The 56647-nt window shown below is 69.7% G+C and carries 49 protein-coding genes and 2 pseudogenes (2 of these 51 only partly in view); 26 read left to right on the top strand and 25 right to left on the bottom strand.

Annotation, left to right across the window (positions count from 1 at the left end; translation table 11 throughout):
- The 5 genes from ACGFX9_RS28440 to ACGFX9_RS28460 all read left to right on the top strand — a co-directional run.
- Positions 1 to 380, top strand: the 3' portion of a protein-coding gene (locus tag ACGFX9_RS28440) for a hypothetical protein (RefSeq protein ID WP_393478145.1). It extends 262 nt beyond the left edge of the window; the window shows 380 of its 642 coding nt (coding positions 263-642); its start codon lies off the left edge, out of view; its stop codon occupies positions 378 to 380.
- 2 nt (positions 381 to 382) lie between these two features.
- Positions 383 to 1474 carry a hypothetical protein gene (locus ACGFX9_RS28445; RefSeq protein WP_393478148.1) on the top strand — a complete coding sequence of 364 codons (1092 nt, stop codon included), beginning with the start codon at positions 383 to 385 and terminating at the stop codon, positions 1472 to 1474.
- A gap of 159 nt (positions 1475 to 1633) precedes the next feature.
- Entirely contained in the window at positions 1634 to 1945 is a 312-nt protein-coding gene (locus ACGFX9_RS28450; RefSeq protein ID WP_393478150.1) for a hypothetical protein, read from the top strand.
- A 7-nt stretch (positions 1946 to 1952) separates the two neighbouring features.
- Positions 1953 to 6374, top strand: coding sequence for a DUF6531 domain-containing protein (locus tag ACGFX9_RS28455; protein ID WP_393478153.1), 4422 nt, complete (start codon positions 1953 to 1955; stop codon positions 6372 to 6374).
- Entirely contained in the window at positions 6371 to 6847 is a 477-nt protein-coding gene (locus ACGFX9_RS28460) for a barstar family protein (protein WP_393478156.1), read from the top strand. The genes ACGFX9_RS28455 and ACGFX9_RS28460 overlap by 4 nt, the downstream gene beginning before the upstream one ends.
- A 466-nt stretch (positions 6848 to 7313) precedes the next feature.
- Here the strand turns inward: ACGFX9_RS28460 and ACGFX9_RS28465 are convergent.
- Positions 7314 to 8093: pseudogene (locus tag ACGFX9_RS28465) on the bottom strand (LacI family DNA-binding transcriptional regulator); the annotation flags it as partial.
- Here ACGFX9_RS28465 and ACGFX9_RS28470 point away from each other — a divergent pair.
- The 3 genes and pseudogenes from ACGFX9_RS28470 to ACGFX9_RS28480 all read left to right on the top strand — a co-directional run.
- Positions 8072 to 8311 (top strand): annotated as a pseudogene (locus ACGFX9_RS28470) (deoxycytidine triphosphate deaminase); the annotation flags it as partial. The pseudogenes ACGFX9_RS28465 and ACGFX9_RS28470 overlap by 22 nt on opposite strands.
- A complete protein-coding gene (locus ACGFX9_RS28475; RefSeq protein ID WP_393478159.1) occupies positions 8308 to 9429 on the top strand; it encodes a glycosyltransferase family 4 protein in 1122 nt (373 codons plus the stop codon). The pseudogene ACGFX9_RS28470 and the gene ACGFX9_RS28475, both read left to right, overlap by 4 nt.
- A 98-nt stretch (positions 9430 to 9527) precedes the next feature.
- Positions 9528 to 10514, top strand: a complete 987-nt coding sequence (locus ACGFX9_RS28480) for a serine hydrolase domain-containing protein (protein ID WP_393478163.1) — start codon at positions 9528 to 9530, stop codon at positions 10512 to 10514.
- Positions 10515 to 10781: 267 nt separating this feature from the next.
- Here the strand turns inward: ACGFX9_RS28480 and crcB are convergent, their stop codons facing one another.
- The 5 genes from crcB to ACGFX9_RS28505 form a co-directional block, all read right to left on the bottom strand.
- Complete coding sequence (crcB, locus tag ACGFX9_RS28485; RefSeq protein WP_393478167.1) at positions 10782 to 11156, bottom strand: fluoride efflux transporter CrcB; 375 nt, start codon at positions 11154 to 11156, stop codon at positions 10782 to 10784.
- Positions 11153 to 11509 (bottom strand): DUF190 domain-containing protein, encoded by a 357-nt coding sequence (locus tag ACGFX9_RS28490; RefSeq protein WP_393478171.1) that lies wholly within the window; start codon positions 11507 to 11509, stop codon positions 11153 to 11155. The genes crcB and ACGFX9_RS28490 overlap by 4 nt, the downstream gene beginning before the upstream one ends.
- Before the next feature lie 38 nt (positions 11510 to 11547).
- Positions 11548 to 12807 carry an NAD(P)/FAD-dependent oxidoreductase gene (locus ACGFX9_RS28495; protein WP_393478175.1) on the bottom strand — a complete coding sequence of 420 codons (1260 nt, stop codon included), beginning with the start codon at positions 12805 to 12807 and terminating at the stop codon, positions 11548 to 11550.
- Positions 12808 to 12916: 109 nt separating this feature from the next.
- Positions 12917 to 13861 carry an RNA polymerase sigma-70 factor gene (locus ACGFX9_RS28500; protein WP_393478614.1) on the bottom strand — a complete coding sequence of 315 codons (945 nt, stop codon included), beginning with the start codon at positions 13859 to 13861 and terminating at the stop codon, positions 12917 to 12919.
- 58 nt (positions 13862 to 13919) lie between these two features.
- A complete protein-coding gene (locus tag ACGFX9_RS28505; protein WP_393478180.1) occupies positions 13920 to 14579 on the bottom strand; it encodes an SRPBCC family protein in 660 nt (219 codons plus the stop codon).
- Between the two features lie 240 nt (positions 14580 to 14819).
- On the opposite strand from ACGFX9_RS28505, the gene ACGFX9_RS28510 reads away from it, so the two are divergent.
- Positions 14820 to 15575, top strand: coding sequence for a TetR/AcrR family transcriptional regulator (locus ACGFX9_RS28510; RefSeq protein WP_393478184.1), 756 nt, complete (start codon positions 14820 to 14822; stop codon positions 15573 to 15575).
- A 75-nt stretch (positions 15576 to 15650) separates the two neighbouring features.
- Here ACGFX9_RS28510 and ACGFX9_RS28515 read toward each other — a convergent pair whose 3' ends face one another.
- The gene (locus ACGFX9_RS28515) at positions 15651 to 17054 is read right to left on the bottom strand and encodes a serine hydrolase domain-containing protein (protein WP_393478189.1); all 1404 of its coding nucleotides are present in this window, start codon (positions 17052 to 17054) and stop codon (positions 15651 to 15653) included.
- 289 nt (positions 17055 to 17343) lie between these two features.
- Between ACGFX9_RS28515 and ACGFX9_RS28520 the strand changes: the two genes are divergently transcribed.
- Together ACGFX9_RS28520 and ACGFX9_RS28525 are read left to right on the top strand one after the other, a co-directional pair.
- Entirely contained in the window at positions 17344 to 19545 is a 2202-nt protein-coding gene (locus ACGFX9_RS28520; RefSeq protein WP_393478191.1) for a hypothetical protein, read from the top strand.
- A gap of 182 nt (positions 19546 to 19727) precedes the next feature.
- Complete coding sequence (locus ACGFX9_RS28525) at positions 19728 to 20324, top strand: hypothetical protein (protein WP_393478195.1); 597 nt, start codon at positions 19728 to 19730, stop codon at positions 20322 to 20324.
- A 16-nt stretch (positions 20325 to 20340) separates the two neighbouring features.
- Here the strand turns inward: ACGFX9_RS28525 and ACGFX9_RS28530 are convergent, their stop codons facing one another.
- Positions 20341 to 21189, bottom strand: a complete 849-nt coding sequence (locus ACGFX9_RS28530; protein WP_393478200.1) for a class I SAM-dependent methyltransferase — start codon at positions 21187 to 21189, stop codon at positions 20341 to 20343.
- Between the two features lie 71 nt (positions 21190 to 21260).
- On the opposite strand from ACGFX9_RS28530, the gene ACGFX9_RS28535 reads away from it, so the two are divergent.
- Together ACGFX9_RS28535 and ACGFX9_RS28540 are read left to right on the top strand one after the other, a co-directional pair.
- Positions 21261 to 23099 carry a prolyl oligopeptidase family serine peptidase gene (locus ACGFX9_RS28535; RefSeq protein ID WP_393478205.1) on the top strand — a complete coding sequence of 613 codons (1839 nt, stop codon included), beginning with the start codon at positions 21261 to 21263 and terminating at the stop codon, positions 23097 to 23099.
- A gap of 81 nt (positions 23100 to 23180) precedes the next feature.
- Positions 23181 to 24011 carry an SURF1 family protein gene (locus tag ACGFX9_RS28540; RefSeq protein WP_393478209.1) on the top strand — a complete coding sequence of 277 codons (831 nt, stop codon included), beginning with the start codon at positions 23181 to 23183 and terminating at the stop codon, positions 24009 to 24011.
- A 96-nt stretch (positions 24012 to 24107) separates the two neighbouring features.
- Here the strand turns inward: ACGFX9_RS28540 and ACGFX9_RS28545 are convergent, their stop codons facing one another.
- From ACGFX9_RS28545 to ACGFX9_RS28580, 8 genes are all read right to left on the bottom strand, one after another.
- A complete protein-coding gene (locus ACGFX9_RS28545; RefSeq protein WP_393478214.1) occupies positions 24108 to 25328 on the bottom strand; it encodes a hypothetical protein in 1221 nt (406 codons plus the stop codon).
- Positions 25325 to 25984, bottom strand: coding sequence for a SigE family RNA polymerase sigma factor (locus ACGFX9_RS28550; protein WP_393478216.1), 660 nt, complete (start codon positions 25982 to 25984; stop codon positions 25325 to 25327). The genes ACGFX9_RS28545 and ACGFX9_RS28550 overlap by 4 nt, the downstream gene beginning before the upstream one ends.
- Positions 25985 to 26320: 336 nt before the next feature.
- Positions 26321 to 27385, bottom strand: a complete 1065-nt coding sequence (locus tag ACGFX9_RS28555) for an aspartate-semialdehyde dehydrogenase (RefSeq protein WP_393478221.1) — start codon at positions 27383 to 27385, stop codon at positions 26321 to 26323.
- Positions 27382 to 28653: an aspartate kinase gene (locus ACGFX9_RS28560; protein ID WP_393478225.1), complete on the bottom strand. Its 1272-nt coding sequence runs from the start codon at positions 28651 to 28653 to the stop codon at positions 27382 to 27384. The genes ACGFX9_RS28555 and ACGFX9_RS28560 overlap by 4 nt, the downstream gene beginning before the upstream one ends.
- Positions 28654 to 28917: 264 nt before the next feature.
- Complete coding sequence (locus tag ACGFX9_RS28565) at positions 28918 to 29313, bottom strand: hypothetical protein (protein ID WP_393478230.1); 396 nt, start codon at positions 29311 to 29313, stop codon at positions 28918 to 28920.
- A 523-nt stretch (positions 29314 to 29836) separates the two neighbouring features.
- Positions 29837 to 30565: a DUF5063 domain-containing protein gene (locus tag ACGFX9_RS28570; RefSeq protein WP_393478232.1), complete on the bottom strand. Its 729-nt coding sequence runs from the start codon at positions 30563 to 30565 to the stop codon at positions 29837 to 29839.
- Positions 30558 to 31157, bottom strand: a complete 600-nt coding sequence (recR, locus tag ACGFX9_RS28575; protein WP_125514107.1) for a recombination mediator RecR — start codon at positions 31155 to 31157, stop codon at positions 30558 to 30560. The genes ACGFX9_RS28570 and recR overlap by 8 nt, the downstream gene beginning before the upstream one ends.
- A 58-nt stretch (positions 31158 to 31215) precedes the next feature.
- A complete protein-coding gene (locus tag ACGFX9_RS28580) occupies positions 31216 to 31557 on the bottom strand; it encodes a YbaB/EbfC family nucleoid-associated protein (protein WP_393478237.1) in 342 nt (113 codons plus the stop codon).
- A gap of 346 nt (positions 31558 to 31903) precedes the next feature.
- Between ACGFX9_RS28580 and ACGFX9_RS28585 the strand changes: the two genes are divergently transcribed.
- Positions 31904 to 32692 carry an SLATT domain-containing protein gene (locus ACGFX9_RS28585; protein ID WP_393478246.1) on the top strand — a complete coding sequence of 263 codons (789 nt, stop codon included), beginning with the start codon at positions 31904 to 31906 and terminating at the stop codon, positions 32690 to 32692.
- Between the two features lie 53 nt (positions 32693 to 32745).
- Here the strand turns inward: ACGFX9_RS28585 and ACGFX9_RS28590 are convergent, their stop codons facing one another.
- From ACGFX9_RS28590 to ACGFX9_RS28610, 5 genes are all read right to left on the bottom strand, one after another.
- Positions 32746 to 33396, bottom strand: a complete 651-nt coding sequence (locus tag ACGFX9_RS28590) for a hypothetical protein (RefSeq protein ID WP_393478250.1) — start codon at positions 33394 to 33396, stop codon at positions 32746 to 32748.
- Positions 33397 to 33486: 90 nt separating this feature from the next.
- Positions 33487 to 35943 (bottom strand): glycosyltransferase, encoded by a 2457-nt coding sequence (locus ACGFX9_RS28595; protein WP_393478253.1) that lies wholly within the window; start codon positions 35941 to 35943, stop codon positions 33487 to 33489.
- Positions 35940 to 36638, bottom strand: a complete 699-nt coding sequence (locus ACGFX9_RS28600) for a GntR family transcriptional regulator (protein ID WP_393478257.1) — start codon at positions 36636 to 36638, stop codon at positions 35940 to 35942. Before ACGFX9_RS28600 ends, ACGFX9_RS28595 begins: the two co-directional genes overlap by 4 nt.
- 545 nt (positions 36639 to 37183) lie before the next feature.
- Positions 37184 to 38545: an aspartate aminotransferase family protein gene (locus ACGFX9_RS28605; RefSeq protein ID WP_393478261.1), complete on the bottom strand. Its 1362-nt coding sequence runs from the start codon at positions 38543 to 38545 to the stop codon at positions 37184 to 37186.
- Between the two features lie 108 nt (positions 38546 to 38653).
- Positions 38654 to 39163 carry a hypothetical protein gene (locus ACGFX9_RS28610; protein WP_393478266.1) on the bottom strand — a complete coding sequence of 170 codons (510 nt, stop codon included), beginning with the start codon at positions 39161 to 39163 and terminating at the stop codon, positions 38654 to 38656.
- Between the two features lie 72 nt (positions 39164 to 39235).
- Between ACGFX9_RS28610 and ACGFX9_RS28615 the strand changes: the two genes are divergently transcribed.
- Both ACGFX9_RS28615 and ACGFX9_RS28620 read left to right on the top strand, forming a co-directional pair.
- Positions 39236 to 39949: a response regulator transcription factor gene (locus ACGFX9_RS28615; RefSeq protein WP_393478269.1), complete on the top strand. Its 714-nt coding sequence runs from the start codon at positions 39236 to 39238 to the stop codon at positions 39947 to 39949.
- Positions 39949 to 41340 carry a sensor histidine kinase gene (locus tag ACGFX9_RS28620; RefSeq protein WP_393478274.1) on the top strand — a complete coding sequence of 464 codons (1392 nt, stop codon included), beginning with the start codon at positions 39949 to 39951 and terminating at the stop codon, positions 41338 to 41340. Before ACGFX9_RS28615 ends, ACGFX9_RS28620 begins: the two co-directional genes overlap by 1 nt.
- On the opposite strand, the gene ACGFX9_RS28625 is transcribed toward ACGFX9_RS28620, so the two are convergent.
- Complete coding sequence (locus ACGFX9_RS28625; protein ID WP_393478278.1) at positions 41273 to 42085, bottom strand: VTC domain-containing protein; 813 nt, start codon at positions 42083 to 42085, stop codon at positions 41273 to 41275. The genes ACGFX9_RS28620 and ACGFX9_RS28625 overlap by 68 nt on opposite strands.
- Positions 42082 to 42747 carry a DUF4956 domain-containing protein gene (locus ACGFX9_RS28630; protein WP_393478282.1) on the bottom strand — a complete coding sequence of 222 codons (666 nt, stop codon included), beginning with the start codon at positions 42745 to 42747 and terminating at the stop codon, positions 42082 to 42084. Before ACGFX9_RS28630 ends, ACGFX9_RS28625 begins: the two co-directional genes overlap by 4 nt.
- Positions 42748 to 42906: 159 nt before the next feature.
- Between ACGFX9_RS28630 and ACGFX9_RS28635 the strand changes: the two genes are divergently transcribed.
- From ACGFX9_RS28635 to ACGFX9_RS28650, 4 genes are all read left to right on the top strand, one after another.
- A complete protein-coding gene (locus tag ACGFX9_RS28635) occupies positions 42907 to 43503 on the top strand; it encodes a DJ-1/PfpI family protein (RefSeq protein ID WP_393478286.1) in 597 nt (198 codons plus the stop codon).
- A gap of 17 nt (positions 43504 to 43520) precedes the next feature.
- Entirely contained in the window at positions 43521 to 44006 is a 486-nt protein-coding gene (locus ACGFX9_RS28640) for a MarR family winged helix-turn-helix transcriptional regulator (protein ID WP_393478618.1), read from the top strand.
- 79 nt (positions 44007 to 44085) lie between these two features.
- Complete coding sequence (locus tag ACGFX9_RS28645) at positions 44086 to 45990, top strand: serine/threonine-protein kinase (protein ID WP_393478290.1); 1905 nt, start codon at positions 44086 to 44088, stop codon at positions 45988 to 45990.
- Between the two features lie 115 nt (positions 45991 to 46105).
- The gene (locus ACGFX9_RS28650; RefSeq protein ID WP_393478294.1) at positions 46106 to 47668 is read left to right on the top strand and encodes a substrate-binding domain-containing protein; all 1563 of its coding nucleotides are present in this window, start codon (positions 46106 to 46108) and stop codon (positions 47666 to 47668) included.
- Positions 47669 to 47705: 37 nt separating this feature from the next.
- Here the strand turns inward: ACGFX9_RS28650 and ACGFX9_RS28655 are convergent, their stop codons facing one another.
- Positions 47706 to 48989, bottom strand: a complete 1284-nt coding sequence (locus ACGFX9_RS28655) for an adenylosuccinate synthase (RefSeq protein WP_393478298.1) — start codon at positions 48987 to 48989, stop codon at positions 47706 to 47708.
- Positions 48990 to 49151: 162 nt separating this feature from the next.
- Here ACGFX9_RS28655 and ACGFX9_RS28660 point away from each other — a divergent pair, with 162 nt between their 5' ends.
- Positions 49152 to 49979, top strand: coding sequence for a diacylglycerol kinase family protein (locus ACGFX9_RS28660; RefSeq protein ID WP_393478302.1), 828 nt, complete (start codon positions 49152 to 49154; stop codon positions 49977 to 49979).
- 28 nt (positions 49980 to 50007) lie between these two features.
- Here the strand turns inward: ACGFX9_RS28660 and ACGFX9_RS28665 are convergent, their stop codons facing one another.
- Positions 50008 to 50508, bottom strand: coding sequence for a GbsR/MarR family transcriptional regulator (locus ACGFX9_RS28665; protein WP_393478305.1), 501 nt, complete (start codon positions 50506 to 50508; stop codon positions 50008 to 50010).
- Between the two features lie 92 nt (positions 50509 to 50600).
- Between ACGFX9_RS28665 and ACGFX9_RS28670 the strand changes: the two genes are divergently transcribed.
- The 5 genes from ACGFX9_RS28670 to ACGFX9_RS28690 all read left to right on the top strand — a co-directional run.
- Positions 50601 to 51575, top strand: coding sequence for an ATP-binding cassette domain-containing protein (locus ACGFX9_RS28670; protein WP_393478308.1), 975 nt, complete (start codon positions 50601 to 50603; stop codon positions 51573 to 51575).
- Positions 51572 to 53185, top strand: coding sequence for an ABC transporter permease (locus ACGFX9_RS28675; RefSeq protein ID WP_393478313.1), 1614 nt, complete (start codon positions 51572 to 51574; stop codon positions 53183 to 53185). The genes ACGFX9_RS28670 and ACGFX9_RS28675 overlap by 4 nt, the downstream gene beginning before the upstream one ends.
- A gap of 277 nt (positions 53186 to 53462) precedes the next feature.
- Positions 53463 to 54770, top strand: a complete 1308-nt coding sequence (locus ACGFX9_RS28680; protein WP_393478623.1) for a sensor histidine kinase — start codon at positions 53463 to 53465, stop codon at positions 54768 to 54770.
- A complete protein-coding gene (locus ACGFX9_RS28685) occupies positions 54767 to 55435 on the top strand; it encodes a response regulator (protein WP_393478317.1) in 669 nt (222 codons plus the stop codon). The genes ACGFX9_RS28680 and ACGFX9_RS28685 overlap by 4 nt, the downstream gene beginning before the upstream one ends.
- Before the next feature lie 19 nt (positions 55436 to 55454).
- Positions 55455 to 56647: the 5' portion of a cytochrome P450 gene (locus ACGFX9_RS28690; protein ID WP_393478322.1), read on the top strand. The gene runs 25 nt beyond the window's last position; 1193 of the gene's 1218 nt are visible here — the first part of the coding sequence; its start codon is at positions 55455 to 55457; its stop codon lies beyond the right edge, outside the window.

A 56647-nucleotide genomic window follows, 5' to 3' on the forward strand; every position in this document is an offset into this window, starting at 1 on the left:
ACGGCAGGCAGGAACTGCTGGCCGAGTACGCCGCGATCATCGAGGGAAACCCGGACTCCAAGGCGGTGGCCTTCTACACCGACGATGCCGCCGACCAGTCGGCCCGCAAATGGATCAAGGGCTTCGTCGACGACGACCTGGTCCTGACCGGCCGCGCCACAGTGTCGAAACCTCAGGTGAGCATCGCCGATGACGGCAGCGGCGTGTTGTTCTACTGCGTCGACGAGAGCAAGGGCTCCACCAAGAACACCAAGACCGGCGAGGTCGAGCGGACGCCCCAGAATTCCAAGGCGCGCGTCCAGTACCGCAACCGGCTCGACAAGACGTCACAGGGTGTGTGGAAGACGCGTTACTCGGAAACCGAGCGGGGAGGCTGCTGAGCATGTCGCACCCCTACAGGGCGACAAGCTTGCTGATCGCCTCTGCGCTCATCGTCGTCGCCGTGCCCGGTATGGCCCACGCGTTCGGCGAGGACGATGAGTCCAAGCAGCCGAGCAAGCCCTCGGGCCCCAGTGGCGACGCCTCCGGCAAGTCACTCATGGCATCGGTGTCCAACTCGAAGATCAAGCTCACGTACCCCGGCGGCCAGACGGCGAAGGCTTCTGTGGGTGAGCTTGCTTCGGTGGACCCGAATTGGGAGCCGCCGGCATGCTGGTACGAGCCTGCCTTCTCACCGAAGGAGCTCAAGGACGCGGTTGCCACGGGTGAGGGTGGGCTGGTCAACGCGCACGTCTGGTGGAGCAACGGCCTTTGGGTGGACCACTATGAGAAGGGGAAGCCAGACAGCAACTTCGACCTGGCCTCGCCTGAGGACAGCAGTGCCGACGGTTACAAGGACTACAACCTCGACAAGAAGGGCATGTTCTGGCGCAGCGTGGTCCGAGAAGGGCGCTACCAGGACTCCGAGGCGTGGGAATGCGGTCGCATCATGTTCTGGCAGGACGCCGGCACCATCCCCAAGGACAAGCACGCCCCCACCCCGGAGACACTCGCCGCGTTCGCCTACGACAAGATCAAGGTCCCGGACACCGAGATCGAGTTGAAGCCGCAGGCCAAGTCGACGGTGAATCTGCCCACTTGGGTGTGGCTGGACAAGGGCACCTTCAAGGACGTCACAGTCCGCGCCGACCTGCCGGGCACCGGCTTGTGGGCACAGACCACCGCGAGGCCGGTCGCCCTGCATCTGGAGCCCGGCACCGACGACGCGGAAGCCTACCCCGCCTCCGGTGACTGCGAGATCAACGACAACGGCTCCATCGGCGCCCCGTACACCAAGGGCGCCTCCGGTGAAGCCCCGCCGTGCGGTATCACGTATCTGCGGGCCACCGACGGAAAGCCGTATCAACTCAAGGCGTCGATCACCTGGGAAATCTCCTGGGAGGGCACCGGGGGCGCGAAGGGTGACCTGCCCAACGGCACCTTCGAGACCACCCAGGACATGAACGTCCAGGAGATTCAATCGATCAACCGCTGAACGGACACGCTGTGTTATTTCACGGCGACCGCGAGAGCGATTGCACACGACGACGACCTTTGCCAGCCCGTGGCATGCCACTTGCATGCCACAGAACCGACTCGCCTAGGGTCATGCAGCTGGCATGTACACAGAAGCAACGGGCGGGGGCAGGGCAGCATGTCGGACCTGAAGAAGGACGCGGAGTCGCTGCACAAGGCGGCCTCCGCGCTGGGCAAAGTGGATCACCACACCCGAAAGCCTCTGCACGACTTCAAGGCGGCCTCGCACGATCTGTCCGCCTTCGGCGTGCTGGGCTCACTGATGAGCGCGAAGGACGACATCCAGGACGGCATGGACACCGTCACCAGGGTCACCAAGAACCTGCACAAGGAGTGGGAGACCGAGGCGAAGTTCATGGGCGACGTCTCCGACGCCTTCGACCTGCTGGATGTCCTGCTGTCCGCTGCGGCGCGCGCCAAGAAGGGCTGAGCCGTACATGGGCTTTGACATCATCCCCGGCGACATCGACGCCGAAGACCTCAATCCCCTGCACTGGATCAACAAGGCCAACCACGCCTTCGGCGACACTCTGGCCAGCGGTCTGGAGTTCCTCGGCATCACCGATCCGCTCGTCGATCCCGACGGCATCCGTGAGATAGCCAAGCAGTGGCGGGCCCTGGCCAAAGGGCTCGACGCCGCCGCCAACGACGCCGAATCGGCGCTCAAGGACCTGGAGTGGGAGGGTGAAGCCGCCAAGGCGTTCCACAAGCGGGCCAAGGCCACCCGCAAGCAGGCCACCGACATGGCCGACTCGCTGCGCGAGGGCGCCAAGGCACTGGACGACTTCGCCGACGAAGCCCACGAGCTGCTGACCGAGATCGGTGTAATCCTCGCCGAAATCGCCGAGTTCGAGATCGCGGGCCTTGCCCTGTCGGTGCTGACCGGCGGCCTCTCCATGATTGCCGGCAGCCTTGCGGCTGGCGCCCGGGCCGCGAAGGTAGCGGCGCTGATCGCCCGGATCGAGAAGTCCGGCACCCGCATGGCCTCGGTCATTCGCACCGTCATGGAGGCGATCCGCGGCCTGGAGCGGGCGCTGAAGGCCCTCGGGGAGATCAAGACGATCGCCAGGGCCGGCAAACTCGCGGGCGAGGGAATGAAGTTCTCCGCCTTCGACGCCGCCCTGCAAGATCCGAGCGCTTTCAAGGACCCGGAGAAGCTCTCCAAGCTGCTGGCCGAGGGCGCGATCCTCGGCGTCGGCGCCGGCGTACTGGGCAAGGCCCTCGGCAAGGGATTGAAAAAGCTCAAGCCCAGCGAACTCGCCAAGCTCAGCAGGTCGTTGAAGCTTGATGGATCGGGCCTCTCCCGCCTCAAACTTCGCCCCGAAGAGCTGCAGAAGCTACCCGCTTCGATCCGCGCGCTGTTCAAGAAGTGCAAGCTCGACCCGATCGACGTCGCCACCGGCGACATGCTGCTCCCACAGACCGACGTTCAGCTGCCAGGCGCCCTGTCACTGGTTCTGGAGCGCACTCATGTCTCCTCCTACCACTGGGGAGGATGGTTCGGGCCGTCCTGGGCCTCCACCCTTGATCAGCGTCTGCAGGCCGACGAAACCGGCCTCATCTACGCCGCTGCAGACGGCGCCCGCCTTGTCTACCCTCAGATATCTGCCGACTCCGACGTACCCGTGTACCCAGAAGTCGGCCAGCGGTGGCCGCTGACTTGGGACAGCGATGTTGACGGCGCACTACGTGTGACTGATCCGGACGCGGGCCTGGCCTACATCTTCCACACGCCGCAGGCCACCGACGACGGCGAGGCGGTTGACCTACCGCTCCAATCGATCGTTGACCGAAACGGGCAACGGATCACCATCAACTACACGGCAGACGGCTGCCCAGACGAAGTCGTTCACTCCGGCGGATACCGCATCGCGATACAACGCCACCCCGATCTGCCCCGGATCACAGCGCTCAGTCTCCTCGACCCAGAACGTCCTCAATCGGCGGGTACGCCACTGGTCAGCTACGGCTACAGCGACGACGGGCATCTCACCGAGGTCATCAACTCCTCAGGTCTCCCTATGCGGTTCACATATGACGAAGAGGGACGCATCACTTCGTGGACGGACCGGAACGGCACGGTCTACGCCTACGAGTACGACGGATTCGGCCGGGTCATTCGCACTGAGGGCAGCGACGGATTCTTCTCCGGATCCCTTACCTACGATGACGCCACCCGCACCACCATGGTGACCAACTCCCTCGGCCACAGCACTCGGTACGAACACAACGATGCCCTACGCCTGGTCCGCGAGACCGACCCGCTGGGCAACGTCACGACACAGGAATGGGACGAGAGCCTCCAACTCATTTCAGTGACCGACCCACTCGGCCACACGACCCGCTACACATACGACGCCCTCGGCCGTGTCACATCCATCGTCCGCCCTGATGGTCACGAGACAACGGCCGAGTACAACCCGCTGGGTCAGCCCACAACGATTTCCACAGCAGACGGAGCCGACTGGCGTCAGGAATTCGACGAACGCGGCAACCGCACAGCTGTCACCACGCCGGTCGGCGCCATCACCCGTTACGCGTACAACGCAGCCGGGCACCTCACTTCGATCACGGACGCGCTCGACCACGTCACCCGCGTCCGCTGCGACAAGGCGGGGCTGCCCATCGAAATCGCCGACCCGGCGGGGGCCACCACTCGCTATCAGCGTGATCCGTTCGGCCGAACCGTCGCTGCCACCGATGCCCTCGGCCGTATGACACTGCTCGAGTGGACTGTCGAGGGCAAGCCAGTCCGCCGTACCGAGCCGGATGGCACAACGGTGTCCTGGGCGTATGACGGTGAGGGCAACTGCCTCAGCCACACGGATGCGATGGGCGCGGTCTCGCAGTTCGAGTACACCCACTTCGACCTGCCGACGTGCCGCATCGCCCCGGACAGTACGCGCTCCACCTTCACGTACGACTCAGAGTTGCGCGTCACCCAGGTCACCAACCCGCAGGGCCTGACCTGGAACTACCAATACGACCAGGCCGGACGTCTGGCGTCGGAAACGGACTTCGACGGGCGGACCCTCACTTATACGTACGACCCGGCAGGGTGGCTCGTCACCTCGACCAACGCACTCGGGCAGGCCATCCGATATGAGCGAGACCCGATGGGCCGCGTGTGTCGCAAAGACACCGGCGGAGCAACCACGACCTACGAATACGATCTTGCCGGGCAACTCGTCCAGGTGGCCGGCCCGGACGCCACCCTGGTACGGGAACTCGATGTGGAAGGGCGCGTTCTGGCCGAAACGGTCAACCAGCGCACCATCACGTACACATACGACCTCCTGGGCCGCCGTACCAGCCGCACCACACCCACTGGCGTCACCAGCGCATGGAGCTATGACACGGCCGGGCGACGCACCCAGCTGACCGCCGCGGGTCGCAAAATCGACTTCGAGTTCGACCTGGCCGGCCAGGAACTGAACCGCCACATCGGCGAAACACTCACTCTGGCCAACACGTTCGATGATCTCGGCCAATTGGCGACGCAGGCAGCCACCATCGTCGGCGGCCAAGCCGTCCTGCAACGCGCCTACGCCTACCGCGCAGACGGCAATCTCATTCGCACCGAAGACGAGCGGAACGGAACCCGCGAGTTCGCCCTGGATGCTGCAGGGCGGGTTACAGCTGTCCACGGAGCGGCCTGGAGCGAGCGATACGCCTACGACGAGGCGGGGAACCAGACCCAGGCCGAGTGGCCCGCCACTCACCCCGGCCAGGGAGCGATCGGACCTCGCACCTACGCCGGCACCCGTCTCACCCGTGCCGGAGGCGTCCGGTACGAACACGACGCCCTGGGACGCATCACACTGCGCCAGAAGATACGCCTCTCCCGGAAACCCGACACCTGGCGCTACACATGGGACGCCGAAGATCGCCTCGCAGCCGTCACCACTCCGGACGGCACCGTCTGGCGCTACCAGTACGACCCGCTCGGCCGCCGAGTCGCCAAGCAGCGTCTCGCGGGCGACGGCGAAACCGTCGCCGAGCAGGTCGACTTCACCTGGGACGGCTCAACCCTGTGTGAACAGACCACCACAGCCACCGAACTGCCGAATCCGGTCACCCTCACCTGGGACCACCAAGGTCTGCGGCCCATCACCCAAACTGAACGCATCACCTCTGCCGACGTACCCCAGCACGAGATCGACTCCCGGTTCTTCGCCATCGTCACCGATCTCGTCGGTTCACCCACCGAACTCATCGACGAAACAGGGGATATCGCCTGGATTGCCCGCACGAGCCTCTGGGGGACGACGAGTTGGGCGGCCGACAGCCGCACCTACACGCCACTGCGCTTCCCCGGTCAGTACCACGATCCGGAGACCGGCCTTCATTACAACTACTTCCGCCACTACGACCCCGAGACTGCCCGCTACCTCACCCCGGACCCTCTTGGCCTCACCCCTGCACCCAACCCCAACACCTACGTCCAAAACCCCCACACGTGGTCCGACGCCCTCGGTCTCGCACCGCAGTGTCAGGAGGGTCAGGTCCTCGGCGACACCTCCAGCCTGCAGGGGTGGATTCCCACGAAGGTGCCTGGCGAGTCCAAGGCAGTGCTGCAGGACATACGACAGTTCGGAGTCGAAGCGCAAGGGGCTGGGCCACAGCTCATGGGACCATCAATTCCGCGACCCTTTGAGAACAGCGGAAGGGGCGGGGGCCACAAGCTTCCCGAGTTCGACAGCGCTGGGAAACCGGTTCGCTACACGGAATGGGGCACAGTGCAGTCGGCACAAAACCCGAAACCGGGCGGAGAGCGGATTATTACGGGTTCTGATGGATCGGCCTATTACACTCCAACGCACTATCAGACCTATATCGTCATGGAGGTGGGACGGTGAGTGATCTGCCGTGGTGGACCGACTCGCCCCCCTGGCTGTCCCTCAGCCCCAGCGATTCGCGCATTTCGGCGGCGGAGGCTTTGCCGCCCAGCGGATCGTTCTATGCCGCTCGCATGTCGGGCAGGGAAATGCTCGACGCTGACGGTGTTTTCACCCAGTTCTACGAGCATCTTCGACTGCCCGACTACTTCGGATGGAACTGGAACGCGCTGTACGACTGCCTGTCCGACCTAAACTGGATCCCAGCAGCGCGCTATCTGCTGATCGTGGACGACGCCGAGCATGTGCTTTCGGACAACCCAAGCGAACGTCATGATTTTCTGCGAACCCTCTTCAGGGCCGCTGAATCTTGGGCAGCCAAGCCTGACTTGCCCAACCGGAAGAAAGCCACGTTCCGTGTTGTCTTCCTGTGCGCCTCGGAAGCCTGCAATGACTTCAGCGCAGAGATCGCTCGGGCTGAACGCTCGCTGTGATGCGGATGGAGGACAGGTGGAGAGATCCTGAGACGAGGTCATCGCCGCCCTCCTGCCCCTTTCGCGGGGAGACATCTCCACCGTGAACGGCATGGACTGGCAGGAGTGAGCAGAGGTCGAAGTGGTCTCACGCCCGAAAGCGGGTTCCGGCAGAGGAACGCGACCTCGTCCTCGCGCACGGCGTGGACATGAGCCCCAGGTGATCACGTGGCGGAGCAGACCCCTGAAGATCCTCAACGCCCCGCCGATCCGACGCCTGGTCGCTTCAGCGCTGGGCTGCGAGACGGCCATCGGCCGGACGACTGAGCGCAGCCGCTCCCTGGGCGTCGAGAAGCAGGTCGGCCAGGGCCCAGCCACAGGAGTCGAGCAGGTCCGGGGGACTTCTCCTCAGCTTCGGACGCGCCGACATACGTCGTCATCTGCTCCTCGAGCACCGCGAACGGGACTCCGCCGCCCTTCGCGCGCCTTAACCACGGCCTCGGAGCAGCCGGTCAAGTACCGCTACCGGGGACGTCGGGCACATGGCCCGACGGGCGTCGAGGGATGCCTCCCACCGCTCGGTCAGCCCGCGCATCAGACGCTGCCGCATGCCCTGCGTCACATGGGCATAGCGCGCGGACACCGAGCCGTCGATGTGGCCCATGCGTTCGTCCATGAGCACCTTCTCGGTGCCCAGGTCATCCATCATTGTCCGGTGGGTGTGGCGGAGACCGTGCGGCGTGAGGCCCTTCGCGATTGGCAGCCAGCAGGCGTCGGCCCGTTCGCTGGCGTTGCGCCCTCGCGCCGGGACGCCGGGCCACGGCTCGCCGAGCAGCGGCACGGGTCGCGCCTCCTGCGGCGCCTTCTTCGGGTACCAGCCGGAGGCCGCCGGGGTGAATAGCCAGGTGGCGAAGCCGTTTCGGCGCCAGTGGGCTGCGTGCTCGGTGGTCGTGCCGCCGCGCACGAACCCGAGGTCGGCGATCGCCTGCTCGACGCGGACTCGGGTGTCCTCCCGTACGCGGTCGGGGTGGTTGAGGACGTTGGACACCGTCCCGGTGGACACTCCGGCGAGGCGTGCGACGTCGACAAGCTTCGCGCCCTGATGGCCACCTGTGCGGGCGGCGCCCAGCCCACGGAAGACGTAGGTCCTGCCATGGCAGGGGCAGGGAGTCGGCTTCGTGCGGGCGATGTGGTTGAAGACCAAGGCGGACAGCCAGTCCATCGAGTCGATGGTGCGGTAGCTGTCGTCCTTGGGTGCACGTCTCAGCCCCACTGGGCCACCAAGGGCACGCGATCCACTGGACCTTGGAGATCCGCGCCGCTCTACCCACGCGGGTCTATCCGGGCATGACCTTCGGAAAGCTCGTCTTCCTCACCTCCCTCGGCACTCCTGCCAGCTACCAGCAGGGGCACGCCAAGTACGCGGCCACAAGGGGCATCGACATCTCCCGCCTGTACGAAGAGATTCCTCAAGGAGCGCTGTGAATCACGCCGTACGCCAGGACACGGGTCCGGTGGCCGCAACCTTCCTCGACCTGCCAGCCGGAAGCCCCGGCGGCAGCGTCGAGCTCTTCCTCGACCTCTACACCGGGGATCAGCCGCTCATCCCCGCGCGAGCATTCATGTTGGCCCCTGCTGGGACCAGACCGCGTCTCCCGGCCAACCTCGGCCTGCTGACGGCACCCGGCAAGTGCCTGGAGGGTCCGGCGTTCGCCCGTTACGTGGCAGCCCTACGACGCGCCTTGGTGACTGCGGTGAACCCGGCCCAGATCGAGGTGCTGCACCTGCAGCACCTCGCCTTCGGCGCCACCCCTGCGCTACTCCGGGCCCTGCCATCGCATCCCAGGATCGCCCTCGTCCACGGCACCGACCTGATCTTCGCCGAGGCACACCGCGATCAGCTTCAAGTGCTCCGCGAGACTGCGAGGGCGGCCAACGCCATCGTCGTGCCTACCAAGGCGATGGCGGACCACCTTCTGAAGCTCGCCCCGCACACCGACCGCCGGAAGATCGTCCACGTCCCCTGGGGCATCCCGGACCGCCTGCTCACCGATCCACCGTTCAGACCCGCCCGCACCCCGACCAGCCACCTACGGCTCTTGTACGCCGGCCGCCTCACCGCCGAGAAGGGTGTAGGGCATCTGCTCACCAGCGTGTCAGCCCTTCCAGGAGTCGAGCTGAGCATCGCCGCCCCCAGCGCCCAGTTCCACGCCATGGCCCCGCTCCTCAAACGGGTCGGCGTACGAGCGCGATATCTCGGCTGGCTCCGGCGTCCACAGCTGTGGAAAGCCTTCGCCGAGCACGACCTGCTGGTCATACCCTCCACGACGCTGGAGGCCATGGGCCTGGTCGCGCTGGAGGCCCAAGCCTGCGGTCTGCCCGTCCTGCACCAGCCGGTGCCTGGCCTCAACGAAGTCCTCGCCGCGTCCGGGGTGGCCACCGACTTCACCCACCCTGCTGCGCTCGCACGCGAACTCGAGCGGATCAGAGCCGCACCGGGCCTGTTCCCCGCCCTTCAGCAGGCGGGCTACGCGAACGCCGCCCGCTACCCGCTCTCGGCGACAGCAGAAGCCCTGGCCGACCTCGGCCGCCAGCTCACCTGAACACGGCCGTGGCCCGGCTTCGACGCGCCATTGCCCTTCCAGCTCCGCCCGCGTCACTACGCTGACGCGGCGGGACACCGATTGCGAACAGGGAGACCATGACGTACCGCACCGTCCGCATCGAACAGCTCCTGGGCGAAGGCGTCCGGGACAAGGTCTATCCAGGTGCCGTATGGGCTGTCGGTGACGCCCATGGCACCCACGTCCAAAGCACCGCCGGAGTCCTCGACCCCGCCGAGCCGGACGTGCCGATGCGACTCGACACCATCTTCGACGCCGCCAGCCTCACCAAGATCCTCGCAGTTTGGGCCTCGATCGGGGCGCTGTGGGAAGAAGGCAAGCTCGACCTCGACGCCACACTCGGCACCTTCTGGCCCGAGGCCGACGGACACCCGCTGGAAGCGGTGACCGCTCGCAACCTCCTGACGCACACCGCCGGTCTACCGCTGCGAGCCCAGCTCAAGAACCTGTACGGCACCGACCCCCAGGACGTCCGCGACGGAGTCCTGCACGAGGCCCTGCACCGGCCGCCGGGCGAGGCTGTCGAGTACACCGACCGGGCCGCCCTCATCCTCGGATACCTGGCCGAGCACCTCTCCGGACAGCGGCTCGACCAGCTCGTCACGCAACGGACCTGGCAGCCCCTGGGCATGGACAACACACGCTTCGGACCGCTGCCCGCCGAGGTCGCCGCACGCTGCGCACCGACCGAACTCGACCAAGACACCGGCACCCATCTCAAGGGCGTCGCCCACGACTTCTCCGCCCGGCTGCTGGGCGGAGTCTGCGGCATCGCCGGCGCCTTCACCGTCCTCGACGACCTCGGCACCTTCCTGCGCCACATGCTCTCCTCCGCCCCGGACCGAGCCGGGTTCGGCCCCGCCTGGACCAAGGAGTCACTGACCATCCAGACCGGCGGCTTGGAGCCGGTACGCGGCCTGTTCTGGCACCCGGCCCCCGGCAGCGACTCCGACGACGACATCTGGGTCCACTACGGCTTCACCGGCACCGGCATGTGGCTCTCACCCCAACAAGGCCGATGGGCAGTGCTGTTGACGACCAGACGAAGCCAGGCAGCGTCATGAGGCACTCAAAGAGTCCGAGCCAGTGACCTGCCCTGACGCTGCGCGGTTGGTTCGCTACTGCATCGCGATCCTGCCAGTTGAAGCCCCGGAAGAGGAGGTTCCGGCATCGTCCGGACAACTAATCCGCAGGTCAGCCATATAGAGTGAACTTTCCGGCCCGGATGTCTAGGCGCGGCGGAAGTAAGGGGTGGAGGCCTTGAGTCCCGACTCAGGGGCGCGCACAGCCTTCGCGGAACGTCTCGCGCTGCTCTATAAGGAGGCTGGCCCTCACGCCCACAGCACCTCCGCCAAAGTGACCCCGACGTACGCCGCGCCCAGGCCCGTGACCACGCTCGCGGCGACATTCGCCGCGGCGAAGAACCTTGCCCCGTCCTCCGTCAGGCGCAGCGTCTCGTACGAGAACGTTGAGTACGTCGTCAGCGCCCCGCACAGCCCCGTTCCCAGCAGTAGCTGCGTCTGCGACGAGGCTGCGCCCGCGACCACGGCTCCGGTGAGCAGGCCGAGTACGAAGCAGCCCGTGACGTTCACGGTGAACGTGCCCCATGGGAAGACCGTGTCGTGGCGTGCCTGCACAATTCGGTCTGTCAGGTAGCGCAGCGGCGCGCCCACCATCGCCCCGGCGATCACGAGCAGCCAGTTCACTCGTTCTGCTCCCGGCCCACGTAGCGAATGACCTCGCAGTCGTCGAGGATCACCAAACCCTCCGTCACCAGCTCGTCGATCGTGGACAGGAACGGGCGCACCCGCTCGTCACTGTCCACGATCACGATCGCCACCGGCAGGTCCTCGCTCAGCGACAGCAGCCGCTGGGTGTGGATCAGCGAGGAGGCACCGAAGCCCTCGATCCCCCGGAACACGCTCGCGCCGGCCAGGCCCGCCTTGTGGGCCCGGTGCACGATCTCCGTGTAGAGCGGTCTGTGATGCCAGATGTCGTTCTCGCCGATGAAAATCGTCACCCGCAGGGCCCGGCCCGTCAGCCTCGTCGCTTCGCTCATCACCGCTCCATGCCATCACGCGGCCCTCGTCGTCACTGTCACCGCACGCCTTCCGGAGTGGCGAAGTCGGCCTCCGGGTGGGCGGGGTCGGGTGACACCGTGTGGCGGGGGCGGGTCGGCAGCAGCAGGGTTGGGTGGGCTATGCCCCAGGCCGCGCCCGCCACTACGAACTCCTTGATGCGGGCGGCCGTTCGGCCCTTGATGACCATGGGGGTGACCTGGTCGTCCGGGGTTACGCGCTGGATGATTCCGTCGCGGCGGCCGAGGCTGATGCACTGCATGGTGTAGCCGATCGTGGTCTTTGGCACTTTGCGGCCGGTCAAGCGCGCGGCGAGGGCATCGGCGGCCTGCCATGCCGTGAAGCCTCCCGAGGCGCACGACATGCGGAGGGGCTTGTCTCCGGCTCCTATGGCGTATGCGGCGTCGCCGACCGCGTACACATCGGGGTGCGAGACCGAGCGCATGGTGCCGTCCACGACGATCTGCCCTGTGTCCGACACCTCCAAGGTGGTGGCCGCCGCGATGGGGTGCGGGATCGGGTGTGCGGCGAAACCTGCGGTCCACACCGTTACTTGGGCCGGGATTCTCCCTGCCGAGGCCCCCGGCGCCGACTCTCCTGTCGTCACGCCCGTCGGTTCGACCCGCGTGACCTCCGCCTTTTCGTGCACCGTGATGCCCAGCCTGGCGAAGACTCCGCGCAGGTGGCGCCGCGCCTTGTCGCTGAGCCAGTCGCCTACTCCGGCGCGGGCGGCGATCGCGACCCTGAGGTCCGGGTGTGCCTCCGCGATCTCCGTGGCCGCTTCGATGCCTGTCAGGCCGCCGCCGACCACCAGCACCGTCTCGGCCGGAGCCAACTTGTCCAGACGTGCGCGTAGTTGTAGCGCTGCCTGCTTTCCCGCGACGTTGTAGGCGTACTCGGCGACACCCGGGATGCCGTGGTCGGCGACTGTGCTTCCGAGGGCGTATACGAGGGTGTCGTAGGTCAGGGTGTCGTGGGTCAGGGTGCTGGTGTTGGTGTCGTCCGCCTCCGTTACGTCTACCGTCCTGCGGTCCACGTCGACCGCCGTGACCCGCGCGTGCCGGATCCTCACTCCGCTGCCCGCGTACATGCCGCGCAGCGGGCGCGGGCGCAGAGCCTGTCCGGTTGCCAACTGGTGCAGACGCACCCGCTCGACGAAGTCGGCGTCGGCGTTGACCAGGGTGATCTCTACGTCGTCGCGGTGCAGCCGCTTGGCGAGGCGACCGGCGGCGGTGGCTCCGGCGTAACCGGCTCCTAGGACGACAATGCGGTGCTTCATGGCTCGCTCCTGTCCGGTGGGGTCCTGTGGGGATCCGGTGGGGATCACCGGGTCACCTCCTGAACCGGACAGCCTCGCGATCCCTGACACGAAGCGGGTGTGACGCGCGTCACCACTCCTTGAGGGCGGTGTGGTGGGGGCCGGCATCCGCCCACTGGCGCGTGATGCGTTCCAGCTTGGCGGGGTTGACCTGGATGTGGAGCGCCTCGACGCCGTCAGCGGTCGCGTCGACACACAAGACGCCGATGACCCGCTCGTCGAGCACGACCAGCACGGCGGGCGTGCCGTTGACGACGGCGGTGTAGACGGCCGGGCTGCCGCCGACAAGGGCCCGCTTGGCAGCGGTCGGCCGGAACAGGTTTCGCAGGTATCGCGCGATACGGAGTGTTCCGGTGACCGGGGTCCTGCGGGCCGAGACTCGGCCTCCGCCGTCGGCCACGCTGACCGCGTCGTCGCTGAGCAGCCGTACCAGTGGCTCGGTGTCGCCGCTGAGGGCCGCGGCGAGGAACTCTTCGACGATCTTCACGGCGGCGACCGCATCGACCTCGGTACGCGGCCGGTCGTCGGTGACGTGCTGCTTGGCGCGGCGGTAGATCTGCTGGCAGTTCGACTCGGTGAGGTCGAGGATCTCGGCGATCTCGCGGTGCGCGTACCCGAACGCCTCGCGCAGCACGTACACCACGCGCTCATTGGGCGACAGCCGCTCCATGAGGGTGAGCATCGCCAGGGAGACCGACTCGCGCTGTTCGAAGGTGTCGGCCGGACCGAGCATCCGGTCTCCGGCCAGGACCGGCTCCGGGAGCCACTCCCCCACGTACGTCTCCCGCCTGGCCCGCGCCGAGGTGAGCTGGTTGAGGCAGAGGTGGGTGAGCACCTTCGTCAGCCATGCCTCGGGCGTCTCGATCCGCTCCCGGTCCGCCGCGTTCCACCGCAGGAACGCGTCCTGCACCGCGTCCTCGGCGTCACCGGCCGACCCGAGGAGACGGTAGGCGATCGCCTCCAGGCGGCCCCGGGATTTCTCGAACAGTTCGACCTCGTGCGTACTGAGTGGCATCCGCGGCATCCGCCCATGGTCGGCCACGTGCGTGGAGTCCGTCCACCGGCGCCCGTGTTCAGCGCCGCTGGTCGCCGGAGTCTGCCTCGGCCGTTGCCTTCAACGCGCTCAGCCATGCTTCGAGGCCGTCGCCGAGGACCTTGGTCGCGTACGGGACGTTCGCTTCCACCTGGGGGCCGGTGTGGGTCTCTTCCGTGCGTACGCGGACGCCTCCCTTGACCTTGGTGAAGGTCCACACGTGGACGCCGTCGATACGCAGGCCCTCTCCGACCGCCGGGCCCGTCCAGCGGATGCAGGAGTTGCGCTTGAGCTGCTCGACGGTCGAGGTGATGTCCAGGGTGGTCGCCGGAGTCGCCGGGTTGGGAGGCACCGGAGTCGTCCACCGGAACGCCGAGCCCTTGCGGAAGGGGCCGTGGTCGAGGCGTTCCATCGTCTCGACGTGAGCCTGCCAGGACGGCCAGCGCTCCACGTCCGTCTGCAGCTTCCAGATGGTGCTCAAGGGGGCGTGGACGACCCTCTCGGTCTTGTAGCGGACCGCGGCGTCTGGGTCTACGCCCTCCCCTCGGCAGGTGAGGGGGTTGGTGGGGTGCGGGGTCGACGTGGCCGCTCCAGCGGGGGTGGTGGCTGTGACGAGAACGCCTACCGCCGCCAGCGGGACTGCGATCAGGGCTGCGCGGAGGGTGGTGCTTCGGGGGCTGGTGCTTCGGGGGCTGGGCATGGTGTCCCTCTTCTTCGTGCGTCGGCGTGGGTGTGCGTGTGCGTACGGGTGTGGGACTGGTGTGGCCGCCATTGGTCCGGGCGGCGCCAAGTCGTGTATCAACAGGGGTACTTCGCCGCACCCCCGCCTCCCACCGGTGACGACGTTAGCGAGGCACAAGGAGATTTGGCAGCGTTAGATTTTCTTCACAGCCCACACCTTCGCGGCACCCCGCGGACCCCACCCCCGTACGGTCGTCGCATGCCCGCAGACGACCACGCACCGGCCCCGGCCCCCCTCTCCCTGCGCGAACGGCGCCGTCGTGCAGCGACCCAAGAGATCCTGGATGCCGCCGAGTCGCACATCACCGAGCACGGGCCGCATGCCCTGTCCCTGCGGGCGGTGGCCCGTAGCCTCGGGATGACCGTGCAGGCGCTGTACCACTACTTCCCGAGCCGGGACTCCCTCGTCACAGCGCTCGTCACCAAGGCGTACGACGACTTGGCGGACGCCGTACATGGCGCCGCACAGGATGCCGTGCCGGACACCGCGCAAGCCCCCGACGACCAACACCCCTTGCCCCGCATGGTGATAGCGGCCGAGGGATACCGCCGGTGGGCCATCGCACACCCCGAGCGGTTCCAGCTCCTCTACGGATCCCCGCTGCGCTCCTACGAAGCCCCCGTAGAAGGCCCCACCACCCAAGCGATGCGCCGGATGAGCGCGATATTCCAGCGCGAGTTGTTCGAGGGGTTCACCACGGCTCAACTCACCGCGGCCGACGTCCCCGAGCTCTCGCCCGGGCTCCGGGCACACCTGGAGAACCTGCCGCCGGACGGCCTCGGCGATCTGCCGCCCGCGGCGACCGCTCTCCTCCTGAGTGGCTGGGGGCACATGCACGGCCTCGTCGTCCTTGAGGTGTTCGGGCACACGTCCTTCGTCGGCGAGTACCAGGCCGAGATCTTCCGTACGGCGATGCGGAACATGTTGGAGGACCTGCGCAGGCGGATCCCCTGATCCGGGCCGACCGCGGTTCTCCGCCGCGCGTCAGGCTCAGGCGGACGCGCGTCAGGCTCAGGCGGACGCGCAGGCTCAGGCGGACTTCGGCGCCGCCCGCATTCCCACGTAGCAGCACTCGGTGCCGTCGGAGAGCGTGGAGAACACCACCGGCATGTAGTCCTCGCTGAACGAGGGGCCCGCTCCTGACGCCGCGAACACCGTCTCCGACACCGGTGTCAGGTCCATCTCGAGCGGCGATGAGAAGTCCTTCATCCCGTCGACGAACTCGTAGACCAGGCGGCCCGAGCCGGAAACCTCCTCACCCGCCGACACCGTGATCACCACGCCCTCCCGCTCGTACGTGCCCACGTACGGGCTCATGTCCACGACCGGCGGCACTCCCGCGGGACCGAACGCCTCCGGCATCCGCACGCCCGCCAGCTCCGCGAGCAGCTCCTTGAACAGCGCCGCGTACAGCTGCCGCGCTCCCCCGCCGTTCGTCAGCAGGACCACCGCCACGCCCGCCTCAGGCACCACGCGCAGGTACCCGTACTGGCCGATCGACGCGCCGTCGTGCCCAAAACCGGGGATGCCGTCCCAGTCGTAGAGCGTCCAGCCGAGGCCCCAGCCGTCCGCGCTGACCGTCCACTTGTCGGGTACGTCCGCCTCGCGCCGCTGCATTTGAGCCACCGCGTCCGCCGACAGCAGGCGGGTGCCGTCCGGGGCGGTGCCGCCCGCCAGGTGCATCCGTGCGAGGCGGGCCACGTCGGCGGCGGTGACCAGGACCCTGCCGTAGGGCCCCGCCGAGCGCGGCATCAGGTCCCAGGCCGGTGCCGGGTCCGGGTCCTGGCCCGGCTCGCCCAGGTGACTCATCGCCACGCGGAAGCTCAGCGCCTCCTCGGGCAGCGTCATCGAGTGCTCCAGGCCGAGCGGGGTGAAGAGGCGGTCCTTCAGCGCCTGGTCCCACGTGCGGCCGGTGACTACCTCTATGACGCGGCCGAGGACGTTGTAGCCGAGGCTGCTGTACGAGACGGCCGTACCCGGCGGGCAGTCGAGGGCCACTCCCTTGCTCGCCTCCACGTAGCGGGCGAGGCAGTCGTCCCCGCGCCCGGCGTCGTACGTGAAATCGCAGGTCAACCCGGCGGTGTGGGAGAGGAGTTGGCGGGTTGTGATGGCCGCGGTGGCCTCCGGGTCCGCCGTCGCGAACTCCGGCACCACGGAGACGACCGGCGCGTCCAGGTCGAGCTCGCCCGAGTCGGCGAGCTGCATCACCAGCGTCGCGGTGTAGACCTTGGCGATCGAACCGGACTGGAACACGGAGTCCGTCGTGACCTCCACGCCGGTGCCCCGGTGCAGCACACCGCTCGCCAGCTCGTGGATCTCGCCGTCCACGAGGACGGCCAGCGTGGCGCCGGGGACGTGGTGCGCGGCACGCAGCTCGTCGAGGCGTGCCTGCCAAGTCGCTGTGCGGGCCGTCCAGTTCGTGCTGCCGGTCATGTTTTCTCCTCGGCCAGTCTTCGGGGATGCGGGATTTTGCCGTACGCCGTGCACTTATCCGCACACTGTACGGTCACCGCACACCGTTCGCAATGAGTCGACTGGAAGCGCATATGACACAGGCCTACGACTTACGACGTTGCGGCGCTCGGCGTACCGGTCAACCCGTCTACGCCGCACCGCAGTTGCGCGCTCCGTACCGCTACCCGATTCGCACCGGTCAGGCTGTTTTCGCGGGCGAACCGCTGCCACGGTGGGGATGAAAGGGCCAGGGGGAGGCCGAGCCGACATGACCGAAGAGCCGCACACACCCTGCATGCCGTACCTGCCGTACACACCGCATCCGTACGAAGGAGCCCAGTACGAGGAAGCCCTGGCCCGTGGCGAGGAGGTGGACCTGCGGCCCGAGAAGGGGGCGCGGGTCGATGCCGCGGGCGGCGAGGAGTGGGGAGAAGGGCGCAAGGTCGAAGCCGCCCTGCTCGCCCGGCTGTTGACGGAGCCCGCCGGGCTGACGGGCACCCACCGGGCCCTGTGGCTCGCGGGGGCGCACATCCTCGGCACGCTCGATCTCTCGGCGGCCCTCCTCACCAGGCCTCTCCACCTGGAGGACTGCTACTTCGGGCACGAAAAGCCCATCCTCCTCAACGACGCCCGCGCCATCAGCGTCCGGCTGCCGGGATGCCATGTCCGCGGTCTCCAGGGCCGTGCGATGCGCGCCCAGGGCGATCTCTGCCTCGGCGACGGATTCACCGCGACCGGCGAAATCGAACTGCAGGGAGCGCAGATCCAGGGGACGGTGGACTGCGACCGCGGCACCTTCAGGAATCCGAGCAAGAAGGCGCTGGACGCCAGCAGGCTCGTGGTCGACGGAAGCCTGTGGTTCGTGGGCGCGGAGCTGACCGGCGGCGTGAAGCTCATCGGCGCGCAGATCGGGGCACAGTTCAACTGCACCGGGGCCACCTTCGACAACGGGGACGCGACCGACGACGAGCTCGTCGCCCTTGAGGCCTACGGACTCGACGTCAAAGGTTCGATGTTCCTGCGCGACCATTTCACCGCCCTCGGTGAAATCCGTATGAGCCGCGCGCGCATCGGCGGTGATCTGGACTGCTCGCAGGGCACCTTCGTAAAGAAGAAGAAGGACGCGCAGGCCAAGGCCTTCGATCTGTACGGGGCCTTCGTCAACGGCACGATGCGGTGCCGGAAGAAGTTCAAGGCCGTCGGCGAGATCCGGATGCGCGGCGCGCGCATTGGCGGTGACCTGGACTTCAGCGACAGCTCGCTCGCCAAAGGGCCGGAGGGCGGAAAGGCTCTCGACGCCGAACGCCTCACCGTCGACGGCACGATGAAATGCTCCGACGGGTTCGTCGCCACCGGAGAGGTCGACCTCACGGGCGCCCGGATCGGCGGTGATCTGGAGTGCTGCGAAGGCACGTTCAGCAACGCGGCACTCGGCGCGAAGGCCCTGGACGCCAAGCGGCTCACGGTCGAAGGCACCGTGAAATTCTCCACCGGGTTCACCGCCAGAGGCGGAGTCGATCTCGCGGGCGCGCGCGTCGGCGGCGACCTGGACTGCCGGCTCAGTACGTTCACCGACGCGGCGGAGAGCGGAAATTCGCTCGACGCCAAACGCCTCACCGTCGAAGGCTCCATGAAGTGCTCGTACGGGTTCAGCGCGACGGGCGAGGTCGATCTCTCCGGCGCCCACATCGGTGAACTCGACTGCAGCCAAGGCCTGTTCACAACGGCCAGGACCGACGGGTGTTCGATCACCCTGATGAACGCGGAGGTCTCCCGGGAGGTCCTGTTCCTGCCCGAGGGCCTGACCGGATTCGTCGATCTGCGGTCGGCGAAGGTCGGGCGGTGGTTCGACTCGTCGACGACCTGGCGCGGCAGCAACACGATCCGGATGAACGGATTCACGTACACCTGCATCGACTCGCAAGAGCGGAAGATGACCGTCCGGGAGCGGCTCGACTGGATCGGCCGCGACACCGAGGGGTTCGTGCCGCAGCCCTACCGGCAGCTGGCGGATGTCTATCAGCGCGAGGGCAGCGAACGGGACGCCCGCAAGGTGCGGATCGCCGCGCAATGGCGCAGGCGCAACAACACGAAGACGAGCATCGACAGAAGACTGCGGGGCGTCCGGATGGTCTGGAAATCCATCCTGCGGGCCACCATCGGATTCGGCTACCAGCCGTGGCTCATTCTCCTGCCGATCGCGGTGCTCTACTCCTTCGGCTCTTACTGGTTCAGCCGCGCCCATGAGCACCACGACATCATCCGCGCCAAATCCGTCGGTGCGGATGTGCACTTCAATGGGGCGATATACACCGCCGACCTCCTGATCCCGGGAGCCAACCTGGGCGAGCGAGCGCGCTTCCTCGCCACGGACGGCACGGCCATCTGGGCCGCCAGTTACACGCTGGCCGGGTGGGCGCTGGCCGCCATGCTGATCGCGGGGCTCACCGGAGTGTTCAAGAAGCTCTGAAACGGGGGTGTTCGAGAAGCTCCGAAACCGGAGCTTTGACACGGGCTCTGATGGGAGCTCTGACGGGATTGATCCCGTCGCCCCGTTCCGCTCGCCCTTCCGTGGTGCCACCATGCGGAGTCCAGGAGTGCGGAGCCAATGGTTGTCGAGGGTGTCCTCGATGGGGGCGGGCGGAGGCGCAGATGGCAGAGGTTTTCTTGCGGCGGCTGAGTCGGTGGCAGGCGGAGCAGCAGCGGGAAGCGGTCGCCGACGTCTACGTCGAGGCGTACCGCGGGGTGGCCGGCGCCGAGTACCGCGACCGGCAGGGATTCCTGCGGCGTTTCGAGAGCATCGTGCAGCGGCCCGACTTCGACATGGTCGTCGCCGACGCGGGGGGCCTGGTCGGCTGCCTCTACGGCTACCGCGCCGCGCGTACGGGCGACTGGTGGGAGGGGTTCCGCGGCATCCTGCCCGCGGAGATCGAGGAACGTACGGCGTCGGGCCGGGTCTTCATCCTGACGGAGCTGATGGTGGTGCCCGCCTACCGGCGCCTCGGCGTCTCGGACCGCCTGCGCACGCTGCTGCTCATGCGGCACGCCACCGATCTGGTCGTCGCGGTCATCAAGCGGGACGACGATCTGGGGCGGGAGGTCCTGCGGTCGTGGGGCTGGACGAAGCTCGGGGAGTTCGACCAGGCAGGAACCGGCTCGGCGGGGTCCGTGCGGCAGGGCGAGTCCGATGCGCCGGTGCCGGACGGGCTCGTGTGGGAAGGGTGGATGCGGCCCGAGACGGCGCTCTGAGGTCAGGCCTCCCTCCTCAGCGCCTCACGTCGCCCGCCTTGCCCGCCTTGCTCGCTCTCAGGGAGTACATGAGGGGGATGCGGGGGCGGTTCACCGGGAACTGGTAGACGCCGTCGCGGAGTTCGAGGGAGCCGAAGCGTTCGAAGAGCGTGGTGTCGTGCTCGTGGAGGAAGTCGACGCGCAGGCCCGCCGACGCCAGCGCCGTGACGACCTCGCCCACCGGGTGCTGCCACTCCACGCTGCGGTTGTGGACCGTGGGAGTGGTGGTGTCCGCGTAGCCGCCCGGGGTCTCCTCGACCCAGGCGTCGCGGGCGAAGTAGTCGTACGCGATCCGGGAGCCCGTCGCGTCGTCCAGGATGTCCGCGAGCGGGTGGAACTCCGCGAGGTAGAGGAAACCGCCGGGCGCGACGAGCGCGGCGGCGGTCTCGGCCCACCGCTGGATGTCGGGGAGCCAGCACAGGGCTCCCACGCCGGTGTAGACGATGTCGTACGAGGAGTCGGGCACCGCCTCCGCCGCGTCGTACACGTCGGCGGCCACGAAGGACGCCTGGTCGGGGGTGAGGCCGAGCTCTGCCGCGAGGTCGCGGGCCGCGTCGACGGCGGGCTCGGAGAAGTCGAGGCCGACCACGCGGGAGGCGCCGTGCCGGGCCCAGGAGAGCGTGTCGAGGCCGATGTGGCACTGGAGGTGGAGCAGCGAGCGCCCGGTGACGTCACCGACCTCGGCGAGCTCGAAGTCCCGCAGCGGGTCCTTGCCCGAGCGGAAGGCGTCGAGGTCGTAGTAGTCGCTGGCCAGATGGAGCGGGACTCGCTCGTCCCAGCGTCTTCGATTGGCCTCGCGCCAGTCGGATGGGGGCGATGAGTACATTCAAGAAAGTTATCCACAGGCTGGGGGCCCTCGCCAGCGGATTGTCGGCGGGGGCGTGCACTATGGGGTCCATGAGCGACTTGGGTGCGGGTGCGGTGGATACGTCGGGTGCGAGTGCGGGCGGGGACGCGGAGATGCCGGACTGGGAGAAGCGGTTCCGCGCGCCTCGCGTGTCACTGCCCGACTGGGCGGAGGAGGCCCCTGACCGGGCCTTGTTCGTGTCGAACGCGACGGGGACGTACGAGCTGTACGCGTGGGACCGCGCGTCCGGCGAGCAGCGCCAGGTGACGGACCGGGCGAACGGCACGACGGACGGGGTGCTCACACCGGACGGCGAGTGGATCTGGTGGTTCAACGACACGGACGGGGACGAGTTCGGCGTGTGGATGCGCCAGCCCTTCGCGGGCGGCGCACCCGACGAGCCCGCGGTGGCGGGGCTCGAAGCCTCGTATCCGGCGGGGCTCGCCCTCGCGCGGGACGGCCGGATGTCCGTCGTGGGCCGCTCCACGGACGACGAAGGCTCGACGATCCATGTCGTACGTTCCCCAGATGCGGCCCCCGTCGAGATCTACCGCCACCGCGAGTCAGCGGGCGTCGGCGACCTCTCCCACGACGGTTCGCTGATCGCCATCGAGCACACGGAGCACGGCGACGCGATGCACTCCGCTCTCCGGGTGGTCAGGCCGGACGGCTCCGTTGTCGCCGAGCTCGACGACACCAAGGGCGGCACGGTCGAGCTCGGCCTTGAGGTCCTCGGCTTCGCGCCGGTCGACGGGGACACGCGGCTGCTCGTCGGGCATCAGCGGCGGGGCCGCTGGGAGCCGATGGTGTGGGACGTGGCGTCGGGCGAGGAGACGGACCTGGCCCTTGAGCTGCCGGGCGATGTGAGCGCCGAGTGGTATCCGGACGGCTCCGCCCTGCTCATCGCGCACAGCTTCGAGGCCCGCAGCGAGCTGTTCCGGTACGGCTTCGCCGCCGGTGAGCTCGTCGAGGTCGAGACGCCCGCGGGGTCGGTGTCGGGGGCGACGGCGCGGCCGGACGGCAGCGTGGAGTATCTGTGGTCGTCGGCGGCCGAGCCGCCGGTGGTCCGGTCGACGACGGGTGGCGTCGTGCTGGACCCCCCGGGTATGAAGGCCCCGGCATCCGTGCCGGTGGAGGACGTGTGGGTGGAGGGGCCCGGCGGCCGGGTGCACGCCCTCGTACAGAAACCGGCAGGCGCGAGCGGCCCGCTCCCCACGGTCTTCGAGATCCACGGCGGCCCGACCTGGCACGACAGTGACGCGTTCGCGGCGGGGCCCGCGGCCTGGGTGGACCACGGGTACGCGGTCGTGCGGGTCAACTACCGCGGCTCCACGGGGTACGGCAGGGAGTGGACGGACGCGCTCAAGCACCGGGTCGGCCTGATCGAGCTGGAGGACATCGCGGCGGTGCGGGAGTGGGCGGTGACGTCGGGGCTCGCGGACCCCGGCCGCATCGTCCTGGCCGGCGGCTCCTGGGGCGGCTATCTGACCCTCCTCGGCGTCGGCACCCAGCCCGACGCGTGGGCGCTGGGCCTGGCCGCGGTGCCGGTCGCGGACTACGTGACGGCGTACCACGACGAGATGGAGGCCCTGAAGTCCATGGACCGCACCCTCCTGGGCGGCACCCCGGAGGAGGTCCCCGAGCGCTTCGAGGCCTCGTCCCCGCTGACGTACGTGGACGCGGTGAAGGCCCCGGTCTACATCTCGGCGGGCGTGAACGACCCGCGCTGCCCGATCCGCCAGGTCGAGAACTACGTGGACCGGCTCAAGGCGCGGGGCGCGGTGCACGAGGTGTACCGGTACGACGCGGGGCACGGCTCGCTCGTGGTGGACGAGCGGATCAAGCAGGTGCGGTTGGAACTCGACTTCGCGGAGCGGCACCTTCCGTAACCCCCGGCACCTTCCGTAGCCCCGGCACCTTCCGTAACCCCGGGCCCGCCCCTCACAAGGCCTCCACGTACCGTGGGGGGTGTGTACCGGTTCCTGCTGACGCCCCGCTGGTGGGGGATCAACGTCTTCGTACTGCTGGCCATCCCCGTCTGCGTCTTCATGGGGTCATGGCAGCTGGGGCGGTTCGAGGACCGCGTCCAGGCGCATGACACCGCGCAGGAGCAGGCTGACCGGCAGGCGGCGCCGTCCCACACGGACGCGAAGGCCCGGCCCCTCGACTCGCTCCTCCCCGTGAGCGCGGAGACGTCCGGTGAACGGGTGTCGGCGACCGGGCGGTACGGAAAGCAACTCCTCGTGCCGGACCGGGAGTTGGACAAGCGGACGGGCTACTACGTCCTGACGCTCCTGCGCACCGACAGCGGCAAGGAGCTGCCCGTCGTACGCGGCTGGCTCCCCGGCACCCCCGGCGACGCGAGCGCGGCGAAGGCTCCCGCGGCGCCTTCCGGCGAGGTCACCGTGACAGGGGCGCTCCAGGCCTCCGAGAGCCCCGGATCCAACGGGGTCAGCGCCACGGGCGGACTGCCCGACGGGCAGCTGGGCGCGATCAGCGCGGCCTCGCTGGTGAATCTGGTGCGCGGCGATGTGTACGACGCGTGGGTCACCCTGGAGAAGGGCGACTCCGGGATGAAGGCGGTGCCCGCGGTGGCGCCGGAAAATTCCGGGCTCGACCTCAAGGCCTTCCAGAACCTCGGTTACACCGGGGAGTGGTTCGTCTTCGCCGGGTTCGTGGTCTTCATGTGGTTCCGGTTGTTCCGGCGGGAGCGGGAGTTCGCGCGGGACGCTGCGCTGGGGCTTTTGCCGGAGGGGGCAGAGCCTGGCGGCTCCGCGGCGGCCGAGGTTCGCGGGGCCTGAGGGTTTTCCTGTACCCCGCTCGTGCGCACCGTAAGATCACCGGCTTCGCCGAGTTCGTCCTCAAACGCCGGACGGGCTGAATCCCCCCGGCGCCCCCTAGGACGCCGAGAGCATTCCCGTCCGGTACACCGTCCCCGCACACGCGTTGGTGATGCTCGTACCCGCCGCGGGTGAACCGGCCGAAGCCGTCAGGGACACCGTCACGCCGCCTTCGAGGACGCCGCCGTCCTCCCGGACCATCTGCGGCTCCGTGCCGTCCGGGGAGCCGCCGCTCGCGCCGCCGTTCTCCGTCGGGCTCGGGTCGGGCGTCGGGTCGCCGCCGCCACCGTCCGTCGGGCAGGACTCCGAAGGCACCCAGGCGAACTTCACCTCGTACGCGGCACCGGGCTGGAGGACCAGCGAGCTCAGCGCCTGCGCCGGGTCCGGCAGACCGCTCGCCGCGTCGCCCGCCACATGCTCGGCGACGCCGATCTTCGCGGGATCGGCGGCACCCGTCGCCACCGTGCTGACGCTGCCCGGGGCGCTGACCGTGCAGCTGCTCCCGGAGATGTTGGCGATGCGGAAGGTGCCGTACACCTTGCCGTCGGCCTCCGCCGCCCCCGAGCTACCGGTGGCGTTGCCGAGCTGAGCCGCCGTACAGGCGGACGCGTCGGCGGATTCTGTGCCCGACGGGTCAGGGCCACCCGTCGCGCCGCCGCTGGCCTCGCCCTTCCCCTTGTCGCCCTTCTTGTCCTTCTTGTCTTTCTTGTCCTTGGACTTGGAGGGGCCCGAACCGCTGCCCTTGCCCTTCTCGCCGCCGTCAGGACCCTTGCCCTCGCTCGAACCGCCCTGCGTCTGCTCGCTGTTGCCCGCGATGGAGGGGCGGTCGTCCGAGCCGCCTCCGGAGTTCGTGACGTGGACGAGAGCGGGGATGGCGGTGCCGATGAAGAGCGCGGCGGCGGCCATCCCGACCACGGCCTGGCGCTTACGGGCCCGGCGCGCCGGTACCGCGTGCCGCAGCCGCTCCAGTGCGCGGTCGCCGGGCTCGATCTCCTGGACGGCCGTGCGCATCAGCCTGCGCAGCGCCAGTTCGTCTTCGACGCCGATCGCGTCACCGAGCCCGTCGCCGAGCCCGGCACCGAGCCCAGCGCCTGCCTTGACGCCGCCGACATCGGCACCGGCTCCGGCACCGGCACCGGCCGTTTCGCCCTCGGACCCGGATCCGCCTTCGAACGCGGTGGGCTTCTCGCCCTGGCCGTGGTTCACAGTTCCGTCTCCAGCATGCTGCTCAAACTCGGCGTTCTCATCATGCTCGCGCCCGTACTCCTGCTTGCTCATGCCGGTGCCTCCATGGCGACCCGCAGAGCCGCGATCCCGCGCGATCCGTACGCCTTCACCGACCCGAGCGATATGCCAAGGGTGTGGGCGACCTGCGCCTCGGTCATGTCCGCGAAGTACCGCAGGACCAGGACCTCGCGCTGGCGGCGCTGAAGGCCGCGCATCGCCTTGATCAGCTCGTCCCGCTCAAGGAGGTCGTACGCCCCCTCCTCCGCGCTCGCCATGTCGGGCATCGGCTTCGAGAGCAGCTTCAGCCCGAGGATCCGGCGCCGCAGCGCGGACCGCGAGAGGTTGACGACCGTCTGGCGCAGATAGGCGAGCGTCTTCTCCGGGTCCCGCACGCGCTTGCGCGCCGAGTGCACTCGGATGAACGCCTCCTGCACGACGTCCTCGCAGGACGCCGTGTCATCCAGGAGCAGCGCCGCCAGGCCGAGGAGCGACCTGTAGTGGGCGCGGTAGGTCTCGGTCAGATGGTCGACTGTGGTGCCCGCGCTCATCGCCTCGTCAGCGCCCTCGCGCTGCGTCGGGATGCGGGCGGACCGCGTGGTGGGCATGGGCGCGATCACCGGCATGCCGGCGGGCGCGCGGGGACGGCGAGGCGGGCGCAGGGTCGCGCCCCTCGCCTGAACCGCTGTGAAATCGAGTACCTCTGCCACGCCTGTTGGACCCGCGTCCCCCCTTGAGGGTTGTACGCATCGCGCGGCGCGTTTGCGGCAGACATCGTCGCCGTTGGTGACGATGCATCAAATGCCCCCATGCGTACCAGCTCTTCCCCTATGCCCAATATTCGCAGCGCTCAGGTCACACCCCCTGGAGGGCGATCGCAAAGACGCGCCCCGCCCTGCTGCTGGTTGCAGAGGACGGGGACGAATGTCTTCGAACGCTTAATGCGAATCTTCGAACGCGGCAATGGTCCAGATCAAGCGATCCCGGCCACCAAGTTGGACACAGAACTTACACAGATCCCACCAAGGCTTCCGCGCCGGGACCCATCAGGCCTGGCGTCCGGTGAACTCCCCCGCCACCAGCTCGGCGATCTGGACCGTGTTCAGCGCGGCCCCCTTGCGCAGATTGTCCCCGCAGACGAAGAGTTCCAGGGCCGTCGGGTCGTCGAGCGCGCGCCGCACCCGGCCCACCCACGTGGGATCGGTCCCCACCACGTCGGCGGGGGTCGGGAACTCACCGGCGGCCGGGTTGTCGAACAGTACGACGCCCGGCGCGGTGGCCAGGATCTCGCGCGCGCGGTCCACCGTGACCTCGTCCTCGAAGCGCGCGTGGACGGTCACCGAGTGCGTCGTGACGACCGGCACCCGGACACACGTGACGGCGACCTTCAGAGCGGGCAGCCCGAGGATCTTGCGGGACTCGTCCCGCACCTTCATCTCCTCGGACGACCAGCCGTCCTCCCGCAGCGTCCCTGACCACGGCACCACGTTCAGCGCCACGGGCTCCGGGAAGGGCCCGGTGTCGTCCCCGACAGCACGTCGTACGTCACCGGGGCTCGTGCCGAGCTCCGAGCCCGCCACCAGCTTCAGCTGGCGGCGCAAGGTGTCCACGCCATCGCGTCCGGCCCCGCTCACGGCCTGGTACGAGGAGGCGACAAGCTCGCGCAGGCCGAACTCGGCGTGCAGCGCGCCGACGGCGACGATCATCGAGAGGGTCGTGCAGTTGGGGTTGGCGACGATCCCGCGCGGGCGTACGCGCGCGGCGTGCGGATTGACCTCCGGGACGACCAGCGGCACGTCCGGGTCCATCCGGAAGGCGGCGGAGTTGTCGACCACCACGACGCCCTTGGACGCGGCGATGGGCGCCCACTGGGCGCTGACCTCGTCGGGCACGTCGAACATCGCCACGTCGACCCCGTCGAAGACGTCCTCGCTCAGCGCGAGGACCTCGACCTCCTCACCGCGCACGGCCAGCTTCTTGCCGGCCGAGCGCGGTGAGGCCACGAGTCGGATCTCGCCCCAGATGTCGGCGTGCTGCGACAGGATCTGGAGCATGACCCTGCCGACGACCCCGGTCGCTCCGACGACCGCGAGCGTCGGCTTACGGCTCATCGGCCGGTGCCCCCATAGACCACGGCCTCGTCGGAATCGGAGTCGAGCCCGAAGGCGGTGTGCACGGCGCGCACCGACTCGTTCGCGTCGTCGGCGCGGGTGACGACCGAGATGCGGATCTCGGAGGTCGAGATCAGCTCGATGTTCACGCCCGCGTCGCTGAGCGCCTCGAAGAAGGCGGCGGTGACGCCCGGGTTCGTCTTCATGCCCGCGCCGACCAGGGAGATCTTCGCGATCTGGTCGTCGTAACGGAGCGAGTCGAACCCGATGCTCGCGCGGGTCCTCTCCAGGGCGTCGACGGCCTTGCGGCCCTCCGCCTTGGGCAGCGTGAACGAGATGTCCGTGAGGCCCGTCGAGGCGGCCGACACGTTCTGGACGATCATGTCGATGTTGACCCCGGAGTCCGCGATGGCGCGGAAGATCCCTGCGGCCTCACCCGGCTTGTCCGGCACGCCGACGACCGTGATCTTGGCCTCCGAGGTGTCGTGCGCGACACCGGAGATGATGGCCTGCTCCACCTTGCGGTCCCCTTGCGGTTCGTTGCTGACCCACGTGCCCTGAAGGCCGGAGAACGAGCTCCGTACGTGAATCGGGATGTTGTAACGACGTGCGTACTCCACACAGCGGTGGAGCAGCACCTTGGACCCGGAGCTCGCGAGCTCCAGCATGTCCTCGAACGAGATCCAGTCGATCTTCCGGGCCTTCTTCACCACACGGGGGTCGGCGGTGAAAACGCCGTCCACGTCCGTGTAGATCTCGCAGACCTCGGCGTCGAGCGCGGCCGCGAGGGCGACAGCGGTCGTGTCGGATCCACCACGGCCGAGCGTGGTGATGTTCTTGCCCTCCTGGCTGACGCCCTGGAACCCGGCGACGATGGCGATGTTGCCCTCGTCGATCGAGTCCCGGATGCGGCCGGGGGTGACATCGATGATCCGCGCTTTGTTGTGGACGGAGTCGGTGATGACACCGGCCTGGCTGCCCGTGAACGACTGGGCCGCGTGACCCAGGTTTTTGATCGCCATGGCGAGAAGGGCCATGGAGATCCGCTCCCCGGCGGTCAGCAGCATGTCGAATTCACGCCCGGCAGGGATCGGGGATACCTGCCCGGCAAGATCGATCAACTCATCCGTCGTGTCACCCATGGCGGACACCACGACAACGACCTGATGGCCGTTCTTCTTGGCGTCGACAATCCTCTTGGCGACCCGCTTGATGCCCTCGGCATCGGCTACGGAGGAGCCTCCGTACTTCTGCACGACAAGGCTCACGTGCGCTCCTCGCTCAATCCGTTGTGCGGTCGGCTCAGTCTAACGAGCGGCCGAAATTCGCCTCGCAGATATCACATGGTGAGATGTCCCGCCCACTAAGTGATCACCCGTCGGCATACGCTCCCGCGGCTCGGGAGGTACGTTCCGACCGCTCGGCTTGGCACATGCCCGCTGGGAGTGGGGACACTCCGGAAAGTGGGGCGGGTCACAGCCTTGCGCCTCCCGGCGGGGGTACCCGGGAGCCGAAGACTGCCCCCGGGGGCCCTAGGGGTGCCTCAGTCCACGTACCCCTTGAGCTTCGACGTATCCCGCCGCGGGGCGCGGCCTCGCGAGGGCCATGCGGGGGTCGGCGGCGCGGAGTCCCGCGAGGGCGCGGTACGCGGGGCTGTCCTGGGGCGGGGCGGGGGCCGGCCCGGGCTCGGGAGCGGCGGGCTCCGGTTCCGGCTCGGTCACGTGGACAAGTCCCGCCTGGTACTCGGGAGTTACGTCGATTCCGTGCAGAGCCTCGACGAACACGAGCCACTCCTGCTCGGACCTGGGCTTCCGGGACCAGTACGTCCGGGTCACCCAGCGCATCGAGTTGTCCTCGGCGGTCAGGTGTTCCTTGATCCAGCGGAGGTGACCGGCGTAGGTCGACGAAGGCGGCGAGTTCCGCGTCACGTGGACGCAGGTGTGCGAAATCGGCTTCGTTGTGCGGGGGTTCGTCACCCGCGAGGCGCTTCCCGTAACCCGATTTGGCCATGGGGTGGGACGGGGACGGCAGGGCAGGATTAGGGTTGGCGTAAGCCACGGTCGAGCTTCTTTCGATCCGTAGGACTAGGCCTCGGAGCCGGTGTTGGCGCACCGTCCGGGGCCGTTCTATTGCCGCGAACCTGGAGTGACTTTACGTTCCGGCGCAAGCTGACTACGGAACGTCACCCTTGAGAGTGGCGGGACTTCAACTCCCTTACTTGGCTGGCTGGTTGGGTAGTTCTTACCGACCAACCCAAAGCCCCTGGGAGGGCGTGTATTCGGCTAGGCGAGGGGTTCTGGGGCCTTGGTCAGCGGGCCCTCCGTGTTGCCTGTGTTCAGGGTGCCCGTCGGTTCCATGACCAGGCACATCTGAACCGGCACTTCACACGCCACGTGGGCACTACGCCCGCGCGGTTCGCCGATGGGCGGGGACGGCGGCGGCCGACTCGGGTTACTTGACCGTTCGCAGGCCCAAGGGGCCCGCGATCTCCTCGGCCATGACCTTTCCCGCCGCCTCCGCGAGGGTCTCCTCCGCCAGGTCCTCGTCCGTGTCCAGGCCGTCCAGGTCCTCAAGGGGCTGGTTCAGGCGGACGTGGGCGACCAGGGACTGGAGGGCGCGCAGGGCTGCCGAGGCCGTGGAGCCCCAGTTCGAGAAGTACGAGAACTGCCACCACCACAGGGCCTCGGTCGTGCGGCCCGCGCGGTAGTGGGCCAGGCCGTGGGAGAGGTCCGCGACCACGTCCGCCAGGTCGTCCGAGATGCGGGCGGGCACCGGGGCCTTGCGCGGCTCGTACGGGTCGAAGACCTCCGAGTAGACGTCGACCGGCTCCAGGAGCAGCGCCAGGCGCTCGCGGATGTCGTCCACCTCCGGCTCCGGGCCCAGGTCCGGTTCGTAGCGCTCCTCGGGGAGGATGTCCTCGTGCGCGCCCAGGCGGCCGCCGGCCAGCAGGAGCTGGGAGACCTCAAGGAGGAGGAAGGGCACGGCCGAGTCCGGCTCGTCGCCCTGCGCGACCGCCGTCACCGCCACGATGAAGCTCTCGATCTGGTCCGAGATCTGCACCGCGAAAGAGTCCGGTTCAGGGGCGGAAGCGTGCAGGAGGACGGTGGGCTCAAGGGCCACGGTCTCTTCCGGCTTCGTGGTTGTCGGCTTCGTGGACTTCTCAGGCTGGTTCTTAGACATCTAGGAGTCGTCTCCCCTCGAAGGCGCGGCCCAGAGTGACCTCGTCCGCGTATTCCAGATCTCCCCCGACAGGGAGCCCGCTGGCCAGGCGGGTGACCTTCAGGCCCATGGGCTTGATCATGCGTGCGAGGTACGTCGCCGTGGCCTCGCCCTCCAGGTTCGGGTCCGTGGCCAGGATCAGCTCCGTGACCGTGCCGTCCGCGAGGCGTGCGAGGAGTTCTCGTATGCGCAGATCGTCCGGACCGACCCCTTCGATCGGGCTGATCGCGCCGCCCAGGACGTGGTACTTGCCCCGGAACTCGCGCGTCCGCTCGATCGCCACGACGTCCTTCGGCTCCTCGACCACGCAGATGACGCTCAGGTCGCGGCGCGGGTCGCGGCAGATGTTGCAGAGTTCCTCCTGCGCGACGTTGCCGCAGGTCGCGCAGAAGCGGACCTTGTCCTTGACCTCAAGGAGGGCGTGCGCGAGGCGGCGTACGTCCGTCGGCTCCGTCTGCAGGATGTGGAAGGCGATCCGCTGCGCGCTCTTGGGACCGACGCCGGGCAGCCTGCCCAACTCGTCGATGAGGTCCTGGACCACGCCTTCGTACACGGGACGCCTTTCCTGCTGTTTCAGTTACGAACGTACGGTAGTTGGCCGGTGCCCTTCTTTAGAAGGGAAGCCCCGGGATGCCTCCGCCGCCCAGGCCCTGTGCCAGCGGGCCCAGCTTCTCCTGCTGGAGCGCCTGCGCGTTCTCGTTCGCCGCCTGGACCGCCGCGACGATCAGGTCCGCGAGGGTCTCGGTGTCCTCCGGGTCGACCGCCTTGGGGTCGATCGCGAGGCCGCGCAGCTCGCCCGAGCCGTTGACCGTCGCCTTGACGAGGCCGCCGCCGGCCTGCCCCTCGACCTCCGTGCGCGCGAGTTCCTCCTGCGCCGTGGCGAGGTCCTGCTGCATCTTCTGGGCCTGCTGGAGCAGCTGCTGCATATCGGGCTGGCCACCACCGGGGATCACGACGATCAGCTCCTGTCTCGGAGGGTCTACGACAGTTTCGCGGTGGGTTTTCCACCTGGAATGAGCCTACGTGGTCGGCGGTGCCCGCGCCCCAGCACTCTTTCGAGTGAGTTCGGTCGTCCTCCTATACCTGATCAAGCAGCTCTTCCGGGCGGAAATACCGTGAAAACGGGCTCACGGCCACCCATTGGGCGGTAGGACTGGGGGCTGCGCATGAGCACCTGCCGTGTCAGCGGGCGTCAGTGGGTGTCAGCGGGTCAACTCAGTCGCTTCGGCACCATCAGCACTGACTGTCACAGTGGGCGCACCGTAGGGAACCGTCTCGTAGAGGTAGAGGGAGTGCCGGGTGAGCCAGCCGGATATGCAGCCCGAGGGGGTGCCTCATGAAGGGGCGGAGTCGGGCGCGGGCGCGGGGGCGCATCGGGGCGTGCCCGGTGGCGCACCCGGTGGCGTGGACGGTTCTCCGGTCGGGGATCTGACGGGGCGGACCTTTCCGCTCGGCGACTGGGGCGAGCCCGCGGTGCGGCTCCATGAGCTGTACCGGTGGGTGGAGCGGGGCGCGCTCAACACCGCGGAGTGGTACCTGTCCGACCGCGCGTGGAAGCGGCGCGGGGCGCGGCTCTCGCGGGTCGGGGCGGCCGTGGGAGGCGTCGGTGCCGGGGTGCTTCCGCTGCTCGATCTCGCGGGGGCGGTGGGGGGTGTGGCTTCGTGGGGGTTCGTCTCACTGCTCGCGGGGGTCGCGTGCGTGGGGTGCGACCGGTTCTTCGGGCTGACTTCCGGGTGGATGCGGGACGTGGCCACCGCGCAGGCCGTGCAGCGGCGGCTTCAGGTGCTGCAGTTCGACTGGGCCTCGGAGAGTGTGCGGGAGGTCCTTGGACCTACCGAGGGGACGGCCGGTGAGGCTGCCGAGCGGTGTCTGGGGGTGCTTCGGCGGTTCTCCGAGGATGTGACGGAGCTGGTGCGGGCCGAGACCGCGGACTGGATGGTGGAGTTTCGGTCGGGTCCTGCGCCGTTGGCCATGCAGGCGATGGTTCCGGCCTCCCGGGGGGAGGCAGGGTCTGTCCCCGTCCGGGCCCCGTTGCCGCCGGGGGCTCGGCCCAATATGCCTCGGCAGCGGCCACCTGAGCCTCGGTGAGCTCGGCGAGTTTCGGGGCCGGACGGCTGAAAACGGCAGGGCAGGGCACCGCCTCAGCTGTAGATGATCATGGAGCCCTGCGCCAGGCTCCGTGTTGTGGCCGCGTGCAGGCCCAGCCATACGTGGCGTTCCCTCGCGAAGGGGCTGTCGTCGGGGGGCGGCGGGGCCGCCGGTTCCTCCAGGGATGTGGGGGCGCCGGGGGGTGTCGGCGGGCGTGGCGGGTTCGTCGGGTCTATGCCGATCGACGGGGCCACGAACTCCAGCTCCCTCAGCAGCGCCTGCGAGGAACCCAACGGGCCGCCGCCCGCGAGGAGTTCCTCGTTGGAGAGGGGTGCGGGGAAGTCCACGGGAACGTACGCGCCCGCGTGGTCGTAGTGCCAGACCAGGTGCGACTGCTGGGCCGTCGTGTCGAACATCTCCAGCAACTGTTCGTAGTCCCCGCCCAGTTCATCCACCGGCGTGACCTCAAGACCGCAGACCTGGAGCAGATACGCCCGGCGCAGGAAATGCAGCGCGTCGTAGTCGAAGCCCGCGACCGGGGCCACATCCCCGGACAGGCCCGGCATGTACGCGAAGATCGGGACAGACGGGTGCCCGGCCTCGTGCAGCGCCTTGTCGTACGCCGCGATCTCCTCCGCGAAGGGATTGTCGGGGCTGTGGCACAGGATGTCGACGAGCGGGACCAGCCACAGGTCACAGGCCAAGGGTGCTCCTCAGGTCGGGCTCATACACAGGCTCATGTCGGACGTCGGACGTTCCTTGCGTTCAGGCAGCGTAGTCGGGGCCACAGCCCGCTAGCTGCCCTTGTGCAGATCCCAGATCCACACCCCGTCTACCCACTTTCCGGGGCGGTCAAGGAGTTCCTCCACCGTCACCCGCAGTTCGGCGTCGTGCTCCTGCGGTACGAGGACCAGGACACCCGCGTTCCAGTACGCCAGGTCCTCGCGCGCGGCCCTGCGCCACGCGTCCGTGATCTGCGGGGCGCGGCCCGAGGCGCGGACGTCCCGCAGGAGGTTCGACGTGTTGCGGGGCGCCGCGCCGTAGATGCCCACGCGGTCCGGGCCCCAGGGGCCGTTGAAGTAGCCGCCGGACAGGCGGAAGCCGAGGCCCGCGGTGGTCTGCCAGTGCAGGGGCTCGGCGTTCGCGGGGTCCGGGAGCGGTACCGGCACGAGGGCCTCACCCTCCCCCACGTACGACTTCCAGGTCCCGTCTGCGATGAACGCCGGAACCTCTGCCCGCTCCACCGCCCGCAGCGGCGCCGGCACGATCGGAAGCAGCGCGAGGGCCACCGCGGCCACCCCCGCGTACCGCGCCGCCGTCATCCTGCGCGCGGAGGTGAGGAGGCCCGCCAGCGCGAGCGCCACCAGCATGCCCAGCGCCGGGGCGCACACCATCGCCACCCGCGACTCGATGACCGACTCGAAGAGGGGGAGGTGGGACAGGGGCTTCCACGGGCCGGGGAGCACGATGTCCGTCAGCGGGATGCGGAACCTCGGGCCGAGTGAGAGGAACGCCGCCGCGACGACCGTGAACGTCAGCGCCTTCACCGCTGCCCGCTCCCAGAGTCGTACGGCGATCGCGAAGGCGAGCGCGGCCAGCGGCCAGCCGTAGAAGGCGTTCTGCTCGGTGGGGTTCAGGGCGAGCGCGCCCGCGGTCTTCTCGTTGCCCGCGAGCGAGCGTTCCGCGAAGGAGACGAGCGCGAGCGGGCTGTTGCCCGCGTTGTCGCCGTGCAGCACGCTCGTGTAGCTCTGCGGGCCGAAGAACTGCCAGTAGAGCGGGAAGGCGACCAGCGGGAGCGTGACCGCGACCGCCACCCCCAGTCCGCGCGCCAGCGGACGCAGGGCCGCCCGCGCCACATCCCCGCGCACCGTCCCGTACGCCGCCGAGAACAGCACCATGCCGAGCGCCGCGAGCAGCAGCGGTTCCTCGCCGAGGAAGATCTGGTACGCCGTGAAGAGACCGAGGACGACTCCGTCGCGTACGACCCTCGTGCCCTCGCAGAGCCGCAGCGCCCTGTCGATGATCAGCGGGATCATGAACAGGACCATGAAGTTCGGGTGCGCGTGGGCATGGCTGATCATCGGTGGCGCGAAGGCCGCGAGTGCCGCGCCGACGGCTGCCGCGCCCCGGTGCCGTACGACACGTCTGCGGATCAGCCAGTACCAGGCGACGGCCGTCGCGGCCAGGCCCAGAGTCATCGCCGCGTTCAGGGCGGCCGCCGGGCCGAAGAGCCAGGTCACGGGGGCGAAGGGGACGGAGAGGCCGAGCATGACCGTGTTGGCCATGAGGTTCACGCCGTCGGGATGGTTCTGCAGGGTCGTGAAGAGGGGGTTCTGGAGGTGGCGGACGTTGTCCGCCGTCACCGCGAAGAACCACTCCCACTGGTTCTGGTCCTGGAGCGAGTCGGGGAGGTAGCGCTCGCCGGGCGCCACCCAGCGGCCCGAGTAGAGGGCGACGGCCATGACCAGGAAGAGCGCCGCCACGAGTAGGTCAGCCGGGCGCAGGTCCGCCGGGCGCAGGTCCGCCGGGCGCAGGGAGCGGGCCTTGAGCGAGGTCAGTTCGGCGAGGACCTTCACGTAGTCGAACGGGCGGACCTTCGAGCCCTCCTGGTGCGCCCAGCGCACCGGCACCTCGGCGACCGGCCAGCCCGCGCGGCGGAAGTACTGCAGTATCTCGACGTCGATCCCCCAGCCGCGCAGCCGGGACGCGGCGAAGGCCTCTCGTGCGCGGTCGCCGTCGAAGAGCTTGAATCCGCACTGGGTGTCGCGGATTCCGGGGACGGCGACCGTACGTATCAGGAAGTTGCCGGTACGTCCCATGAGTTCGCGCAGGCGGTGCTGACGCTCCTCTATGGTCGCGTCCGCTCCCGCCCGGGAGCCGATCGCCGCCACGTGGCCGTCGGTGAGGGCCTTGTCGAGGCACTCCAGTTCCTCGATGGGCGCGGCCAGGTCGGCGTCGGTGACCAGGACGCGGGCGCCGCGGGAGGCGAGGACGCCGAGGCGCAGGGCGTGGCCCTTGCCGCGGTTGCGGTCGGACTGGACGAGCTGGACGCGGGAGTCGCTGAGCTCCGCCTCGACGGCGATCTCGGGGGTGCGGTCGGTGGAGCCGTCGTCGACGACGATCAGCTCCCAGCGGGCGCGGACGCCTTCCTTGGACCCGTCGTCCAGATAGGCGCGGATCGCTTCGAGCGTGGGGCCCAGGCGCCGCTCCTCGTTGTAGGCGGGGACGACGACGGTCAGATCCACACTCATGCAGCGGCCAGCCGCTCTATGAGGGCGAGGGAGTGGGCGTTGTACTCCGTGACGATCGCGTGCGCGCCCTCGGGGTCCCGGTGCGCGAGGGCGTCGACGAGCTCGGTGTGCCGGGCCCAGAGGGTGCCGCGCAGGTCGCCGTCGCCGCGTTCGACGGCGCGGCGGAGGTAGGTGACGGCGCAGACCCAGGTCTGGACGCGGATGCGGTGCAGGAAGTCCGAGAGGTAGGGGTTGCCGAAGAGCGCGCTGAGCTCGCGCCAGAAGCGGAGGTCGTAGCCGATGAGTACGTTCAGGTCGCCGGCGCAGGCCGCACGGGCGGCCTCCTCGCCACGACGGCGTACGGAGACGAGGCCCGCGACGGCTTCGTCGTGGGCCGCCCTGTTGGCCACGAGGTCGCGGAAGATGCCGTCCGACACGAGGCCGCGGGCTTCCAGCATGCCGCGGTAGTCGTCCAGGGAGTGCTCGTGGACGCGGTAGCCGCGGTGCTGGTCGGCGTCGAGGAGGCCCTGCGCGGCGAGGTTCACCAGGGCCTCGCGGACCGGGGTCGCGGAGACGCCGTACTGCTCGGCGATCTCCTTGACGGTGAATTCCTGCCCCGGCTCAAGGCGACCGCCGAGGATCTCGTCGCGCAGCGCGTCGGCGATCTGCTGGCGCAGAGTGCTGCGGATGACGGCGGGGCCGTCGGTGCCGGGCATCTGGGTTCCCTCGCGGAGTCTGGCGCGGGCGCCTTGGGCTGGCGGGGGCGCCTCGGTGGTCGTCTTCTTGCTTACGAGCACGTCAGACTACGCGGTCGGGGTTCCCGGGGGCGGGGCCCTCTCCGGGCGGGGGCGGGTGAGGGCTACCTACTCGGTGGTGTCAGGCCGGGGCTGAGCTTTCGTCGCCGGCGTGCGGGCCGGTTCCGGCTGTACCGCCGCTTCGCGGCGGATCTATCCCACCCACCCACCCGATTGCCCGGCGGGGACAGGGGGTGGGTGGGGGCGGTCCGATTGCACCGCGGGATCAGCGGGCGGGTGGGGGCGGCCCGATTGCCTGCGGGGTTATGGGTGGGTGGGTGGGAGCAATCCGCCGCGAAGCGGCGGTTCAGGGCGGGGCGACTCGACCGCGTGAGGCGGATCCCCAGTGCCTCCCCGGGCCGACGGCTGGATCAGGCCGAGGTCCAGCCAGAGCAGGGCCAGGCGGGGCGGGGCGGGGCGGGGCCAGCCAGGCCTGGGGCTGAGCCCAGGTAGGCCCGGGCCTGGGGTCAGGCCATGTGTTCGTCTGCGGCGCTCAGCGCCGCGTCCAGCGCTGCCAACCCCTCCTTCGCCTCCGTCTCCGTGATGTTGCACGGCGGCACCACATGCGTGCGGTTCATGTTGATGAAGGGCCACAGGCCCCGCTTCTTCGCCGCCGCCCCGAACGCCGCCATCGGCGCGTTCGCCTCGCCCGTGGCGTTGTAGGGCACCAGCGGCTCGCGGGTCTCCCTGTTCTTGACCAGCTCCAGGGCCCAGAACATGCCGAGGCCCCGCACCTCGCCCACGCTGGGGTGCCGCTCGGCGAGCTCCGCCAGGGCGGGGGCGATGACCTCCGCGCCCACGCGGGCCGCGTTCTCGACGACCCCCTCCTCCTCCATGACGTTGATCGTCGCGACGGCCGCCGCGCAGGCCAGCGGATGCCCGGAGTACGTCAGACCACCCGGGTAGGGCCTGCGCGCGAAGGTCTCGGCGATGGCGGAGGAGATCGCGACGCCGCCGAGCGGGACGTAACCGGAGTTCACGCCCTTCGCGAAGGTGAGCAGGTCCGGCACCACACCCCCGTCGAAGTGATCCGCGGCGAACCACTTGCCCGTACGCCCGAAGCCCGCCATGACCTCGTCGAGGACGAAGACGATGCCGTACCGGTCGCAGATCTCGCGTACGCCGGCGAGGTAGCCCGGCGGCGGGATCATGATGCCCGCCGTGCCGGGGACGGATTCCAGGATGATCGCCGCGATGGTCCCCGGGCCCTCGAAGGCGATGGTGTCCTCAAGGTGCTGCAGGGCCCGCTCGCACTCCTGCTGCTCGTTCTCGGCGTAGAAGGCGCTGCGGTAGAGGAACGGCGCCCAGAAGTGGACGACGCCCGACGTGCCGTTGTCGGAGGCCCAGCGCCGCGGGTCGCCGGTGAGGTTGATCGCGGTGGAGGTGCCGCCGTGGTACGAGCGGTAGGCGGAGAGGACCTTGGGGCGGCCGGTGTGGAGGCGCGCCATGCGGGTCGCGTTCTCCACGGCCTCCGCGCCGCCGTTGGTGAAGAAGATCTTGTCGAGGTCGCCGGGGGTCCGCTCGGCGATGAGGCGTGCGGCCTCGGAGCGGGCTTCCACGGCGAAGGCGGGCGCGAAGGTCGTCATCGTCGCCGCCTGCTCCTGAATCGCGGCGACGACCTTCGGGTGCTGGTATCCGATGTTGGTGAAGACGAGGCCGCTGGTGAAGTCGAGGTAGCGGTTGCCGTCGTAGTCCCAGAAGTACGAGCCTTCCGCGCCGGCCACGGCGAGAGGGTCGATCAGCTCCTGTGCGGACCAGGAGTGGAACACGTGCGCGCGGTCCGCGGCCTTGACGGCGGCGCCGACCTGGGGATTCGGCTGAGGGGTCATGTGGCCGAGGGTAAATGTCCAGGGTGTGGACCGGACATGGGCGGTCTGTTTCGCGGGGGTGGGAGGTACTGGACAGAGTGTCGGGGTGCGTACCCCCGGGGCCGGGAGCTACTGGTCCGCGTCCGCCACCACCCTCGCCCGCGGCTCCCCGCCCGCCCCGCACCGGATCTCGTACGGAAGGTCCTCCTGGTCGTCGTCATCGCTCGGTTCCGCCTCCAGGCGGGCCACCGGGCCCGGGCCCCGTTCCACGTCGTCGTCGATGTGGAAACCGTCCGCCGGGCTCCACGAGACCAGGTACACCGTTCCGTCACCCGCGCACTCGACCGTCGCCGTACCGCCCGTGAACCGCAGGGTCGATCGGTCGGAGGCAGTTTCCGCGGGTGCGCTCGGTGTGCCCGAGGACGAGGACGGTGACGAGGACGATGACGGTGACGGTGACGGGTGCGGCGACGCCGACGTCGCCGCCAACGCCCTCTCCACCGCCCCCTCGTCCAGGGGACGACTGTGCGCCGCGCCCCCGCCGTCCGAACTCGCCAGCTGCCAGGCGCCCAGCGCCCCCGCGGCCGTGCCCACCGCCACCCATGCCGCGGTCACCACCGCGTTCCGCCACTTCCTCATCCGGCCACTGTGCCGCACGGTTTCCTAACGCCCGGTTAAGAGCCGGCCAAGGCCCCTGACTACGGTGGATGTATGGCGCATCTTCTTGTCGTGGAGGACGATCCCCAGTTGCGCGGCGCCCTGGTACGGGCCCTGCGCGACCGAGGGCATGCCGTCGCCACCGCCCCCAGCGGCATGGCCGGCCTCGACGCGGCCATGACGAGCCGCCCCGACCTCGTCGTCCTCGACCTGGGGCTTCCGGACGTCGACGGGGCGCAGATCCTGCGTATGCTCCGCGCTGTCAGCGACGTCCCCGTCATCGTGGCGACCGCGCGCGACGAGGAGCCCGAGATGGTCGCGGTCCTTGAGGACGGAGCCGACGACTACATCGTCAAGCCCTTCGGCGCGGCCCAGCTGGACGCCCGCGTCAAGGCCGTCCTGCGCCGTCTCGGCGCGACCGAAGCGGAAGAGCCCTTGCGTCTCGGCGGGCTCACCGTCGACCCGGCCGCCCGCGAAGTCACCCTGGACGGCGCCCCGGTCGACCTCACGCCCCGCGAGTTCGACCTCCTCGCCTACCTCGCCCACCGCCCCGGCCAGGTGGTCTCCCGCCGCGAACTCCTCGCCGAGGTATGGCAGCAGCCCCTGGGCGGCGCCGACAAGACCGTCGACGTCCACCTTTCCTGGCTCCGCAGAAAACTGGGCGAGACGGCCCAGGCCCCCCGCTACCTCCACACGGTCCGCACCGTGGGCGTAAAGCTGACACCCCCGGAAGAGGCCCCCGACCCCCAAGGCCCCGGGGCCAACTGATGCGCCGCAGTCTCCTCCTCCTCACCGCCGCCACCACCGCCCTGGTCCTCACCGCACTCCTGGTCCCCCTCACCCTCCTCACCCGCACCCACGCCGCCGACCGCACCACCGCCGAGGCCACCGCCCGCGCCCAGTGGGTGGCGCACGCCATCGGGCCGAGTCTGGCCACTGCGGACGAGCGCGAGACCGCCGAGCAGACCGTCGAGAGCGTCAACACCCGGGATCTGCCGACCACTTCACTCATCCTGGCCGACGGCACCGTCATCGGGCCGGCCCCGGCTCCGGGGAGGGACAAGAGCCCGAGGAGCGCGGACGCCGTACGCCTGGCCCGCACCGGACGCGCCTTCACCTACGAACCCTCCACCGGCGGCCGTCAGGTCCTCGTCCCCGTCCAGGGCGCGTCCGACGGCACCGCGGTCGTCCAAGTGACGCTCACCGAACGGCAGTTGTACGCGGGCACGATGACCTCCTGGCTCGTGCTCGCCGGCATCGGTGTCGGACTCGTACTCATCGGGCTGCTCCTCGCCGACCGCCTCGGCGCCCGCCTGGTCGGCGCCACCCGCCGCCTCGCCCGCACCGCCGACCGGCTCGCCACGGGCGACCTCACCGCCCGTGCGACCCCCGAGGGGCCGCCCGAACTCCGCCTGGTGGCAGGCCAGTTGAACCACCTCGCGACCCGCATCGACGAACTGCTCACCGCGGAACGCGAGAACGCCGCCGACCTCGCCCACCGCCTGCGCACCCCCGTCGCCGCCCTGCGCCTGGACGCGGAGACCCTGCGCGACACGGAGGAGGCGCACCGCATCGCCGCGGACGTCGCCGCCCTGGAACGCAGCGTCGACGACGTCATCCGCAAGGCCCGCCGGCCCCTCCGGGAAACCCCGCACGCGGACCTCGCGGCGGTGGCCCGTGAACGCGTGGCGTTCTGGATGCCGCTGGCCGAGGATCAGGGACGTACGACGGAGCTGTCAGCCGGAACCGGCGACGCAGGACCCATCCCCGTCCCCGTCCCCGTCCCCGTCCCCGTCCCCGTCCCCGAGGACGATCTGACCGCCGCCATCGACGCCCTCATCGGCAACGTCCTGGACCACACCCCCCAGGGCACCCCCTTCCGCATCACCGTCCGCACCACCCCGGCGGGCCACGCCGAACTGACGGTCGCCGACGAAGGCCCCGGTCTCCCGCCCACGTACGCGGCGGAACGCGGAACCAGCGGCGGCGGCTCCACCGGCCTCGGCCTGGACATCGCCCGGCGGACGGCCGAGGACGCGGGCGGCACCTTCGACATCGCCTCGGACGCCACCAGCGGCACCCGGGTGACCCTCACCTTCCCCCAGGCGCCCCCGCGGCCCGCGGAAACGCCGTCCGCACGGCCCGCGCCCACCGGTTGATCCCCAGCTCGGGGCGGAGCGCGGCGAACCCGCCGCAGTACTTCGTGAAGTCCGCGGCCCGCACCCCGTACCGGTGCAGCACGCGGTCCGCCTCCGTGAGGTGTCCCCGCGTCTTCGTCTCCACGAGCACCAGCCCGGAGTCCGCCTCGACGACCTTCCCCGTGGACACGTCCCGCACCGCGAGCCCCGCGTCGCACGTGATCCGCTGCCCGTCGGCGACGAAGGTCGCGCGCTGGTACTCCGTGACGAGGGACTTCGAAAGACCGCCGGGCGCCTCGATCCCGTACGAGCCCCTCAGCACCCCGGCCAAATACCCCTGCCGCGCGGCGTCCAGGGCGTGGTCGTCGCCTTCGAGCCGCTGACGGTGCTTGACCGTCTCGCCACGGCCGCTCTTCAGCTTGATCTCGAACTGCCGCTCGCCGCTGTCCTGGTAGACCCGCTCCCTGATGCGGTAGCGCAGCCGCCTGCCCTGCCGGTGGTCGTGGAAAGTCAGCAGGTCAGGGGTGTCGTAGTACGTCGAGTGGTAGCTGAACCAGCGCTTTCCGCCGATGCTCAGGGCCCGGAAGGGGCCCGTGGGACGGCGCGGGTCCGTGAGGAGCGCGGCCAGGTCCTCGAAGATCTCGACCGGTACGAGATAGCTGTTGTCGTAGCGGGCGAGCAGCTCGGCCCGTTCGTTCACCTCGTCAAGCGCGATGGGGTGCGCGGCGAGCGCGGCTCGTCCGATGGCGCGTACGGCGGGGTTCACACGGTCTCCTTCTGGTGGGGGACGGCAGGCGTGCGGGACCGGGTCGTGCGGCGTCGTGGTGCTGTACGTACGAACTCCCCGGGCCGCTCGGAAGGTTCCGGCTGACGGAATCGGACTTCCAGAACCATCAAGTCCCGTACGTAGTCGATCTCCTGCACCGTCCAGCCGAGCGGCTCCCCGAGGCGCCGCCCCAGCTCGGCGCGGAGCTCGGTCTCCTCGCGGTACACGGCGTCCAGGGTGATGACCGCCCGCCGGTCACCGGCGAAGAGGCGGGGGTGGTCGGCCCCGTACATCACCAGGAGCAGCACGGCCGCGAGCCCGGCGGCGACCGGCAGATCGAGGCCCGGAAGGCCGCAGAGGAGGCCGAGGACCAGGGTGATGAAGTAGTACGCCACTTCCTGGTGCTGCACCGCGTCCGAGCGGAGCCGCACGATCGACAGCACCCCGAAGAGCCCGAAGCCGAGCGCGAGGCCGCCGTTGCCGCCGGCGCTCGCGAGGGCGGAGACGACCGCGAAGAGCGCGACGTTCAGGGCGAGATAGGCGGGGACCAGCTCCCTTCTGCGGTGGCGTGGATAGAAGACCCCGAAGGTCAGGAGGGTCACGGCCACCAGGTCGAGGCCGAGGTGGGCGGCCATCTGTCCGAGGTTCTCTGCGCTGTCCATGACCAGGACGCTAGGGACCGGCGGGTTAAGGCCGCCCCTGGTGAAAGTTAACGAGCCGAGCCCGTCCCTGGAGATATTCATTGACAGCATACTGTCGTGATGACAGCATGCTTACGTAGCATCTAGCCGTTTGACGGAGCTCAGCCAACGGAGGCAGCCATGTCCCGCAAGCCCGTGCACCTCGCCGTCTACGACACGCTCGCCGACTGGGAGACCGGCTACGCCACCGCGTTCCTGGCCCGCGCCGGATACGAGATCCGCACCGTCGCCACGGACCCGTCCGCGCCCGTCCTCACCACCGGCGGCCTCCGCGTCCAGCCCGATCTGGCCCTGGCCGATCTGCGGCCCGAGGACAGCGCGCTGCTCATCCTGCCGGGGGCCGACCTCTGGGACACGGGCGACGAACTCGCCCCCTTCGGGCGTGCCGCCCGCGCCTTCCTCGACGCCGATGTGCCGGTCGCCGCGATCTGCGGGGCCACCGCCGGGCTCGCCCGCGAGGGGCTGCTCGACGAGCGCGCGCACACCAGCGCGGTGTCGTTCTACCTCGCGGCCACCGGATACAAGGGCGCCGAGCGGTACGTGGAGGCCGACGCCGTCACCGACGGCGGCCTGACCACGGCCGGGCCGACCGAGCCCGTCGCCTTCGCCCGCGAGATCCTCGGGCGGCTCGGCGTTTACGAGGGCGAGAAGCTGGACGCCTGGTACCGCCTTTTCCACGACTCGGACGCCTCCGCGTACGAGGTGCTCTCCTCGTGAGTGCCGACCGGGACAGCGTGCGGCGGGAGCAGCAGGACCTGTTCTCCCGCACCGCCCTCGGCGTCTTCCGGCTCAACGGCCAGTTCCTCTCCGTGGCGGACGAACTGGCCGGGCCTGGCGGCCTCACCGCCGCCTGGTGGCAGGTGCTCGGCGCCGTCCTGCGCGAGCCGCTGCCCGTCAGCGGGATCGCCCGCGCGATGGGCATCACCCGGCAGAGCGTGCAGCGCATCGCCGATCTCCTCGTGCGCCGCGGCCTCGCCGAGTACACGGCCAACCCCGCCCACCGCCGCGCCAAGCTGCTGCGCCCCACGGACGAGGGCCTGGCGGCCGTCAGGAAGATCGGCCCCGGCCATGCGGAGGCGGCGGCACGGCTCGCCGCGGCGCTCGGTGCGGAGGAATTCGCCGAGACGGTAAGGGTGTTGGAGCGGCTTTCCGCCGTTTTGACGGAGACGTCCCTGGCCGATGCGGAAGCGGAGAGGGAACAACCCGTTACGGAGCCGTAGCAGGCAGTCCGTGCGCCGATGTCGTAACACCCCACTATCCTCGATCTGTTGCACACCGACGGGGGAGGTAGTCGCGGCGATGGAAAAGCTTGGGCCCGGGGATCCACAGCGAATAGGCGTCTACCGGCTGCTCGCGCGGCTCGGCGCGGGCGGCATGGGACACGTCTATCTGGCGCGCTCCGACCGGGGACGTACGGTCGCGGTGAAACTGGTGCGTGAAGAACTCGCCGAACAGGAGGAGTTCAGGAACCGCTTCCGGCAGGAAGTGCAGGCGGCGCGGCGGGTCGGCGGCGCCTGGACGGCGCCGGTGCTCGACGCGGACACCGAGGCGAGGATTCCGTGGCTGGCCACGGGTTATGTCGCGGGGCCCTCCCTGCAGAGCGTCGTCTCGCACGACCACGGACCGCTGCCCGAACGGTCCGTGAAGATCCTCGCGGCGGGTCTCGCCAACGCCCTCAAGGACATTCACGCGGCGGGACTCATCCACCGCGACCTCAAGCCGTCGAACGTGCTCGTCACGATCGACGGCCCGCGCGTCATCGACTTCGGCATCGCGCGCGCCCTGGAGACGGTGACCGACGGCGGCCTGACCCGCACCGGCGCGCTCGTCGGCTCGCCCGGCTTCATGGCGCCGGAGCAGGTGCGCGGCGACCGCATCACCCCGGCCTGCGATGTGTTCTGCCTGGGCTCGGTCCTCGCGTACGCGGCCACGGGAGCGCTGCCGTTCGGCACGGCCAACAGCGGCGTGCACGCGCTGATGTTCCGCATCGCGCAGGAGGAGCCGGATCTGGAGGGGCTGCCGGAGGAGCTGGCCGAGCTGGTCGGCGACTGCCTGCGCAAGAGCCCCGGGGACCGCCCTTCGCTGGAGCAGATCCTTGAGCGGACGGGGGCGGAGGACACCCTCGGCGACGGCGGCCGGACGCGCGATCCCTGGTTGCCGAGTGCGCTGGTCGCCCAACTGGGCCGTCATGCCGTGCAGTTGCTGGACACCGAGGATCCGGACGAGGGCGGGGCGGGGGCTGCGTCCTCGAAGCCGCCGGTGCCGCCGGTCTCCCTTACCCCTCCGAAGGAACTGGGGGCAGGAGTCGCCGCGGCCGGTGCCGGGCCCGCGGCCACGCCGGCGCCTGCTCCGGACCCCGCGGCGGGCGACACCCCGCCGCCGCCCGGCGCGCCTGGCGGTGCCTCCCTTGACCACCTCCCCACGATGATCACCGGGCAGCCGCCCCAGTCACCGCCGCCCACTCCACCGCCGGGCTCGGCGTACGGCTACCCCCAGCAGCATCCGCAACAGCAACACCCGCAGCAGCACCCCCAGCCCCCGGCGGGCTACGGCTACCCGCAGCAGGGCCCGTACGGCCCCACACCCCCGTACGGCCCGCTCGTCCACCCCCAGGGTGAGCCCCCGCGCCGCAGCGGCCGGTCCACCGCCGCGCTCATCGCGGTGGCCGTCATAGTGGCTCTGGGCGCGGGCGGCACGGTGTACGCCGTGATGAAGGGCGAGGGTTCCACGGAGGCGGGCGACGACAGCCCCGGGTCGACCAGCAGCGCCCCTACGACCCCGGGCACGCCGTCCGGGGAGAAGACGCCGGACCCCGAGACACCGCCCACGTCGCCCGCGTCCAAGAACGACGAGGGCGCCATCCCGGACGAGTTCCTCGGCACCTGGAGCGGCTCGATCGAGAACGACCTGGGCACCAACCCGCGGCAGCTCGTCCTCCAGCAGGGCGAGGTCGGCGACACCGTCATCTCGATCACGGCGGACGGCCCGACCAAGACGGGCGGCACGTACCACTGCCTGTTCCGGGGCAAGCTGGAGTCGGCCAGTGGCAACACCGTGCGGCTCGGCCCGACCGACGTGATCGACGGCGAGCCCGCGAACTGCAAGCCGGGCCAGGCGAGCACGGTCACGCTGCTCTCGGACGGCAGGCTGCACCGCGAGAACACCGGCACGGACAAGGGGCTGACCTACACCAAGGACGGGTGAGTCCTCGCGAGTGAACCGGCCGCCTCCGGTGGGTAGTTGAACCGCGGGCGAACAGCAACCGTCGGGGCGGACAAGCGCCGCCCCCTGGGGGCCGCCGGCGCCTACCGTGCCGCCCATGAACTGGTTGAGCACCGAAAACGTCATCGCCGTGCTCGCCATTCTGGTCGGCATCGCCGGTGCCTTCGTCCCCGTACTGCTCGAACGCCGCGTACCGCGCCGCAAGCGCATCGGCTACCGCAAGCAGATGGACACGGCGATAGGCGACAACGTCCGTACGGGCGACGCCAACGCGCGCCTCGGTCTCTTCGACGAGGCCCCCGAGATGTCCGACGCGACGCTGGTGCTGCTGCGCGTCGAGAACGACGGGTCACTGCCGATCGACGTGGCCGACTACACCGGCCGCTCGCCCCACGGCCTCACCGCCGTCTTCGAGAACCGCACGATCCGCGCCGTGGCCGTCACGCTGCCGCCCGAGGCCGACCACCTCATGGAGCACTTCGCGCCCGGCACGCCGCTCGGCTACGAGGACGGGCGGCTCCACATCCCGCGTGTGCCGCTCAACCGCGGCGAGTACTACAAGCTCCTGGTCCTGCTGACCGGCGGCCCCGTGGACAGCGACTACACCGTCATCGGCGGCATCCAGGGCGGCGAGACCCACGAGAACCACAGCGCGGCGCCCGACGAGAAGCCGCCGCTCTTCAGCAGGCTCTCCCAGCGCGTGGCGATCGCACTGAGCCTGGTGATCCTCGGCCTGGCAGGACTCATCCTGCTGCCCGACGCCACGCCCCCGCCCTCGTACTGCGAGACGGGGAAGCTCACCCTGACGGGGTCGACCGCGTTCGAACCGGTCGCCGCCGAGCTCGCGGACAAATACATGGACGACTGCGAGGGCGCCGACATCGAGGTGAGCGCGCACGGAAGCCGGGGCGGTGTGCGGGAGTTGGCGTCCTCGGACGCCGAGCCCGGTGACGACGGTGCGGGTTCACCGCCGGTGATCGCCTTCTCCGACGGCCCTCGCCCCTCCAGCTACACGCGCCTCAGCGAGACGCGGGTGGCGGTCTCCCTCTTCGCCCTCGTCCTGAACGACAGGGTCCCGGTGAAGAACCTCTCCACGACGGACGTACGCCGCCTCTTCAAGGGTGAGATCCGCAACTGGAAGGAACTGCGCGGCGGCCCCGACCTCCCGGTGGTGCTTGTCAGCAGAGGATCGAGCTCCGGCACGCGGGTCACGCTCCAGCACCGGGTCCTCGACGGCGCCTCGGAGATCCAGGAGTCGTCGAGCGACTGCCTGACCAAGGACATCAGCGCCACCGCCCCCGTCATACGCTGCGAACTCGACGCCACGGACCAGGTCCTGGACACGGTCGCCGCCACCCCGGGCGCGATCGGCTACAGCGAGCTGCGCAACACGGCCACCCTCACGGGCATGCACCGCCTGAACCTGAACGGCGACGCGCCGTCCATCGACCACATCCAGTCCAGCGGCTACCCGTACCGCGAGATCGAGTACGCCTACACCTACGGCCGCCCGCCCGCCGACTCCCTGGCGTCGAGCTTCCTCGCCTACGCGATCCGCGGGAACGGCCAGGACGTGGTGCGCACGCACGGGCACCTGCCGTGCCAGACACCGGTGGGGCTGCGGATGTGCGGCGAGGACGCGCCCGCGGCCGGCCGTTGAGCCGACCGCGGGCGCGTCCCTCCCCCGTACGGGGAACTCAGACGAACGAGTTGATCTGAATCGTCTCCGTGCGGCCGGGGCCGACACCGATCGCGGAGATCGGCGCGCCCGACATCTCCTCGAGCGCCTTCACATAGCCCTGCGCGTTCTTCGGCAGGTCGGAGAAGGTCTGCGCCTTGGTGATGTCCTCGGACCAGCCGGGCAGCATCTCGTAGACCGGCTTCGCGTGGTGGAAGTCGGTCTGGTTGTACGGGAGTTCCTCGACGCGCTTGCCGTCGATCTCGTACGCGACGCAGACCGGGATCTGCTCCCAGCCCGTCAGGACGTCCAGCTTCGTGAGGAAGAAGTCCGTCAGGCCGTTCACACGGGTCGCGTAGCGCGCGATCGGCGCGTCGAACCAGCCGCAGCGGCGGTCACGGCCGGTGGTGACGCCCCGCTCGCCGCCGATGCGGCGCAGCGCCTCGCCGTCGTCGTCGAAGAGCTCGGTCGGGAAGGGACCGGCTCCGACGCGGGTCGTGTACGCCTTGAGGATGCCGATGACGCGGCTGATCTTCGTCGGGCCGACGCCCGTACCCGTGCAGGCGCCGCCCGCGGTCGGGTTCGACGACGTGACGAAGGGGTACGTGCCGTGGTCCACGTCCAGGAGCGTGCCCTGGCCGCCTTCGAAGAGGACGACCTTGTCCTGGTCGAGGGCGTTGTTGAGGATCAGCGTGGTGTCGGCGACGTACCGCTTGATGTTCTCGCCGTGCTCCAGGAGCTGCTCGACGATCTGGCCGACCTCGATCGCGCGGCGGTTGTAGAGCTTGGTGAGGAGCTGGTTCTTGCTCTCAAGAGCGGCCTCGACCTTCTGCTCCAGGATCGACTGGTCGTAGAGGTCCTGGACGCGGATGCCGGTGCGGTTGATCTTGTCGGCGTACGTCGGGCCGATGCCACGGCCGGTCGTGCCGATCTTGCGCTTGCCGAGGAAGCGTTCCGTCACCTTGTCGACGGTCACGTTGTACGGCGTGATGATGTGAGCGTTACCGCTGATCAGCAGCTTCGACGTGTCGACGCCGCGCTCGTTCAGACCGCTCAGCTCGGAGAGCAGGACCGACGGGTCGACGACGACTCCATTGCCGATGACAGGCACGCAGTCCGGGGAGAGAATCCCGGAAGGGAGGAGATGCAGCGCGTACTTCTGGTCGCCTACGACGACCGTGTGGCCGGCGTTGTTGCCGCCCTGGTAACGCACTACATAGTCCACGGAGCCACCGAGCAGGTCAGTGGCCTTTCCCTTGCCTTCGTCACCCCACTGAGCACCGAGCAGCACAAGTGCGGGCACAGGCGTACACCCCTTCCGGGCGGGGCATGTCCAAGGTCAGGGGCCGTAGCCGCCGTATGGGTGTGCCTTGGATGCTGCCCCGGAATAGACGAAGCCCCTGGCGCAATAGCGCAAGGGGCTCTTGCACAAAGATGCTACCCGAGGACAACGGAAAGGGCGCACGTGTCGGCTCGCGACCAGCTGCTAGTCGTCATCGACCCGGTCGCCCGGCGTACGGACGGTGAGTCGGTAAGGATCGCCAAGGATGTGCTCGGCGCGGGCGCATCCATCCGCGTCTGCCTGCCCGAAAACCCGGAGGAGTTCGCCAAAGCCCTGATCAGGAGGGGTGCGCGGCGTCCTGTGGTGATCGGCGACGACCGTGCTCTGGTGCGGGCGGTGGGGGTGCTGCACCGGGAGCGGGAGCTCGCGGGCTGCGCGCTCTCGGTCGTTCCCGTGGGTTCCGCGCAGAGTCTCGCGCGGGCGCTCGGAGTGCCCGCCGGGGCGGTCGCGGCGGCGCGGGCGGTGCTGGAAGGCGCCGAGCGGCGGCTGGATCTGCTCGTCGACGACCGGGACGGCGTGGTCCTCGGAGAGCTGCGGATCCCCCCGGTCGCGGCTTCGGCCACCGGGGGCGTGGCGGTGGACGGCCACCCGTGGCTGCGGACCTGCCAGACCTTCGTCCGCACGCTGGCCGCGCGGCCCTCGCGGATCGCGTCGGCGCCGGGGCCCGCTCCGGCGCGGCTGCGGGTGGAGGCGGACGGGGTGCTCGTGGTGGATCTGGACCAGCCCGTCGAGGGGGTCGCGGTGAACCCCGCCGATGACGGCTTCGCGGAGGTCGAGGTGCGGCCATCGTCGGTGGGCGCGGCGGCGTCACCGCTGCGGGTGCGGGCCCGGACGATCACGGTGTCCGGGGCGGATTTCCGCTACCGGGCGGATGCGGTGGTCGGGGGGCCTGTGCGGACGCGGACGTGGTCGGTGCGGGCCAATGCTTGGGGCTTGACGTTGCCCCGGTGAGGGGTCTGGCCGGGGGCTCTGCGGTGGCCTACTTGCCGAAGAGACTCTCCCGGCGCACCCGCCAGCGCTCCATCATTCCCGCGAACTCGTCCTGCATGAACTCGAAGAAGGCGAGGGTCTCGGCCAGCCGCTGTCCCGCCGGGGTGTCGGGGCCGAGGCTGCTGACGCCGTCGCGCAGGGCCGCCTCCCAGCGCTTGAGCACGCCCTCCCGGCTGCCGAGCGCCTCGTACCACTGGTTGCTGTGCACCCGGAAGATGTCCCGCCGCGTGCCGGGCTCGCGCTCCCGGGTCACCATGTGCTGCTGCGTGAGGTAGCGGACCGCGCCCGAGACCGCAGCGGGGCTCACCTGGAGCCGCTCCCCGAGCTCCGCCGAGGTCAGCGCGCCCGAGTCCGAGGCGAGGAGCGCCGCGAAGATCCTCGCGGGCATCCTCGGCATCCCCGCCTCGACCAGCTGCGAGGCGAACTGCTCGACGAAACGTGAGACGAACCCGTCGTCACGTCGCGTCTCCTCATCGGGCTCCTTGGGCATCTGCCGATCATCTCCTCTGTGCGCCGGACCGCACCGAGTTTATACGCTTCCTTAACTTCACAACTTTGTGAAAGAAGCGTACGTTCTGAAACATGACGAAGGCAATCACCGTCTCCGGACTGCACAAGTCGTTCGGCCGGACGCACGCGCTGGACGGTCTCGACCTCGACGTCGATGCGGGCGAGGTCCACGGCTTCCTCGGCCCCAACGGCTCCGGGAAGTCCACGACCATCCGGGTCCTCCTCGGCCTGCTCCGTGCCGACTCCGGCGCCGCCCAGCTCCTGGGCAAGGACCCGTGGAGCGACGCCGTCGAACTGCACCGGCGCGTGGCGTACGTACCGGGCGACGTCACCCTGTGGCGCAATCTCTCCGGCGGCGAGGTCATCGATCTGTATGGGAAGCTGCGATCAGGGGGGCGCGCGAAGCGCATCAGGCAGGGTGGTGGCGGGCGACGGGCGGGCGGCCTCGACCGGGCGCGGCGGGCCGACCTCATCGAGCGGTACGAACTCGACCCGGCCAAGAAGGGGCGTACGTACTCCAAGGGCAACCGGCAGAAGGTCGCCCTCGTCGCCGCCTTCGCCTCCGACGTGGACGTGCTGATCCTCGACGAGCCCACTTCCGGGCTCGACCCGCTCATGGAGGAGGTCTTCCAGGCGTGCGTCGAGGAGGAGCGCGACCGGGGCCGCACCATCCTCCTGTCCTCGCACATCCTCAGCGAGGTCGAGACGCTCTGCGACCGCGTCAGCATCATCAGGAAGGGGCAGACCGTCGAGAGCGGTTCACTGGCCGACCTGCGCCATCTGACGCGGACCAGCGTCACCGCCGAACTGGCTTCCTCGCCAGCTGGGTTGGGTCAGCTGCCCGGCGTCCATGACATCGACGTATCCGGGAATCGCGTCAAGCTCCAGGTCGACACCGACAAGCTGGACGCCGTGCTGCGCGCGCTCACCGACTCCGGGGTGCGCTCGCTCATCTCCACGCCGCCCACGCTGGAGGAGCTCTTCCTGCGGCACTACCAGGACGACGTCCAGGCCGGCGGTACCGCCGAGAAGGTGGCCGCGCGATGACCGCCGTATCCGCGACCGGGTTCGCATCCCGCTCCGGTGGGTCACGTCAACTGGCCGGTACCGGCACCCTGTTGAGGCTCGCCCTGCGGCGTGACCGGGTCATGCTGCCCGTCTGGGTCCTTGTCGTCGTCGGCATGGTCCTGTCCATGCCGGGCGCCCTGGAGCAGACGTACGGCACGGCCGCCGAGCGCGCCGACGCCATGCGGTCGATGAATGCCAACTCCTCGATGCGGGCGCTGTATTCACCGGTGTTCGGGGACTCCGTCGGTGCGCTCTCCGCGTGGCGCATCGGCGTGTACGCGGCGGTGCTCGCCGCCGTGATGAGCCTGATCGTCGTCGTACGGCACACGCGCGACGAGGAGGAGACAGGACGCCAGGAGATGATCTCCGCCGCGATGGTGGGGCGCCGGGCACCGCTGACCGCCGCGCTGCTCGCCGCGTTCGTGGGGAACGCGGCCGTGGGGCTGCTCATCGCGGGCGGGATGGCCGGGCGGGGAGCGGCCGGGGCGCTCGCGCTCGGGCTCGGCGTCGCGGGCACCGGGATGCTCTTCGCCACCATGGCGGCGATCGTCGCCCAGCTCACGGAGAGCGCGCGGCTCGCCAAGGGACTGACGTCCGGGGTGCTCGGCGCCGCCTTCGTCCTGAAGGCGGCGGGCGACGCCGGAACCTCGGACGGCTCGTCCCCCCTGACCTGGCTCTCGCCGCTCGGGTGGGCGGAGAACCTGCGTGCCTACGCCGGTGAGCGGTGGTGGGTGCTGCTCCTGATCGCCGCCGCGATCGTCGCGCAGGGCGCCGTCGCCTTCAGCCTGGCGGGGCGGCGCGACGTCGGGATGAGTTTCCTGCCGACCCGGCCGGGGCCCGCGAAGGGCCGGATCGGCACGGCGGGCGGGCTCGCGTGGCGGCTGCAGCGCGGCAGCGTGTTCGGCTGGCTGCTCGGCTTCCTCGCTTCGGGTGTCGTCTTCGGCGGGATGGTCGAGGGCGCGGCGGACATCGTCGGCGACAACCGGAACACCCGGGACATCATCGAGCGGATGGGCGGCCAGGCGGGCCTCACGGACGCCTTCCTCGCCACGATGGTCGGCCTGCTCGGCATGGTCGCCTCCTTGTACGTCGTCGCCTCCGTCCTGCGGCTGCACGGCGAGGAAACCTCACAGCGGGCGGAGCCGGTCCTCGCGGCGGCGGTGGGACGCCTCCGCTGGGCCGCCGGCCACCTGGCCATCGCCTTCGGCGGTGCGGTGGCGCTGATGCTGGTGGGCGGGCTCGGTCTCGCCATCGGGTACGGCAAGGACCTCGGGCCGATCCTGGGGGCGTGCCTGGTGCAGGTGGCGGCGGTCTGGGTGCTGGGGGGCCTTGCGGTGCTGCTCGTGGGGGCGTACCCGCGGGCGGCGGTCTTGGCCTGGGGGGTGGCGGGGGTGTGTCTTGCCATCGGGTGGATCGGCCCCGCGTTGGACCTTCCGCAGGTGGCGATGGACGTCTCTCCCTTCGGCCACCTGCCGAAGCTGCCGGGCTCCGCGATGGCGTGGGGGCCTGTGGTGGTACTTCTCGCCGCCGCGGGGGTGCTGTCCGCCGCAGGCCTGGGAGGTCTGCGGCGGAGGGACATGACGACGTGACCCGGCGGTCTCCCCTGGGCGAACAAGCTTTTCCCTCCCACCCGCCCGATTGCCCCGCAGTACCCCGTGACCGAACAAGCCTTTCCCGCCCACCCGCCCGATTGCCCCGCGGTGACAGGGATGGGGAACGGAAGGCCCCACGTAGTCCCTACGGCGGACCCCCCAGAACCCATCCCTGAGGGGACGCCCCCCGGCAAGGCCTCCCCGTACCTTCGTAGACGTGACTGATGCGACCAAGCACGCCCCCAGCTCCAGCTCCCGCAGCCCGGAGTTCCGGATGGCCGTGGATTCCCTGGGCGGTCTCCGTGAGGCCCTCTTCCGCGATGCCTTTGCCTACCGGCCGCTGCCGGCCATGCGTACGGACGGACCCCTCGTACGCCGCCTGCCCGACCGCATACGCCGCTACGCGGGGTGGACCCCGCACGCGGCGGTCGTCTCGGCCGCCTTCTTCACGCTCTTCCTCGCGTACGCGGTGGACCCGTGGGTCGGGCTCGAATACGTGATCACCGGGTTCGTCCCGGCCATCGCCGTCCTCATGACCCTGCTCAGGCCCGTCGGCGCCTGGTGGGTCTCGATCGCGGCCACGCCCTTCTCCGGCGTCCTCGGCAGCCAGTGGGACGGCTATCCGTGGACCCCGAGCGTCTTCTTCGCGCACATCGCCGTCATGACGGTGATCACCCTGCGGACCCGCCCCCGCACCGCCGCGTGGATGTGGCTGGGCACGGGGCTTTACGGCATCGCCGCCGAGGTCTTCCTCAGCCCGGGGTACGGCACGAACATCCCGGAGATGCTCTTCTTCTCCGCCCTTGCCCTGCTCGCCGCCTCCCTCGTGCACATCCGCCGCGAGGCGCAGCGCGAGGTCAGCGTCCAGCGGACGGTCACCGCGATCGAGCGGGACAAGCGCACGCTCCTGGAGGAGCGGACGACGATCGCGCGCGAGCTGCACGACGTCGTCGCGCACCACATGTCGGTGGTCGCCATCCAGGCGGAGGCCGCGCCCTACCGCGTCGAGAACCCGCCGCCGGAGCTTGAGCAGGCGTTCGTCACGATCCGCGAGAACGCCGTGGCCGCGCTGACGGAGCTGCGCCGCGTCCTCGGTGTCGTACGCGCGGAGGACTACGAGGCGCCGGACGCCCCGCAGCCCACGCTTGCCGACCTCGACCGGCTCATCGCCAACGTCCGCGAGACCGGGCTCGACGTCGAGAAGGTCATCACCGGAGCCGTCCGCGAGCTTCCGCAGGGCGTCGAGCTCTCCGCGTACCGCATCGTCCAGGAGGCGCTGAGCAACACCCTGCGCCACGCGCCCGGCGCCACGGCCCGCGTCGAGGTCGGCTATGTGCTCGGCGGGCTTGGGCTGCGCGTCGTCAACGGACCGGCTACCGGCCTGGTCAAGCCATCCCCCGGAGCGGGCCACGGCATCACCGGCATGCGCGAGCGCGTCACGATGCTGGACGGCGAGATGACCGCCGAGAACACCGCCGACGGCGGCTACGAGGTGACGGTGTTCCTGCCGGTCGCCACCGCTTCGACCACTGCCACGGCTACCCCCTCGACCGCCTCGGAGCCCGCCGGAGGCAAGGAATGACCATCCGTGTACTGATCGCCGACGACCAGATGATGGTCCGCGAAGGCTTCTCCGTCCTCCTGAACGCGATGCCGGACATCGAGGTCGTCGGCGAGGCCGTCAACGGCCGCGAGGCGGTGGAGCGCGTCCGTGAACTCGCCCCGGACGTCGTCCTGATGGACATCCGCATGCCCGAGATGAACGGCATCGAGGCCACCCGCGAGATCGTCGCGGCGGGCGTCGACTCGAAGGTTCTCGTCCTGACCACCTTCGACCTGGACGAGTACGTCTACCAGGCACTGCGGGCAGGGGCGTCCGGGTTCCTGCTCAAGGACGCCTCCGCACGCCAGCTCGCGGACGGCGTCAAGGTGGTGGCCGCGGGTGAGGCCCTGCTCGCGCCCTCCGTGACGCGCCGCCTCATCACGGAGTTCTCCAGGCTCGGCGAGACACCGCGCCTGTCGGCGACGGTCCAGGCCCAGCAGTACGGCGAACTCACCGAGCGCGAGACGGAGGTCCTCGTCCTCATCGCCCAGGGCCTGTCCAACTCGGAGATCGCCTCCCGGCTCGTGGTCGCCGAGTCCACAATCAAGACCCACGTGAGCCGCATCCTGGTGAAACTGGGCCTGCGGGACCGCACGCAGGCGGCGGTCTTCGCGTACGAGGCAAGGCTGGTCACACCGGGCTGACCCCGACTACCGTCCCTCCATGGATGCCGCCACTGCTCCCTTCGCCCCCTGGTCACCGGAGTTCGTCGCCGACCCCTACCCCGCCTACGCAGGGCTGCGGGCCGCGGGCCGGGTCCACTACTTCGAGCCGACGAACCAGTGGCTGATCCCGCACCACGCCGACGTGTCGGCGCTGTTGCGGGACCGGCGCCTCGGGCGGACCTATCTGCACCGCTTCACCCACGAGGAGTTCGGGCGGCAGGCGCCACCGCCCGCGCACGAGCCGTTCCACGTCCTGAACGACAACGGCATGCTGGATCTGGAGGCGCCGACCCACACCCGCATCCGGCGCCTGGTCGCGAAGGCGTTCACGCCGCGCACCGTGGAGCAACTCAGGCCGTACGTCGATGAGCTGGCCGACCGGCTCGTGCGGGAACTGGTGGCGGACGGCGGCGGTGACCTCGCGGCGCGGGTCGCCGAGCCGCTGCCGGTGGCGGTCATCGCGCAGATGCTGGGCATCCCGGAGAGCGACCGGGATCAACTGCGGCCCTGGTCGGCGGACATCTGCGGGATGTACGAGCTGAGCCCCTCCGATGAGACCGCGGGGCGGGCGGTCCGTGCCTCCGTCGAGTTCTCCGCGTATCTGCGCGAACTGATCGCAGCACGCCGCGAGAAGCCGGGCGACGACCTGATCTCGGGTCTCATCGCCGCGTACGACGAGGGGGAGTCCCTCAGCGAGCAGGAGATGATCTCCACCTGTGTGCTGCTCCTGAACGCGGGGCACGAGGCGACGGTCAACTCCACCGTCAACGGCTGGTACGCGCTCTTCCGCAACCCGGAGCAGCTCGCCGCCCTGCGCGCGGCCCCCAAGGCCCTGATCCCCACCGCCGTGGAGGAGCTGATGCGGTACGACACGCCGCTCCAGCTCTTCGAGCGGTGGGTCCTCGACGACATCGAGGTGGACGGCACGCTCATCCCGCGCGGCAGCGAGGTGGCGCTCCTCTTCGGCTCCGCCAACCACGACCCGGCGGTCTTCACCGCCCCCGCCGCACTGGACCTGACCCGCACCGAGAATCCGCACATCTCCTTCAGCGCGGGCATCCACTACTGCATCGGCGCACCCCTGGCCCGCATCGAACTGGCCGCGTCCATGGGTGCGTTGCTCCGCAGGGCCCCCGGGCTACGGCTCGCGGCGGAGCCGGAACGCAGGCCGAACTTCGTGATCCGGGGGCT

The organism is Streptomyces sp. NPDC048436, from assembly GCF_043200355.1.
GTDB lineage: Bacteria > Actinomycetota > Actinomycetes > Streptomycetales > Streptomycetaceae > Streptomyces.

What these genes read in the sequence shown, in the direction of transcription:
- ACGFX9_RS28615 (WP_393478269.1), top strand. Translation starts at nt 39,236, where the DNA reads ATGGCGCATCTTCTTGTCGTGGAGGACGATCCCCAGTTGCGCGGCGCC.
- ACGFX9_RS28600 (WP_393478257.1), bottom strand. Translation starts at nt 36,638, where the DNA reads ATGCCCGGCACCGACGGCCCCGCCGTCATCCGCAGCACTCTGCGCCAG.
- ACGFX9_RS28675 (WP_393478313.1), top strand. Translation starts at nt 51,572, where the DNA reads ATGACCGCCGTATCCGCGACCGGGTTCGCATCCCGCTCCGGTGGGTCA.
- ACGFX9_RS28530 (WP_393478200.1), bottom strand. Translation starts at nt 21,189, where the DNA reads ATGTACTCATCGCCCCCATCCGACTGGCGCGAGGCCAATCGAAGACGC.
- ACGFX9_RS28450 (WP_393478150.1), top strand. Translation starts at nt 1,634, where the DNA reads ATGTCGGACCTGAAGAAGGACGCGGAGTCGCTGCACAAGGCGGCCTCC.
- ACGFX9_RS28495 (WP_393478175.1), bottom strand. Translation starts at nt 12,807, where the DNA reads ATGAAGCACCGCATTGTCGTCCTAGGAGCCGGTTACGCCGGAGCCACC.
- ACGFX9_RS28630 (WP_393478282.1), bottom strand. Translation starts at nt 42,747, where the DNA reads ATGGACAGCGCAGAGAACCTCGGACAGATGGCCGCCCACCTCGGCCTC.
- ACGFX9_RS28455 (WP_393478153.1), top strand. Translation starts at nt 1,953, where the DNA reads ATGGGCTTTGACATCATCCCCGGCGACATCGACGCCGAAGACCTCAAT.
- ACGFX9_RS28525 (WP_393478195.1), top strand. Translation starts at nt 19,728, where the DNA reads ATGGCAGAGGTTTTCTTGCGGCGGCTGAGTCGGTGGCAGGCGGAGCAG.
- ACGFX9_RS28665 (WP_393478305.1), bottom strand. Translation starts at nt 50,508, where the DNA reads ATGCCCAAGGAGCCCGATGAGGAGACGCGACGTGACGACGGGTTCGTC.
- ACGFX9_RS28635 (WP_393478286.1), top strand. Translation starts at nt 42,907, where the DNA reads ATGTCCCGCAAGCCCGTGCACCTCGCCGTCTACGACACGCTCGCCGAC.
- ACGFX9_RS28685 (WP_393478317.1), top strand. Translation starts at nt 54,767, where the DNA reads ATGACCATCCGTGTACTGATCGCCGACGACCAGATGATGGTCCGCGAA.
- ACGFX9_RS28605 (WP_393478261.1), bottom strand. Translation starts at nt 38,545, where the DNA reads ATGACCCCTCAGCCGAATCCCCAGGTCGGCGCCGCCGTCAAGGCCGCG.
- ACGFX9_RS28650 (WP_393478294.1), top strand. Translation starts at nt 46,106, where the DNA reads ATGAACTGGTTGAGCACCGAAAACGTCATCGCCGTGCTCGCCATTCTG.
- ACGFX9_RS28490 (WP_393478171.1), bottom strand. Translation starts at nt 11,509, where the DNA reads ATGAGCGAAGCGACGAGGCTGACGGGCCGGGCCCTGCGGGTGACGATT.
- ACGFX9_RS28645 (WP_393478290.1), top strand. Translation starts at nt 44,086, where the DNA reads ATGGAAAAGCTTGGGCCCGGGGATCCACAGCGAATAGGCGTCTACCGG.
- ACGFX9_RS28570 (WP_393478232.1), bottom strand. Translation starts at nt 30,565, where the DNA reads ATGTCTAAGAACCAGCCTGAGAAGTCCACGAAGCCGACAACCACGAAG.
- ACGFX9_RS28535 (WP_393478205.1), top strand. Translation starts at nt 21,261, where the DNA reads ATGAGCGACTTGGGTGCGGGTGCGGTGGATACGTCGGGTGCGAGTGCG.
- ACGFX9_RS28670 (WP_393478308.1), top strand. Translation starts at nt 50,601, where the DNA reads ATGACGAAGGCAATCACCGTCTCCGGACTGCACAAGTCGTTCGGCCGG.
- ACGFX9_RS28595 (WP_393478253.1), bottom strand. Translation starts at nt 35,943, where the DNA reads ATGAGTGTGGATCTGACCGTCGTCGTCCCCGCCTACAACGAGGAGCGG.
- ACGFX9_RS28505 (WP_393478180.1), bottom strand. Translation starts at nt 14,579, where the DNA reads ATGCCCAGCCCCCGAAGCACCAGCCCCCGAAGCACCACCCTCCGCGCA.
- ACGFX9_RS28515 (WP_393478189.1), bottom strand. Translation starts at nt 17,054, where the DNA reads ATGACCGGCAGCACGAACTGGACGGCCCGCACAGCGACTTGGCAGGCA.
- ACGFX9_RS28620 (WP_393478274.1), top strand. Translation starts at nt 39,949, where the DNA reads ATGCGCCGCAGTCTCCTCCTCCTCACCGCCGCCACCACCGCCCTGGTC.
- ACGFX9_RS28510 (WP_393478184.1), top strand. Translation starts at nt 14,820, where the DNA reads ATGCCCGCAGACGACCACGCACCGGCCCCGGCCCCCCTCTCCCTGCGC.
- ACGFX9_RS28680 (WP_393478623.1), top strand. Translation starts at nt 53,463, where the DNA reads ATGGCCGTGGATTCCCTGGGCGGTCTCCGTGAGGCCCTCTTCCGCGAT.
- ACGFX9_RS28500 (WP_393478614.1), bottom strand. Translation starts at nt 13,861, where the DNA reads ATGCCACTCAGTACGCACGAGGTCGAACTGTTCGAGAAATCCCGGGGC.
- ACGFX9_RS28610 (WP_393478266.1), bottom strand. Translation starts at nt 39,163, where the DNA reads ATGAGGAAGTGGCGGAACGCGGTGGTGACCGCGGCATGGGTGGCGGTG.
- ACGFX9_RS28545 (WP_393478214.1), bottom strand. Translation starts at nt 25,328, where the DNA reads ATGAGCAAGCAGGAGTACGGGCGCGAGCATGATGAGAACGCCGAGTTT.
- ACGFX9_RS28555 (WP_393478221.1), bottom strand. Translation starts at nt 27,385, where the DNA reads ATGAGCCGTAAGCCGACGCTCGCGGTCGTCGGAGCGACCGGGGTCGTC.
- ACGFX9_RS28520 (WP_393478191.1), top strand. Translation starts at nt 17,344, where the DNA reads ATGACCGAAGAGCCGCACACACCCTGCATGCCGTACCTGCCGTACACA.
- ACGFX9_RS28480 (WP_393478163.1), top strand. Translation starts at nt 9,528, where the DNA reads ATGACGTACCGCACCGTCCGCATCGAACAGCTCCTGGGCGAAGGCGTC.
- ACGFX9_RS28445 (WP_393478148.1), top strand. Translation starts at nt 383, where the DNA reads ATGTCGCACCCCTACAGGGCGACAAGCTTGCTGATCGCCTCTGCGCTC.